Source organism: Streptomyces sp. bgisy159 (assembly GCF_057707805.1).
The window spans coordinates 1-54,760 of record NZ_JBYIQX010000005.1; the positions used below are offsets into that span (position 1 = coordinate 1).

Annotated in this window: 52 protein-coding genes and 3 tRNA genes (1 of these 55 cut by a window edge); 32 read left to right on the forward strand and 23 right to left on the reverse strand. The window is 72.0% G+C overall.

What is annotated here, in order from left to right; all coding sequences use genetic code 11:
• Positions 1-580: 580 nt before the first annotated feature.
• Together AC3ET3_RS07000 and AC3ET3_RS07005 are read left to right on the forward strand one after the other, a co-directional pair.
• Complete coding sequence (locus tag AC3ET3_RS07000; protein WP_435611824.1) at positions 581-4,024, forward strand: ALF repeat-containing protein; 3,444 nt, start codon at positions 581-583, stop codon at positions 4,022-4,024.
• A 144-nt stretch (positions 4,025-4,168) separates the two neighbouring features.
• The gene (locus tag AC3ET3_RS07005) at positions 4,169-4,546 is read left to right on the forward strand and encodes a hypothetical protein (RefSeq protein WP_432133248.1); all 378 of its coding nucleotides are present in this window, start codon (positions 4,169-4,171) and stop codon (positions 4,544-4,546) included.
• 2 nt (positions 4,547-4,548) lie between these two features.
• Here AC3ET3_RS07005 and AC3ET3_RS07010 read toward each other — a convergent pair.
• From AC3ET3_RS07010 to bcp, 4 genes are all read right to left on the reverse strand, one after another.
• Positions 4,549-4,623: transfer RNA gene (locus AC3ET3_RS07010), tRNA-Leu, on the reverse strand.
• A 12-nt stretch (positions 4,624-4,635) separates the two neighbouring features.
• A complete protein-coding gene (locus AC3ET3_RS07015; protein ID WP_432133247.1) occupies positions 4,636-5,484 on the reverse strand; it encodes an HNH endonuclease signature motif containing protein in 849 nt (282 codons plus the stop codon).
• A complete protein-coding gene (locus AC3ET3_RS07020; protein ID WP_432158904.1) occupies positions 5,481-5,966 on the reverse strand; it encodes an HNH endonuclease in 486 nt (161 codons plus the stop codon). The genes AC3ET3_RS07015 and AC3ET3_RS07020 overlap by 4 nt, the downstream gene beginning before the upstream one ends.
• 236 nt (positions 5,967-6,202) lie before the next feature.
• Positions 6,203-6,670, reverse strand: a complete 468-nt coding sequence (gene bcp, locus AC3ET3_RS07025) for a thioredoxin-dependent thiol peroxidase (RefSeq protein ID WP_432133245.1) — start codon at positions 6,668-6,670, stop codon at positions 6,203-6,205.
• 96 nt (positions 6,671-6,766) lie between these two features.
• Between bcp and AC3ET3_RS07030 the strand changes: the two genes are divergently transcribed.
• Together AC3ET3_RS07030 and AC3ET3_RS07035 are read left to right on the forward strand one after the other, a co-directional pair.
• The gene (locus tag AC3ET3_RS07030; protein WP_432133244.1) at positions 6,767-7,096 is read left to right on the forward strand and encodes a DUF3618 domain-containing protein; all 330 of its coding nucleotides are present in this window, start codon (positions 6,767-6,769) and stop codon (positions 7,094-7,096) included.
• A 100-nt stretch (positions 7,097-7,196) separates the two neighbouring features.
• Positions 7,197-7,499 carry a GroES family chaperonin gene (locus AC3ET3_RS07035; protein WP_432133371.1) on the forward strand — a complete coding sequence of 101 codons (303 nt, stop codon included), beginning with the start codon at positions 7,197-7,199 and terminating at the stop codon, positions 7,497-7,499.
• A gap of 246 nt (positions 7,500-7,745) precedes the next feature.
• Here AC3ET3_RS07035 and AC3ET3_RS07040 read toward each other — a convergent pair whose 3' ends face one another.
• The gene (locus AC3ET3_RS07040; protein WP_432133243.1) at positions 7,746-10,175 is read right to left on the reverse strand and encodes a transglycosylase domain-containing protein; all 2,430 of its coding nucleotides are present in this window, start codon (positions 10,173-10,175) and stop codon (positions 7,746-7,748) included.
• A gap of 316 nt (positions 10,176-10,491) precedes the next feature.
• On the opposite strand from AC3ET3_RS07040, the gene AC3ET3_RS07045 reads away from it, so the two are divergent.
• From AC3ET3_RS07045 to AC3ET3_RS07060, 4 genes are all read left to right on the forward strand, one after another.
• Positions 10,492-11,292, forward strand: a complete 801-nt coding sequence (locus AC3ET3_RS07045) for an ABC transporter permease (protein ID WP_435611825.1) — start codon at positions 10,492-10,494, stop codon at positions 11,290-11,292.
• Between the two features lie 175 nt (positions 11,293-11,467).
• Positions 11,468-12,232 (forward strand): ABC transporter permease, encoded by a 765-nt coding sequence (locus AC3ET3_RS07050; RefSeq protein WP_432133241.1) that lies wholly within the window; start codon positions 11,468-11,470, stop codon positions 12,230-12,232.
• A 14-nt stretch (positions 12,233-12,246) separates the two neighbouring features.
• The gene (locus AC3ET3_RS07055; protein ID WP_432133240.1) at positions 12,247-13,272 is read left to right on the forward strand and encodes an ABC transporter ATP-binding protein; all 1,026 of its coding nucleotides are present in this window, start codon (positions 12,247-12,249) and stop codon (positions 13,270-13,272) included.
• A 169-nt stretch (positions 13,273-13,441) separates the two neighbouring features.
• The gene (locus AC3ET3_RS07060) at positions 13,442-14,173 is read left to right on the forward strand and encodes a DUF1707 SHOCT-like domain-containing protein (RefSeq protein WP_432133239.1); all 732 of its coding nucleotides are present in this window, start codon (positions 13,442-13,444) and stop codon (positions 14,171-14,173) included.
• Positions 14,174-14,233: 60 nt separating this feature from the next.
• On the opposite strand, the gene AC3ET3_RS07065 is transcribed toward AC3ET3_RS07060, so the two are convergent.
• The gene (locus tag AC3ET3_RS07065) at positions 14,234-15,622 is read right to left on the reverse strand and encodes an SGNH/GDSL hydrolase family protein (RefSeq protein ID WP_432158901.1); all 1,389 of its coding nucleotides are present in this window, start codon (positions 15,620-15,622) and stop codon (positions 14,234-14,236) included.
• Between the two features lie 448 nt (positions 15,623-16,070).
• On the opposite strand from AC3ET3_RS07065, the gene AC3ET3_RS07070 reads away from it, so the two are divergent.
• Entirely contained in the window at positions 16,071-17,333 is a 1,263-nt protein-coding gene (locus AC3ET3_RS07070; protein WP_432158905.1) for a DUF445 domain-containing protein, read from the forward strand.
• 100 nt (positions 17,334-17,433) lie between these two features.
• Positions 17,434-18,969 (forward strand): MFS transporter, encoded by a 1,536-nt coding sequence (locus AC3ET3_RS07075; protein ID WP_432133237.1) that lies wholly within the window; start codon positions 17,434-17,436, stop codon positions 18,967-18,969.
• Between the two features lie 250 nt (positions 18,970-19,219).
• Here the strand turns inward: AC3ET3_RS07075 and AC3ET3_RS07080 are convergent, their stop codons facing one another.
• Both AC3ET3_RS07080 and AC3ET3_RS07085 read right to left on the reverse strand, forming a co-directional pair.
• Positions 19,220-19,789: a DUF2267 domain-containing protein gene (locus AC3ET3_RS07080; protein ID WP_432133236.1), complete on the reverse strand. Its 570-nt coding sequence runs from the start codon at positions 19,787-19,789 to the stop codon at positions 19,220-19,222.
• A 142-nt stretch (positions 19,790-19,931) separates the two neighbouring features.
• On the reverse strand, positions 19,932-20,363 hold the full coding sequence (locus tag AC3ET3_RS07085) for an Hsp20/alpha crystallin family protein (protein ID WP_432133235.1): 432 nt from the start codon (positions 20,361-20,363) through the stop codon (positions 19,932-19,934).
• A 180-nt stretch (positions 20,364-20,543) separates the two neighbouring features.
• On the opposite strand from AC3ET3_RS07085, the gene AC3ET3_RS07090 reads away from it, so the two are divergent.
• Both AC3ET3_RS07090 and AC3ET3_RS07095 read left to right on the forward strand, forming a co-directional pair.
• Positions 20,544-20,849 (forward strand): hypothetical protein, encoded by a 306-nt coding sequence (locus AC3ET3_RS07090; RefSeq protein ID WP_432133234.1) that lies wholly within the window; start codon positions 20,544-20,546, stop codon positions 20,847-20,849.
• A 29-nt stretch (positions 20,850-20,878) separates the two neighbouring features.
• Positions 20,879-21,682, forward strand: coding sequence for an inositol monophosphatase family protein (locus AC3ET3_RS07095; RefSeq protein WP_435611826.1), 804 nt, complete (start codon positions 20,879-20,881; stop codon positions 21,680-21,682).
• Positions 21,683-21,809: 127 nt separating this feature from the next.
• Here AC3ET3_RS07095 and AC3ET3_RS07100 read toward each other — a convergent pair whose 3' ends face one another.
• Entirely contained in the window at positions 21,810-22,622 is an 813-nt protein-coding gene (locus AC3ET3_RS07100) for a hypothetical protein (RefSeq protein ID WP_488191822.1), read from the reverse strand.
• Between the two features lie 503 nt (positions 22,623-23,125).
• On the opposite strand from AC3ET3_RS07100, the gene AC3ET3_RS07105 reads away from it, so the two are divergent.
• The 4 genes from AC3ET3_RS07105 to AC3ET3_RS07120 all read left to right on the forward strand — a co-directional run bounded on the left by AC3ET3_RS07105 (position 23,126) and on the right by AC3ET3_RS07120 (position 27,600).
• Positions 23,126-23,836 (forward strand): hypothetical protein, encoded by a 711-nt coding sequence (locus tag AC3ET3_RS07105; RefSeq protein ID WP_435611828.1) that lies wholly within the window; start codon positions 23,126-23,128, stop codon positions 23,834-23,836.
• A 17-nt stretch (positions 23,837-23,853) separates the two neighbouring features.
• The gene (locus AC3ET3_RS07110; protein ID WP_435611829.1) at positions 23,854-25,275 is read left to right on the forward strand and encodes a hypothetical protein; all 1,422 of its coding nucleotides are present in this window, start codon (positions 23,854-23,856) and stop codon (positions 25,273-25,275) included.
• On the forward strand, positions 25,275-27,089 hold the full coding sequence (locus AC3ET3_RS07115; RefSeq protein WP_435611905.1) for a DEAD/DEAH box helicase: 1,815 nt from the start codon (positions 25,275-25,277) through the stop codon (positions 27,087-27,089). Before AC3ET3_RS07110 ends, AC3ET3_RS07115 begins: the two co-directional genes overlap by 1 nt.
• A gap of 115 nt (positions 27,090-27,204) precedes the next feature.
• Positions 27,205-27,600 carry a very short patch repair endonuclease gene (locus AC3ET3_RS07120; protein ID WP_435611830.1) on the forward strand — a complete coding sequence of 132 codons (396 nt, stop codon included), beginning with the start codon at positions 27,205-27,207 and terminating at the stop codon, positions 27,598-27,600.
• Here AC3ET3_RS07120 and AC3ET3_RS07125 read toward each other — a convergent pair.
• On the reverse strand, positions 27,529-28,860 hold the full coding sequence (locus AC3ET3_RS07125) for a DNA cytosine methyltransferase (RefSeq protein WP_435611831.1): 1,332 nt from the start codon (positions 28,858-28,860) through the stop codon (positions 27,529-27,531). The two genes, AC3ET3_RS07120 and AC3ET3_RS07125, sit on opposite strands and share 72 nt — an antisense overlap.
• A 228-nt stretch (positions 28,861-29,088) precedes the next feature.
• The gene (locus tag AC3ET3_RS07130; protein ID WP_435611832.1) at positions 29,089-30,099 is read right to left on the reverse strand and encodes a hypothetical protein; all 1,011 of its coding nucleotides are present in this window, start codon (positions 30,097-30,099) and stop codon (positions 29,089-29,091) included.
• Between the two features lie 113 nt (positions 30,100-30,212).
• Here AC3ET3_RS07130 and AC3ET3_RS07135 point away from each other — a divergent pair, with 113 nt between their 5' ends.
• Positions 30,213-30,503: a DUF1905 domain-containing protein gene (locus AC3ET3_RS07135; RefSeq protein WP_432133220.1), complete on the forward strand. Its 291-nt coding sequence runs from the start codon at positions 30,213-30,215 to the stop codon at positions 30,501-30,503.
• A 10-nt stretch (positions 30,504-30,513) separates the two neighbouring features.
• On the opposite strand, the gene AC3ET3_RS07140 is transcribed toward AC3ET3_RS07135, so the two are convergent.
• Complete coding sequence (locus AC3ET3_RS07140) at positions 30,514-31,986, reverse strand: glycoside hydrolase (RefSeq protein ID WP_435611833.1); 1,473 nt, start codon at positions 31,984-31,986, stop codon at positions 30,514-30,516.
• Positions 31,987-32,383: 397 nt separating this feature from the next.
• On the opposite strand from AC3ET3_RS07140, the gene AC3ET3_RS07145 reads away from it, so the two are divergent.
• From AC3ET3_RS07145 to AC3ET3_RS07160, 4 genes are all read left to right on the forward strand, one after another.
• A complete protein-coding gene (locus tag AC3ET3_RS07145; RefSeq protein WP_432133218.1) occupies positions 32,384-33,232 on the forward strand; it encodes a class E sortase in 849 nt (282 codons plus the stop codon).
• Between the two features lie 195 nt (positions 33,233-33,427).
• A complete protein-coding gene (locus AC3ET3_RS07150; RefSeq protein WP_432133217.1) occupies positions 33,428-33,781 on the forward strand; it encodes a DUF6412 domain-containing protein in 354 nt (117 codons plus the stop codon).
• A 128-nt stretch (positions 33,782-33,909) separates the two neighbouring features.
• The gene (locus AC3ET3_RS07155) at positions 33,910-34,608 is read left to right on the forward strand and encodes a YidC/Oxa1 family membrane protein insertase (RefSeq protein WP_432133216.1); all 699 of its coding nucleotides are present in this window, start codon (positions 33,910-33,912) and stop codon (positions 34,606-34,608) included.
• A gap of 179 nt (positions 34,609-34,787) precedes the next feature.
• Positions 34,788-35,645 (forward strand): fumarylacetoacetate hydrolase family protein, encoded by an 858-nt coding sequence (locus AC3ET3_RS07160; protein WP_432133215.1) that lies wholly within the window; start codon positions 34,788-34,790, stop codon positions 35,643-35,645.
• Positions 35,646-35,660: 15 nt separating this feature from the next.
• Here AC3ET3_RS07160 and AC3ET3_RS07165 read toward each other — a convergent pair whose 3' ends face one another.
• From AC3ET3_RS07165 to AC3ET3_RS07175, 3 genes are read right to left on the reverse strand one after another with little or no spacing between them, the layout of a single operon-like run.
• Positions 35,661-36,563, reverse strand: a complete 903-nt coding sequence (locus AC3ET3_RS07165; RefSeq protein ID WP_432133214.1) for an LLM class F420-dependent oxidoreductase — start codon at positions 36,561-36,563, stop codon at positions 35,661-35,663.
• Positions 36,564-36,622: 59 nt separating this feature from the next.
• Positions 36,623-37,126, reverse strand: coding sequence for a heme-degrading domain-containing protein (locus AC3ET3_RS07170; protein WP_432133213.1), 504 nt, complete (start codon positions 37,124-37,126; stop codon positions 36,623-36,625).
• Positions 37,126-38,235, reverse strand: a complete 1,110-nt coding sequence (locus AC3ET3_RS07175) for a Gfo/Idh/MocA family protein (protein WP_432133369.1) — start codon at positions 38,233-38,235, stop codon at positions 37,126-37,128. Before AC3ET3_RS07175 ends, AC3ET3_RS07170 begins: the two co-directional genes overlap by 1 nt.
• A gap of 78 nt (positions 38,236-38,313) precedes the next feature.
• On the opposite strand from AC3ET3_RS07175, the gene AC3ET3_RS07180 reads away from it, so the two are divergent.
• The 5 genes from AC3ET3_RS07180 (at position 38,314) to AC3ET3_RS07200 (ending at position 42,815) form a co-directional block, all read left to right on the forward strand.
• On the forward strand, positions 38,314-39,432 hold the full coding sequence (locus AC3ET3_RS07180) for an ROK family transcriptional regulator (protein WP_432156680.1): 1,119 nt from the start codon (positions 38,314-38,316) through the stop codon (positions 39,430-39,432).
• A 222-nt stretch (positions 39,433-39,654) separates the two neighbouring features.
• Positions 39,655-40,539 carry a hypothetical protein gene (locus AC3ET3_RS07185; RefSeq protein ID WP_435611834.1) on the forward strand — a complete coding sequence of 295 codons (885 nt, stop codon included), beginning with the start codon at positions 39,655-39,657 and terminating at the stop codon, positions 40,537-40,539.
• A gap of 142 nt (positions 40,540-40,681) precedes the next feature.
• Positions 40,682-41,461: an HAD-IIA family hydrolase gene (locus AC3ET3_RS07190; RefSeq protein WP_432133210.1), complete on the forward strand. Its 780-nt coding sequence runs from the start codon at positions 40,682-40,684 to the stop codon at positions 41,459-41,461.
• A gap of 104 nt (positions 41,462-41,565) precedes the next feature.
• Positions 41,566-42,144: a hypothetical protein gene (locus AC3ET3_RS07195; RefSeq protein WP_435611835.1), complete on the forward strand. Its 579-nt coding sequence runs from the start codon at positions 41,566-41,568 to the stop codon at positions 42,142-42,144.
• A 5-nt stretch (positions 42,145-42,149) separates the two neighbouring features.
• Entirely contained in the window at positions 42,150-42,815 is a 666-nt protein-coding gene (locus tag AC3ET3_RS07200; protein WP_435611836.1) for a class F sortase, read from the forward strand.
• A 72-nt stretch (positions 42,816-42,887) separates the two neighbouring features.
• Here AC3ET3_RS07200 and AC3ET3_RS07205 read toward each other — a convergent pair.
• Positions 42,888-42,961, reverse strand: a tRNA-Lys gene (locus AC3ET3_RS07205).
• A 182-nt stretch (positions 42,962-43,143) separates the two neighbouring features.
• On the opposite strand from AC3ET3_RS07205, the gene AC3ET3_RS07210 reads away from it, so the two are divergent.
• The 4 genes from AC3ET3_RS07210 to AC3ET3_RS07225 all read left to right on the forward strand — a co-directional run bounded on the left by AC3ET3_RS07210 (position 43,144) and on the right by AC3ET3_RS07225 (position 46,974).
• Positions 43,144-44,487, forward strand: coding sequence for a peptidoglycan-binding protein (locus AC3ET3_RS07210; RefSeq protein ID WP_432133207.1), 1,344 nt, complete (start codon positions 43,144-43,146; stop codon positions 44,485-44,487).
• A 92-nt stretch (positions 44,488-44,579) separates the two neighbouring features.
• The gene (locus AC3ET3_RS07215) at positions 44,580-45,710 is read left to right on the forward strand and encodes an SPFH domain-containing protein (protein ID WP_435611837.1); all 1,131 of its coding nucleotides are present in this window, start codon (positions 44,580-44,582) and stop codon (positions 45,708-45,710) included.
• A gap of 124 nt (positions 45,711-45,834) precedes the next feature.
• Entirely contained in the window at positions 45,835-46,440 is a 606-nt protein-coding gene (locus AC3ET3_RS07220) for a lytic polysaccharide monooxygenase auxiliary activity family 9 protein (protein WP_432133205.1), read from the forward strand.
• Between the two features lie 102 nt (positions 46,441-46,542).
• Positions 46,543-46,974 carry a DUF3592 domain-containing protein gene (locus AC3ET3_RS07225; RefSeq protein ID WP_435611838.1) on the forward strand — a complete coding sequence of 144 codons (432 nt, stop codon included), beginning with the start codon at positions 46,543-46,545 and terminating at the stop codon, positions 46,972-46,974.
• Positions 46,975-47,072: 98 nt separating this feature from the next.
• Here AC3ET3_RS07225 and AC3ET3_RS07230 read toward each other — a convergent pair.
• The 7 genes from AC3ET3_RS07230 to AC3ET3_RS07260 form a co-directional block, all read right to left on the reverse strand.
• A tRNA-Lys gene (locus AC3ET3_RS07230) sits at positions 47,073-47,146 on the reverse strand.
• Between the two features lie 107 nt (positions 47,147-47,253).
• Positions 47,254-48,006, reverse strand: coding sequence for an IclR family transcriptional regulator (locus AC3ET3_RS07235; RefSeq protein WP_432133203.1), 753 nt, complete (start codon positions 48,004-48,006; stop codon positions 47,254-47,256).
• A 331-nt stretch (positions 48,007-48,337) separates the two neighbouring features.
• Positions 48,338-49,162: an ectoine/hydroxyectoine ABC transporter ATP-binding protein EhuA gene (ehuA, locus tag AC3ET3_RS07240; protein ID WP_432133202.1), complete on the reverse strand. Its 825-nt coding sequence runs from the start codon at positions 49,160-49,162 to the stop codon at positions 48,338-48,340.
• Positions 49,152-49,796, reverse strand: coding sequence for an ectoine/hydroxyectoine ABC transporter permease subunit EhuD (gene ehuD, locus AC3ET3_RS07245; RefSeq protein WP_432133201.1), 645 nt, complete (start codon positions 49,794-49,796; stop codon positions 49,152-49,154). Before ehuD ends, ehuA begins: the two co-directional genes overlap by 11 nt.
• Positions 49,793-50,536 (reverse strand): ectoine/hydroxyectoine ABC transporter permease subunit EhuC, encoded by a 744-nt coding sequence (ehuC, locus tag AC3ET3_RS07250; RefSeq protein ID WP_432133200.1) that lies wholly within the window; start codon positions 50,534-50,536, stop codon positions 49,793-49,795. Before ehuC ends, ehuD begins: the two co-directional genes overlap by 4 nt.
• Before the next feature lie 51 nt (positions 50,537-50,587).
• On the reverse strand, positions 50,588-51,487 hold the full coding sequence (gene ehuB, locus AC3ET3_RS07255; RefSeq protein ID WP_435611839.1) for an ectoine/hydroxyectoine ABC transporter substrate-binding protein EhuB: 900 nt from the start codon (positions 51,485-51,487) through the stop codon (positions 50,588-50,590).
• Between the two features lie 157 nt (positions 51,488-51,644).
• Positions 51,645-52,601: a D-2-hydroxyacid dehydrogenase gene (locus AC3ET3_RS07260; RefSeq protein ID WP_435611840.1), complete on the reverse strand. Its 957-nt coding sequence runs from the start codon at positions 52,599-52,601 to the stop codon at positions 51,645-51,647.
• A gap of 269 nt (positions 52,602-52,870) precedes the next feature.
• On the opposite strand from AC3ET3_RS07260, the gene AC3ET3_RS07265 reads away from it, so the two are divergent.
• Together AC3ET3_RS07265 and AC3ET3_RS07270 are read left to right on the forward strand one after the other, a co-directional pair.
• Positions 52,871-53,629 carry a maleate cis-trans isomerase family protein gene (locus AC3ET3_RS07265; RefSeq protein ID WP_432133197.1) on the forward strand — a complete coding sequence of 253 codons (759 nt, stop codon included), beginning with the start codon at positions 52,871-52,873 and terminating at the stop codon, positions 53,627-53,629.
• A 138-nt stretch (positions 53,630-53,767) separates the two neighbouring features.
• Positions 53,768-54,760, forward strand: the 5' portion of a protein-coding gene (locus AC3ET3_RS07270) for an LLM class flavin-dependent oxidoreductase (protein ID WP_432133196.1). It continues 90 nt past the right edge of the window; the window shows 993 of its 1,083 coding nt (coding positions 1-993); its start codon is at positions 53,768-53,770; its stop codon lies off the right edge, out of view.

Here is a 54,760-nt window from a genome sequence, read left to right on the forward strand (position 1 = left end):
TCTTGACCGCGCTGCCGCCGTTGTTCTGCTGGGCGTTCTGCGCGCTCCCGGTCACCACGAGCCACGCCAGGGCGCCGGCCGCCGCGGCGGCCCCCAGGGTGCGGCCGATCAGGCGCTTTCGTCGTGCCACGTGGGTGGTACCTGCCTTCATCACAGTCCTAGTCGTCGATTCCGAGCCCAAAGGCCTGAAACGTTCTAAAAAGGGCGGGAAGGCTACGGCGCCGCAATGAGGAAATTAGGTGAAATTGACGCCGGGTACGCATGTCCCGAAATGCGCCTGGTCATGGAAATCCCCCTCATAACATGCGGCTCTTATCCGCAGCCTCTCGCATATAAGTGCGGGACTCCGACCCCTGTCCAACGGAAAAATGACTCGAAAAGCGGACGTAGGTAATCAGTCGAACGTGAACCACATCACACCCGGGAAAGGTTGCACGGGAACGTGTGTGGAAGTTGTGAAGAATACGTGAGACTTATGAAACTCAATTTCCCGGTGGGGCCGCACGCATTTCGACCCGTCAGATAGCGTCGCGGCTGTTTGCAGGAGCCTTTCCGACAACTGCCACCGGGGGACCACCTCTTGAACACCACGTACTGGAGCAGAAGGCGAATCCTGACCGTCGCCGGCGCGACCACCGCCGCCGCGGCCCTGCCCCTCACCACCGGCGCCCGCGCCCTCGCCGCCACCCTCGACGACGTACCGGCCATCCCCTCCCTGCCCGACACCGCACGCGGCAAGACGGTGTCCGCCTGGAAGGCCGGCGGCGCCGCGGTCAAACGAGCGGCCGCCGCCGCCCTCACCGGAACCCCCGCCGACGCCGAGCAGTTCGTCACCACCGCGCTGCCCGCCGCCGTCGCCGAGGACAACCGCGTCGCCCTCCTCAAAGCCCTCGCCGCCTCCGGCAAGGGCACCGCCGACGCCATCAGCACCGCCCTCGGCGCCGGCGACGACGCCATCGCCGCCTTCCTCGACGGCGGCTACACCACCGCCCAGCTCGAAGACCTCCGCGTCCTCACCCTCACCCTCAAGAACCAGGGCGAACGCGGCGTCCAGTCAGCCGCCGACACCGCCCTCGCCGACGGCACCCGCGACGCCCTGACGAACTTCGTCTCCGACACCCAGTTCACCGCCCGCTACGAGGACGAACAGGCACAGGTCTTCAAGATCCTCGCCAACGCCTCACCCGAGGTGGCCACCTACGCCCAACGCGCCCTCGACCAGGGCACGGCCGGCGCCATCCACTGGTTCCTCGAAATCGGACAGCACATCGCCCGCGCCCGCGACCAGGAGCGCGCCACCATCGACCAGCTCGTCGCCGTCGTCGAACGCGAGGGCAAGCGCGCCCAACTCACCACCGAACAGGCCAAGGCCGAGTCCGAGAAGGCCCAGACCGCCGCCGCCAAGGCCAAGCAGGCCGCGGAGGAAGCCGCCGCCGAGGCCCAGGCCGCACAGAACGACGTGGAGAAGTCCGGCCGCGCCGCCCGCAAGGCCGCAGGCGCCGCCAAGGGCGCCGCCCAGGCCGCCCGCACCGCCATCTCCGCCTCCCACGCCGCCCAGTCCGCCGCCCGCCGCGCCGCCTGGGCCGCCAACGCGGCCGCCGCCTCCGCCGCCAACGCCGCCCGCGCCGCCTCCGCCGCCTACCGGGCCGCCATCGCCGCCTCCAAGGACGCCACCAAGGCCCAGGCCGCCCGCGACGCCGCCGTGGGCGCCCGCAACGCCGCCGCCAAGGCCCGCACCGCGGCAGCCGCCGCGGACCACGCCGCCACCGCCGCCTCCCAGGCCTCCTCCGCCGGCAACGCCGCCGCCTCCGCCGCGCGCAACGCCGCCGTCGCCGCCAACTCCGCCGCCGCGGCCGCCACCTCCGCCGGCGCCGCCCAGGCCGAGGCCGCCGCCGCCCGCGCCGCCGCCGAGGAGGCCGACGCCCAGGCCGCCCGCGCCACCCGCGCCGCCTCCGCCGCCCAGTCCCTGGCCGCCACCGCCGCGAGCGCCGCACAAGCCGCCCGCAACGCCGCCAACTCCGCCGCCGACCACGCCGACAAGGCGGCCGACGCCGCCGACGAAGCCGCCAAGTACGCCGGCCAGGCCATCGACTACGCCAACCGCTCCACCCAGTACGCCGCCGAGGCCAAAGCCGCCGCCGACGCCGCCGTCCAGGCCGTCAACGACGCCAAGGAGGTCGAACGCCAGGCACGCGAGGCCGAACAGGACAAGATCGACCAACACACCGAGCAGGGCCTCGACGAGGCCCGCCGCCTCGCCGCCCTCCAGCAGCAGGACGTCGCCGCCGCCCGCGACCAACTCACCCAGCAACAGGCCCTCGACACCGCCACCCGCGACCTCATCGCCCAGGCCGAACAGGCACTCGCGGCCGGCGACCACGCCACCGCCCTCACCGCCGGCCGCCAGGCCTGCCTCAACCTGCTCACCTCCCACGGCACCTGGACCCGCGAGGCCGCCGAGTTCGCCCTCGCCGGCGACGACCAGTCCGTCCTCACCTGGATCGACACCGACCGCACCATCGCCCAGCACCAGGACGACCGGGAAACCGTCCTCTACATCGGCCAGATCTCCACCGCCAAGGTCGCCGAGGCAGCGCAACTCGCCCTCGAATCCACCGACACCGCCGCACCCGCCGCCTTCCTCACCGGCGGCATGATCGACGCGGCCAAGGACGACAACACCGTCGCCGTCTTCCGCATCCTCGACCAGAACCCCGGCCCGGCCGTCAAACAGGCCGCCGAACAAGCCCTCGCCGACGGCTCCGCCCAGGCCCTCCACGACTTCTTCGCCACCAAGTACGCCGCGGCGCAGAAGGAGGACGACCAGGTCGCCATCCTCTCCGTCCTGTCCACCGCCGCCCCCTACACCAAGATGGCCGCGAGCGTGGCACTGGAGGGCCCGGACTGGATGGTCCGCGACTTCCTCACCACCGTCCACCCGCGCATGCTCCAGCTCGACGCCGAGGCCGCAGCGCACATCGCCGCCATCCGTGCCTCCCTCGCCCACGCCGCGAAGGTCGCGCAGGACGCCGTCACCGACGCCGCCGAAGCGTCCAAGGCCGCCGCCGAAGCCCGCAAGGCCGCCGACGAGGCCCAGCAGTGGGCCGACGCCGCCAAGGCCTCCGCCACCCAGGCCGCCGCCTACGCACAGGAAGCCGACGCCAACGCCGACGCGGCCGAACAGTCCGCACAGGACGCCTCGGCCTCCGCCACCACCGCCAAGAACGCCGCACTCGCCGCCCGCGGCGCCGCCCGCCGCGCCAACTACTCCGCCAACCGCGCCACCGCCTCCGCCAGCGCGGCCGTCCTCTCCGCCAACCAGGCCCAGGCCTCCGCGAACGCCGCCCACGCCTCCGCCGTCCAGGCCGGCAAGAGCGCACAGGAGGCCGCCCAGGCCGCCTCCGAGGCCCGGCAGATCGCCCTCGACAAGTACCGGGCCGAACAGGAGGCCAAGGCCCGCGAGGCGGCCGAGAAGGCCCGGCAGAACGAACAGAACGGCGTCGACCCCTCCGACACCGCCGACAACGACAAGGCGGACCACCCCAAGACGTTCCTCGGCGGCGACAAGGAGGACTGGCAGGAGATCGCCAACGTCCTGTCCGCCGTCTCCACCGTCAGCGGCGGCATCGCCGCCGCCTCCCTCCTCATCCCGCCGCCCCTGGGCGAGGCGATCGCGGGCGTCGCCGGCGTCGTCTCCCTCACCACCGGCGCCGCCGCCGCCATCATCACCGGCTTCACCGACGGCTGGACCTCCAACGCGTTCCTCAGCTCCGCCGCCGGCGTCCTCATCGGCGTCTTCACCGGCGGTGTCCCCTTCGCCAAGTTCGGCAGCAAGCTCGGCGGGCTGTCCGGCCTCATCGACTGGGGTGCCGACGGCCTGCGCTCCGGAGCGGTCATCGCCGCGCGCCTGGAACAGGAACTGATATCCCCGGCCATCGGCGCCTTCACCACCAAGTGGGACCAGGCCGTGGACACCGTCGGCGACGCCGTCAGTGACACGTGGGACGCGCTGACTCCGTGGTAATGACCGACTGATACGATCCGGGACGGAATACGGACGAACGGACGAATGCGGACGCGAAATGACACGCGGTGAAATGCCGCATTACGCATCCGCATCCGCATCCGCATTCCGTCCCGGAGAGGACCGCTGCCGATGTTTCTGTCCTTGCCCAGCTACGCCTGGTTCCTGATAGCCGCCGCCGTCACCCCGCTCCACATCGCGGTGATGCGATGGGCCATGCCGACACCGAGCGGCAAGAAAAGCGTTTCCTTCATCCCCGTGGTCCTCGGCGCGACCTTGCTCCTGTTCGCCGTGGTGAAAAGCTATTCCGTCGCCACGACGCTCTACTTCTACAGCGCCACCCTGCTCATCTTCGTCGTGATGGTCGCCCCGGTACGCAACCGCGTGGCCGCCGACATCCTGAAGCAGGAACAGAACCCTGACATCAAGGTGAAACTGAACACGTTGTCCCTGGTGTGGGTCACCTTCTCGATGCTGCTGAGCATCGGAGTGGTGGTGGGCGTGTGGGCGGCGAACACATGAGGTGGGCCCGGTGGGACTCGAACCCACGACACACCGGACCTAAACCGGCGCCCTCTGGCCAGCTGGGGTACGGGCCCAACGCCGTTACTCTACTGGGCGCGCGAGGTTCGCGTGCGACGTGGTCGGGAGTGGGTCCTCGTCTGACTGTGACAGGACGGGCAGAGGTAGCGCAGGTTCTCCAGCCGGTTGTCCAGGTCGTCCCCGTTGATGTGGTCGATCTCCAGCACCAGAAGTCGGCCCTGCCATGTGCCACCGAGACCGCACGCGGCACAGCTGTGAGGGACGCCGAGGTCGTCGAGGGCGCGCCTCAGCAGAACGGTCTTCGTCCTGGGTGATCCAGGCGGCTGCCGACGAAGGATCTCCTCGGCGGGCTTGCGGTGCGGTGAGACGAGGCCCCTGCGGTGCGCCTGGCCGGTGAAGTGGTGCGTGGAGATTCGGTGCTTGTCCAGACTGAGCCTGACCCGCGTCCGGCTGGTGGTGTTGTCCGTCAGGCCCAGTGCGTTCAGGACCCCCGCCATGCTGCTGGAGCCGGCGACGGCCGCCGCTAGGGGCGCGGCCGGGAGGAGCCGCGGGCCGTATCCCCGGCCCGAAGTGAAGTGCGAGGTGTCGATCTCCCACCGCTCCAGCTTCTTCCGGATGTGACCGTACAGACTGTCGCTGACCGGGACGCCCAAGTGGTCCAGCACCTCCCGGATACTGGTGGACCGTGCTGCCGCGTCCGCCAGCACCTCACGGGAATAGGTCTGCCGCTCGCGAGGCGGCAGGGGCTCAGGGACGAAGTGCGAGACGTCGATCCCGTAGTGCTGGAGCCGGGACCGCACATAGCGCAGTGTCTGGCTGGTCAGGGGCGCGTCGATGTGGCGCAGCAGGTCGACGAGGCTGGTGGAGACGGCTGCCGAGGTGGCAAGCGTCTCACGGGGAAACCGGGCCCGGTTCATCCGAGCCTCCGCCTGCGGCCACGGTAGGTGTCGGTCACCGCGTGGCAGTTGGGACACAGCAGGCGCAGGTTCTCCGGCCGGTTGTCCCACCAGTTGCCGTCGACGTGGTCCACTTCCAGGGTCAACGGCTTGCCGTTCCACTCGCGACCGGTTCCGCACATCGCGCATCGGTCCCGCACGCCGATCCGCAGCAGTTCGCGTCGCAAGCGCTCTCCGGTGACCCGTCCGTCGTCGGGACTGCCCAGCGAGAGAAGTCCGCCGCGCGCTTCCTTGCGGGGGCGTGGTCCCCGGCCGGCCGTGAAGTGCGAGGTGTCGATACCGAGCGCCGCGATCCGACGAGCGATGTGGCTCTGGTTGCCCCCGACCTGACTGATGCCCAGGTGCCGGACGACATCCCGGAAGCTGGTCGACGCCGCGACTGCGGCGCGCAGGCGCTCTTCCGAATGGCGCACCTGGTTGGTCTCCAGATGCCTGATGTCCACGCCGGCCTCCGCCATCTTCCGGCGCAGGTACCTGCGCGTCCCGGGCGTGGGACGGCCTCCGCACCACCGGATGGCGTCGTCGATGTGCCGTGTCTCGCGGGCTGCCTCTGTCAGCAGCTCACGGGTGTAGCGCGCGCCCATGCCCCCTCCGACCGGATCGAACGTTCCCCTCTCGCACGGATCAACGAGCGGGCGGGGAACCGGTCACGCCCGGTCCGGTCGGTGGGGCGGAGGCGTCAGATGCCCAGGTCCTTGATGATCTTGGCGACGTGGCCGGTGGCGCGGACGTTGTAGAGGGCGTGCTCGACCTTGCCGTCCTCGTCGACGATCACCGTGGAGCGGATCACGCCGACGTAGGTCTTGCCGTAGTTCTTCTTCTCGCCCCAGGCGCCGTACGCCTCCAGGGCCTTCTTGTCCTGGTCGGCCAGGAGGGTGACCTTGAGGTTCTCCTTCTCGCGGAACTTCGCGAGCTTCTCCGGCTTGTCGGGGGAGATGCCGATCACGTCGTACCCCGCGCCGGCCAGCAGCTCCAGGTTGTCGGTGAAGTCGCAGGCCTGCTTGGTGCAGCCCGGGGTGAGGGCGGCCGGGTAGAAGTACACGATGACCTTGCGGCCCCGGTGGTCGGCGAGGGACACCTCGGTGCCGTCGGCGTCGGGCAGGGTGAAGTCGGGGGCCACGTCCCCGGGCTGCAGTCGTTCGCTCATGGCTCCGAGCGTAACCGGGGGTCCTGACAGTGCGGGCGGGCCGAGAGCTGACAGACTGTCCGCAGCAGTATTCCAGTCGACTTCGGAGGCCCCACGGTGGCGGACACGTCGGACACCAGAACCCCGGCGCAGATCGAGGCGGACATCAGGCGCCGCCGCGAAGTGCTGGCCGAGACGCTCGACGAGATCGGGGTGCGGGTGCATCCGAAGACCATCGTCGGCGATGCCAAGGCCAAGGTCGCGGCCAACGTCGACCACACCCTCGGCCGGGCGTACGTCCAGGTCAACCGGGTCGTGAGCGACGTCCGGGCGCAGTTCACGGACGAGGAGGGCGCGCCCCGGATGGAGCGCGTCCTGCCCGTCGCCCTGCTCGCGGTCGGCGTCGTGGGTCTGCTCGTGATGAGCGGCCGGCGGCGCAAGGACTGACCCGGTCGCGTGCGGCCGGGGCGAAGGCAGGTAGGTTCGAGTCGTGAGCGCCAACAGAGACGAGCAGAGCACTCCCCATCACGACAAGCTGCCCATTCGGATGCTGCACGACCGAGTCCTCGTGCGGCAGGACACGTCCGAGGGCGAGCGGCGTTCCGGCGGCGGCATCCTGATCCCCGCCACGGCGGCCGTCGGCCGTCGGCTGGCGTGGGCCGAGGTCGTCGCGGTGGGGCAGAACGTACGGACGGTGGAGACGGGTGACCGGGTCCTGTTCGATCCGGAGGACCGAGCCGAGGTCGAGGTGCGTGGCGTCGCCTACGTGCTGATGCGGGAGCGCGACCTGCACGCGGTCGCGGCCGACCGTTTCGAGGGCTCCGAGGACTCGACCGGCCTGTACCTCTAGATCCACGTACGTCCGCCGGTCGGGGTACGGCCGCGCAGGGCCAGAGACAGGGCCAGGGCCAGGGTCAGGGCCAGGGGCCGGCGGCGAAGGGCTGGTGACCGTCGTCACCAGCCCTTCGTGCTGCCCGCGCCGCCTTCTCGCGGGTCGCCGTCGTCGGCCGCAGGCGACCGGCGGCCACTGACCCCGGGCCGACCGGGCCGGCCGGTCTCGCGGCGGGGCGGGCCAGCCGGTCTCGCGGCGGCCGGGTCAGCCGATCTCGCGGCGGGTGGTCAGCTGGGTGCCCGGGCCGGTGGAACCCGTGCCGCCGCCGCCCGAGCCGCTGCCGCCGGTGGTGGTGCCGGTCGTCGTGCCGCCGGTGATCAGGCCGCCCGTCGAGCCGGTGTCCGTCGAGCCGCCCGTGGTGGTGTCCCCGGTGCTGCCGCCCGTCGTGGTGTCGCCGGTGGCGCCGCCCGTGGTGGTGCCGCCCGTCGTGCCTCCGGTGTCGCCGCCGGTGGTGGTGCCGGTCGTCGGGTCGCCGGTGGTGGCGCCGGGGTCCGTGCCGTCCCCGGTGGTGCCCTGCGAGGTCCCGCCCTCGCCGGAGTCCTGGCCGCCGGTGGACGGGTCGCCGCCGTCCTCGTCGCCGTCGGTGGTGCCGCTGTTCGACGGCTTGCCGCTGGGCACCTCGGTGACGACGTCGGCGCCTTCCTGCAGCTCCAGGTCGAAGTCGCTGACCGGGGTGTTCTTCAGGGCCTCCCGGGTGAACTGCGCCCAGATGTCCGTCGGTGCCCCGCCGCCGTTCATCCGGGGCAGGCCCAGCGCGCCGTACAGCTTCTTGTGCTCGGCGGTCACCGGGTCCTGGCCCATGACCGAGACCACCGTCGCCAGCTCGGGCGTGTACCCGGCGAACCAGGCCGCCTTGTCCTCCTCCGCCGTGCCGGTCTTGCCCGCGGCGGGCCGGCCGGCCTCCTGGGCGGCGGTCGCCGTGCCCTTCTCCACGACGCTCTGCAGGACCGCGGTGGTGGTGTCGGCGGCCTCCCGGCTGACGGCCTGGGTGGTCTTCCGCTCCGGCAGGGGCACCGAGACGCCGTCCTTGGTGACCTTGTCGACCAGCGTGTACGTGCCGTGCTTGCCGTGGTTGGCGAGGGTCGCGTACGCCTCCGCCATGTCCAGCACGCTGGCGTTGGCCACGCCCAGCGCGATCGACGGGTAGGGGTGCAGTTCGGGGGTGTCGGCGGGCAGGCCGAGGCCGATCGCGGTCTGCTTGACCTTCGCCGGGCCGACGTCCACCGCCATCTGCGCGTACACCGAGTTGACGGACTTGTCGGTGGCGGTGCGCACGGTGATGTCGCCGTAGGAGCGGTCGTCCTCGTTCGCCGGGTCGTAGCCGCCGCTCCAGCCCTGCACCGGGCGCTTGTTGGTGCCGTCGTACACCGTGTTGGGGGTGATCGGGCGGCCGTCCTGCGTCTCGGAGCCGTTCTGGACGGCCGAGGTGAACACGAACGGCTTGAAGGTGGAGCCGACCTGGAAGTCCCGGCGGGTGGCGTTGTTCGTGTACTGCTTGAGGTAGTCGATGCCGCCGTACATGGCGACGACGTGCCCGGTCTTCGGGTCGACGGCGGCGCCGCCCGCGCGGACGTAGGTGTCGACCTTGCGGTTCTTCTTGTCCAGCTTGGACATGAGCTGGTCGTTCACCGCGTCGACGAAGGCGTCCTGCTTGTTCTTCTGCAGGGTGGTGGTGATGCGGTAGCCGCCGGCGGCGAGCGACTCCTCGTCGACGATGTCGTGCTTGATCAGGTAGTCGCGGATGGCCCGCACGATGTAGCCGCGCTGCCCGGACATGCCGGTGTCGGCGGCGCTCTCCTCGCGGGGCGTGGGGAACTTGGCCGCGTCGCGCTCCGCGGGGCTCAGCCAGTTCTCCTTGACCATGCCGTCGAGGACGTAGTTCCAGCGCGCCTCGGCCGCCTTGCGGTTCTCCGGGTTGGCGACCACGTCGTACTCGCTGGGCGCGTTCAGCAGCGCGGCCAGGTAGGCGCCCTGCGCGGCGGTGAGTTCGGCGGCGTCGACGCCGTAGTAGGCCTGGGCGGCGGCCTGGATGCCGTAGGCGTTGCGGCCGAAGTAGCTGGTGTTGAGGTAGCCCTCCAGGATCTTGTCCTTGGACTGCTCCCGGTCCAGCTTGATCGAGATGAAGAACTCCTTCACCTTGCGGGTGACGGTCTGCTCCTGCGCCAGGTAGTAGTTCTTCACGTACTGCTGGGTGATCGTCGAGCCGGACTGCTTGCCCTTGCCGGTCGCGGTGTTCCAGCCGGCCCGCAGCATGGCCTTGAGGTCGACGGCGGACTCGGTGTAGAAGTCGCGGTCCTCGGCGGCCAGCACGGCGTACCGGGCGGCCTTGGAGACCTGGGCGAGGCCGACGTTCTCCCGGTTGACCTGCCCGTCGCGGGCGATCTCGGTGCCGTCGGCGTACAGGTACAGGTTGGACTGCTTGGTGGCGAGGGCGTTGGCCGGCGGGATCTTGACCATGGAGTAGCCGAGGAAGAACAGGCCGGCCAGCAGCGCCACGCCCACGACGAAGGTGGCGAGCACCATCCGCCAGGTGGGGATCAGCCGGCGCCAGCCGGTTCGCCTGGGCCGCTTGGCCTTCTTCGCCCCGCCTCCGGCGTCGTCGGCGGGCTGCTGCGGCTGCGGCTCGTCACTCATGTGCTGCACGGACTCCTGTTTCGCGTCGTACGTTCCCGTACGCCTCGTACGCCTTGTTGCGTCCCCCTCGTTGAAGACTCTCGCACCGGGCGATCCGTTCCCGGCAATCGGCGCGCGTTGCTGCGCGCGTTGCTGCGCTTCACTTCGCCCGGTGCGCCCGCACACCGGTGAAAACGCGTGGCACCGGGGCGCCGGGTCGCACTAGGGTCCTTCGCTTCGGTGTCTTTTCGGCGGTTCGGGCGGGTGACCCGGGCCGGTGGCTCGGAGTGTCCTGGGCCGGCTCCTCGCGGGCCGGCGGTCGAGGAGGGCGGTTGCCGTGGGATCGGCGCGGTTGTACGCGGCCGTCGTCTCGGGGGGATTCAGACGGTACGCGACGTATCGGGCGGCCACTGCCGCCGGTGTGTTCACCAACACGGTCTTCGGCCTGATCCTGGTGTACACGTATATGGCGCTGTGGGACGTCAAGCCCCACCTCGGAGGGTACGACCAGGCGCAGGCGGTGACGTTCGTCTGGCTGGGGCAGGCGCTGTTCGCGACGCTGGCGATCCAGGGGGGCGGCTTCGAGGTCGAGCTGATCGAGCGGATCCGCGACGGCGGGGTGGCGATCGACCTGTACCGGCCGGTCGACCTGCAACTGTGGTGGCTGGCGAACGACCTGGGGCGGGCGGTGTTCCAGTTGCTGGGGCGCGGCGTCGTGCCGTTCGTCTTCGGCTGGTTCTTCTTCCCCACGGCGCTGCCTGGCGATCCGGCGGTCTGGTCGGCCTTCGCGGTCGCGGTGGCGCTGGCGATGGTGGTGAGCTTCGCGATCCGCTATCTGGTGGCGCTCAGCGCGTTCTGGCTGCTGGACGGCACGGGCGCGCTGCAGGTGCTGATGGTCACCGGGGTCTTCTGCTCGGGCATGACGCTGCCGCTGAACGCCTTCCCCGGCCCGCTCGGTGACGTGGTGCGGGCCCTGCCGTGGGCGGCGCAGTTGCAGATGCCCGCCGACCTGCTGATGGGGGAGGCCGACCCGCTGCCGGTCTTCGCCTTCCAGGCGGTGTGGGCGCTGGTGCTGCTGGGGACGGGCCGGCTGCTGCAGTCGGCGGCGACGCGGCGGGTGGTGGTGCAGGGTGGCTGAGCGGACGGGGGATCCGGGGGGCGGCCCGGCTGTGGCCGGGGGCCGGGCCGGGAGACCGGCGGGGGATCGGGTTGGAAACGCGGCGGGAGAGGCGGCGGGAGAAGCGACGTGGGACCGGGCGGGGGAGAACAACCGTCTGGCGGAGGGGCTGCGGGCCTACGGGTTGATCTCCGGGATGTGGATCCGCTCCACCCTGGCCTACCGGGTGTCCTTCGTGATGACCGTGCTGGGCGGGCTGCTGGTGACGGGGCTGGACTTCGTCGCGATCGTGCTGATGTTCGCCCAGGTCGACACGTTGGGCGGCTGGACGCTGCCCGAGGTGGCCTTCCTGTACGGGCTGTCGGCGACCTCCTTCGGCCTGGCGGACCTCGCGATGGGCTCGGCGGGCCGGCTGGGCGGCCGGGTGCGCGACGGCACCCTCGACACGCTGCTGGTGCGGCCCGCGCCGGTACTCGCCCAGGTGGCCGCCGACCGCTTCGCCCTGCGCCGGGTGGCGCGGCTCGTCCAGGGGGCGCTGGTGCTCACGTACGCGCTCCTCGCGCTGGACGTGGGCTGGACGCCGGTCAAGGTGCTGCTGGTGCCGGTGATGCTGGTGTCCGGCGGCGCGATCTTCTGCGCGGTGCTGGTGGCGGGGGCGGCCTTCCAGTTCGTCACCCAGGACGCGGCGGAGGTGCAGAGCGCCTTCACCTATGGCGGTCAGACGCTGCTGCAGTATCCGCCGACGGTGTTCGGCAGGGAACTGGTGCGCGGGGTCACCTTCCTGTTCCCGCTGGCGTTCGTGAACTGGGTGCCCGCCGCGTACGTGCTGGACCGGCCGTACCCGCTGGGCCTGCCGGCGGGCGCCGCGTTCGCGCCGCCGCTGGTGGCCGGGGTGTGCTGCGCGCTGGCGGGACTGGCGTGGCGGGCGGGGCTGAGGTCGTATCGGAGCACGGGGAGTTAGGCGGGCGGTTGGGCATGGCCATGCGGCAGGACGGCGTCGGAGCCGACGCGTTCATCGAGGTGGACCGCCTCGAGAAGGTCTTCGACGTGCGCAGGCGGACGGGCCTGCTGAGGCGGGAGCGCCGGACGGTCCGGGCGGTCGACGCGATCTCCTTCACGGTGGCGCGCGGCGAGATGGTCGGCTACATCGGCCCGAACGGCGCCGGGAAGTCCACCACGATCAAGATGCTGACCGGCATCCTCACCCCGAGCGGCGGCCGGCTGCGCGTCGCCGGCCTCGACCCGTCCCGCGAGCGGTCGCGGCTCGCGCGGCGCATCGGCGTGGTGTTCGGGCAGCGCACGACCCTGTGGTGGGACCTGCCACTGATCGACTCCTACCGCCTGATGCACCGCATGTACCGCATCCCCGACGCCCGCTACCGGGAGAACCTGGACCGGCTGGTGGACCTGCTCGACCTGGCCGGCCTGCTGGACGTCCCGGTGCGCCAGCTCTCCCTGGGCCAGCGGATGCGCGGCGACATCGCGGCGGCCCTGCTGCACGACCCGGAGGTGCTGTACCTCGACGAGCCGACGATCGGGCTGGACGTGATCTCCAAGGCGAGGGTGCGGGAGTTCCTGCGCGAGCTGAACGCCGAGCGGGGCACCACGGTGCTGCTGACCACCCACGACCTCCAGGACATCGAGCAGCTGTGCTCGCGGGTGGTGGTCATCGACCACGGCCGGATCATGTACGACGGTTCGCCGGCCGGCCTGCACGAGGCGGGTGAGAGCGAGCGGATCCTGGTGGTCGACCTGGAGCGGGAACTGCCGCCCGTCCAGGCCGAACCCGCGCGGGTGGTGAAGGTCGAGGGCCCGCGGCAGTGGCTGGCGTTCCCGGCGGACCGGTCGGCGGCGCCGCTGGTGGCCCGGATCGCCGCGGAGTACCCGCTGGTGGACCTGTCGGTGCGGGAGCCGGACATCGAGGCGGTGATCGCCAGGATGTACGCCGGGGAGGGGCGGGAGGGGCGGGAGGGTCGAGAGGCGCCGAAGCCGGTTCGGTAGCGCCGGCGCGCTCCGGGCGGCGGGTGGCGGAACGGCGGATGGCGGGCGGTGGGTGGTGGGCGGTGGGCTCCTGGGGCGGTCGGGCCCATGACTTCCATGGCCTCCATGGCCTCCATGGCTTCCAAAGCTTCCATGGCCTCCATGCCCGGTCAGCTCGTAGGCTGCTTGCATGACCGACGAGTTGCCGGAGCTGCGCGCTTCCGACGCCGACCGTGAGCGTGTCGCCGAGATCCTGCGGGACGCCCTCGCCGAGGGGCGTCTCGACATGGCGGAGTTCGAGGAACGGCTGGAGGCCGCCTACCGGTCCCGCACCTACGGTGAGCTGGCCCCGCTCACCCGGGACCTGCCGGTCGCCGGGACTCCCGCACCGAAGATCGACATGGTCAAGCGGCCGGAGGACCGGGGCGGGTGGGCCGAGCGGATCGTCGGCGGCGAGGGCTCGTCGCACTGGGCCGTCGCCGTGATGTCAGGGTTCCAGCGCCGCGGCCGGTGGACCGCGCCCCGGCGGCTCAACTGCTTCACCCTGTTCGGCGGCGGCGAGGTCGACCTGCGCGACGCGTACTTCGCCGACCGCGAGGTGCAGGTCAACTGCGTCTCGGTCATGGGCGGGGTGAACGTGATCGTGCCGCCCGGCGTCGAGGTCGTGGTGCGGGGCTTCGGCATCATGGGCGGCTTCGACCACAAGGAGGACGGCGTCCCGGGCGAGCCGGGGGCGCCCCGGGTGGTCGTCACCGGGTTCGCGCTGTGGGGTGGCGTCGGCGTCGAGCGCAAGGTCACCCGCGAGGAGCGGCGGCGGATGCGCGAGGAGCGCCGCCTGGAGCGCGAGGAACGGCGCCGGGAGCGGGCGGAGCGGCGGCTGGAGCGCGGGAACGGCCGGCGCGGCAAGCAGCTGCCGGAGTAGCGCGGGCGGCCCGGGGCGGCGCGGGCCGGGTGGGCAGGCCGCTCAGGCAGGTCAGGCAGCTCAGGCCGCGAGGCGGGCCGGGGCCGGTGCCCTCAGCTCCCGCAGGTCCAGCAGCCCGGCCATCGCCCGGTAGCCCTCGTCACCGGGGTGCAGATGGTCCCCGGAGTCGTACTCCGGCAGCAGCCGCCGGGGGTCGGACGGATCGCGCAGCGCCTCGTCGAAGTCGACGACCGCGTCGTACACCCCGCCGCCCCGGATCTCCTCGTTGATGTGCTGCCGTACGGCCTCCCGCTGCGCGGTGTGGCCCCGGTGCCCCAGGAACGGCGTGAGGGTGCTCCCGATGACCTTGACGCCGTGCGCGTGGGCGCGGTCGACGAGCGTGCGCAGCCCGGCGAGGATCGCCTCCGGTGCGGCGGGCCCGCGCAGGATGTCGTTGATGCCGAGGTCGACCACCACGACCCGGACGTTCGGCCGGGACAGGACGTCCCGGTCGAAGCGGTGCAGCGCGCTGGGGTTCTTCAGGGGGGCCGTCTGGACGTCGGTGAGGACCCGGTTGCCTCCGACGCCCGCGTTGACGACGCCGTAGCGCGGCACGTCGGCCCCTTCCCGCGCGGCCTCGCGCAGCCGGTCGGCGAGGACGTCGGGCCAGCGGTGGTCGGCGTCGCGGGTGGCGGTGACCCCGTCGGTGATCGAGTCGCCGAAGGCGACGAGCGTGCCCTGCGCCTGCCGGCCGTACACGTCGAGCGCGGTCAGCCAGCGCCAGCGGTCGCCGTCCGCGGCGTACGCAGCCCCCGAGAGGTCGGCGGTCCGCTCGCCCTCGGCCACGTAGCCGGTCTGCCGGGCGAGGGGGTGGTGGGTCACCGGCCCGGCCCCGCCCGGCGCGTACACGCTGACCAGCACGTCGGAGTCGTACGGCACGGTCAGCGCCACCGCGTCGCTGACCACCTCCCCGCCGGCCGGCACCACGACCTCCGGGGACCCGCCGAAGGTGACCCGGCGCATGGTGCCGAGGGCGGCGGCAGCGCCGCGCCCGCCGGCCGGCCGCTCCCCGCCGGTCCGCTCCTCGCCGGTCCGCCGGTCGGCGGCGAGCGCGATGGTCGCGTGGGTGACGGTGAGGTCGGCGGTGCCGAAGAGGTTGGAGAGGGTGATCCGGGCGAGCACGCCGCCGACGCTGGTGTGCACGACGTTGCGCACGGTCCGGCCCGCCATGCCGTCGGTCTCGGTACCGGGTTCGCCGCTCACCGGGGAGGCCGACCAAGTGCCGGTCCAGACCCCGGCCGCGGCGGGTGCGGCGGGTGCGGCGGCGCCGCCGTTCTTGCCCGGGGCGGTCCCGTCCGAGGCCGCCGGCCTCCCGCCGGCGGGCAGCCCGGCGTACCACCAGGCGGCGGAGGCGGCCACGATCAGGGCGACGATCGCGGACAGGAGGGCACCACCACGTCGTTCGGCCATGAACTCATAGTGCGGCACGGGTGGGGAACACACCCGCAGAACCGGCGTGCCCGGTCCCTCTTCCGACCGAAGGCGGGAACTCCTGTCCGGTGTGGGGAGTAGGTCAGGAAGGACAATGGATCCGGCGCGCGGGTGGGCGGCGAACGGGCGGAGCGAGCGAATGGAACGCAGGGAAGCGACGGGCACGAGCCCCGAAGCGGGGACCGGTAGCGCGGCGACCGCGGGGCCGGGACCGAGCGCGAACTCGGGAGCGACGGCGGGTACCGGCTCGGCGGGTGCGGGTGCGGGTGCGGGTGCGGGCTCGGCGGGTGCGGGCTCGACCCGTACGGGAACGGCCGCCGGCACCGGCGCGGCGACCGCCGGCGGCCCGGCGGCCGGCACCGGCCCCGAGGCCGGTACGGAACCGGTGGCGGCGCCGGGCCGGTCCGGCACGCCGACCCACCGCACCATGACCGCCTTCACCCCCGCCGACGAGGAACGCCGGCGCGGTGTGCGGCGCATGAAGGTCACCGCGACCGGAATGCTGCTGTTCGTCGCCGTGGTGTACATCCTCGCCACGTGGGCCTCGCACGCCGGCGCCGGCGCCTGGGCCGGCTACGTGGCGGCGGCCGCCGAGGCGGGCATGGTGGGCGCGCTCGCCGACTGGTTCGCGGTCACCGCCCTCTTCCGACACCCCCTCGGCCTGCCCATCCCGCACACCGCGATCATCCCCACCAAGAAGGACGCGCTCGGTGTGTCGCTGGGCGAGTTCGTCGGCGAGAACTTCCTCTCCCGGGACGTCGTACGGCAGCGGCTGCGGGCCGTCGGCATCGGCAGCCGGCTGGGCGCGTGGCTCGCGGAGCCGGAACACGCCGACCGGGTCACCGCGGAACTGGCCACGGCCCTGCGCGGCGCGCTGACCGTACTGCGCGACTCCGATGTCAAGGCGGTCGTCGGCGAGGCGATCACGCGCCGCGCCGAGGCCCAGGAGATCGCGCCCGGCCTCGGCAAACTCCTGGAGCGCGTGGTCGCCGACGGCGGCCACAAGCGGGCCGTCGACCTGGTGATGACCCGGGCGCACGACTGGCTGGTGCTGCACAGCGACTCCGTCATGGACGCGGTCAAGGGGGGCGCGCCCGGCTGGACCCCGCGCTTCGTGGACCGGCGCGTGGGCGACCGCGTCTACAAGGAACTGCTGCGCTTCTGCGCCGAGATGCGCGACATGCCCTCCCATCCGGCCCGCGGCGCCCTCGACCGCTTCCTCACGGACTTCGCCGCCGACCTCCAGGGCGACACGGAGACGCGGGCGCGCGTCGAGCGCCTCAAGGGCGAGGTGCTGGGCCGGGGCGAGGTCCAGGACCTGATCACGTCCGCCTGGACCGCCGTCCGCGCGATGATCGTCGCCGCGGCCGAGGACGAGCGCAGCGAGCTCCGCCTGCGCGTGCGCGCCTCCCTGCTCTCGCTGGGCGCCCGCATGGCCCGCGAGCCCCACGTCCAGGAGAAGGTCGACAGCTGGGTCGAGGGAGCGGCGGTCCACGTCGTCACCACCTACCGCAAGGAGATCACCTCCCTGATCACCGACACCGTCGCCGGCTGGGACGCCGAGCACACCACCCGCAAGATCGAGGCGCACATCGGCCGCGACCTGCAGTTCATCCGCATCAACGGCACGGTGGTGGGCTCCCTGGCGGGCCTGGTGATCTACACGGTGTCGCGGGCGCTCGGCGGGTAGGGCACCCGGGCCCGGACTCTCCCGGGGCACGTCCCGGGCGTCACCGGCGGTTGCCGGGGAACCCGGCGCGGCGCATCGACGCCGAGCACAGGGAGGGAGCATGGCTCGCGACACCACCGTCGCCGAGACCGGCCGTACCGTCACCACCGACATCCCCGCCAGACTGGACCGCCTGCCCTGGTCCCCCTGGCACTGGACGATCGTCGTCGGGCTGGGCACCGTCTGGATCCTGGACGGCCTGGAGGTCACGGTCGTCGGCAACATCGCGAGCCGGCTCTCCGAGCCCGGCAGCGGACTGCCGATCACCTCCGGCCAGGTCACCGGCGTGGCCGCCGCGCTGTACGTGGCCGGCGCCTGCTCCGGCGCCCTGTTCTGGGGCAGGCTCACCGACCGGTTCGGCCGGAAGAACCTCTTCATGATCACGCTGGCGGTCTACCTGGCCGCCACCGCGCTGACCGCGGTCTCCTTCGACACGTGGTGGTTCCTGCTGTTCCGGTTCCTCACGGGCTTCGGCATCGGCGGCGAGTACGCGGCCATCAACTCCGCCATCGACGAGCTGATCCCGGCCCCCTACCGCGGCCGGGTCGACCTGGTCATCAACGGCAGCTTCTGGCTCGGCGCGGTCGGCGGGTCCCTGCTGTCGATCGTCGCGCTGGACACCTCGATCTTCGCCGCGAACGTCGGCTGGCGGCTGACGTTCGCGCTCGGCGCCGTCCTCGCCCTCGTCATCCTGCTGGTCCGCCGCCACGTCCCGGAGAGCCCGCGCTGGCTGCTGATCCACGGCCGCGACGAGGAGGCGGAGGAGATCGTCACCTCGATCGAACGAGAGGTGCGACAGCAGCACGGCGACACCCCACTGGAGCAACCCCGAGGCGAGATCACCATCCACCAGCGCCGCAGCGTCTCCTTCCTGGAGATCGGCCGGACCGTCTTCTCCCGCTACCGCCGCCGCGCGATCCTCGGCTTCGCCCTCTTCATCGGGCAGGCCTTCCTGTACAACGCGATCACCTTCGGCTTCGGCGCGATCCTGACCACGTTCTACGACGTCCCCGCCGCGCACACCGGCTACTACTTCGCCGTCATCGCCGTCGGCAACTTCTGCGGCCCGCTGCTGCTGGGCAAGCTGTTCGACACGGTCGGCCGCCGCGTGATGATCTCCTCCACCTACCTGCTGTCCGGCCTGCTCCTGTTCGGCACGGCCTGGCTGTTCGGCCTGGGCGTGCTGAGCGCGACCACCCTGACCGCCTGCTGGTGCGCGGTGCTGTTCTTCGCCTCGGCGGGCGCGAGCAGCGCCTACCTGACCGTGTCGGAGGTCTTCCCGATGGAGACCCGCGCGATGTCCATCGCCTTCTTCTACGCGCTCGGCACCGCGGCCGGCGGCATCAGCGGCCCGCTGCTCTTCGCGGACCTGACCGGCACGGGCCGGACCGGCGACACCGTCATCGCCTTCTGTATCGGCGCGTTCCTGATGTGCGCGGCCGGACTGGTGGCCGTCTTCCTCGCGGTACGGGCCGAGCGGCGCTCCCTGGAGGACATCGCCCAGCCGCTGACGGCGGTGAGCGGGTCGGCGGGGAAGAGCGCCGACGCGCCGGGCGGCGGCCGGGGAGGGCCCGGCTCGCGGCCCGCGACCGCCTGAGGCACGACGCCCGGGGCCGGGCCGTGCCGGGGCCGGGGCCGGGGCTGAGGCCGGGGCCGGGGCTGAGGCCGGGGCCGGGGCTGAGGCCGGGGCCGGGGCTGAGGCCGGGGTGGCGGCCGGGGGACACCCCGCCCCTCCCCGGCCCTGCCTCCCGGCCCCGCCCCGGCCGCACTCCGCGCACGCTTCCGCTCAGCGGTGGGGACGAGTCCCCGGGGCCGGAACCCTTCCGAGGCGGCGCCGCCGGGGCGCGTCACCCCTCGCCGGTCAGCCTGCCTGCCGGCTTGCCGGTCAACCTGCGTGTGGGCTTGCCGGCGAGTTCCGCCCTGCCGAACAGCAGCGCGTAGCCGGGCGGCAGTTCGGCGATCAACCGGTCGACGAGACCGTCCCCGACGAACTCCGGCAGCACACCGAGCACGGAGCTCACGTCCCAGCGGGCGGTGGCCGGTGTGGCCCCCTCCACGCGGGCGGCGACCCCGTCCACGAACCGGGCCGCCGTCTGCGGCCGGGTCACCGGAACCTGCGCGGCGACGACCGCGCCCCCCTCCGGGGGCAGCGCACGGGCCAGCGCGACCCGCTCGTCGCCGATCACATGACCGCCGAGGGCGGACAGCACGATACGGACGATCCGTTCCGCCTCCGCCGCGGTGGTGTACTGGCCGGCCTCCCGGACGCGCCCCACGAGCCGGGACCACCCGGCGCTCGCGGCCGCGCCCCCGGGCTGACCACGGCGGCCTCCGGCCGGGGCGGGGATCACCGCCCGGGCGGACGGGCCGGCGGGCTCCAGGACGGACGTCGTGAACGTCGTCGATGGCGCGGTCATCTACTGCGACTCCTCCTTTGCTCATGAAGCGCCGGCCCGGCGGGCACCGGACCGGCGCGACGGCAGACATCGGTTGGCCGGGCCGCCCGGTCGGCGGGCTGCCCGGTCGCTGGCCGCCCGGTCGGCGGGGCGGCCGGATCGATCAGCCGCTACTCAGCTGCCTGCGGTCGTCCGCGTCGCCGCCGGTGATCTGGATACGGCGGGGCTTGGCCTGTTCGGCCACCGGAATGCGCAGCGTGAGCACGCCCGCCTGGTACGAGGCGTCGATACGTTCCGTGTCGAGGGTGTCGCCGAGGAAGAGCTGCCGGGTGAAGGAACCCGTGGGCCGCTCGGAGACGATCATCTCCGCGCCCTCAGGGGCGGGGGTGCGGCGCTCGGCGCGGACGTTGAGGACGTTGCGTTCGACGTCCAGCTCGATCGTCTCGGGGTCGATGCCCGGAAGGTCGAAGTGGACGAGGAAGTCGTCCCCGGACCGGTAGGCGTCCATCGGCATGGCGGCCGGCCGCGCGGTGGAACCGAGTACCTGCTGCGCGAGGCGGTCGAACTCGCGGAACGGGTCGGTACGCATGAGCATCACAGTCCACTCCTCTCGTCGCTGTCACGAGTGCGATGCCCTACGACTTCTTATATAGCGCGGAGGAGGAAACTTGACAAGAAGAGACTCAGGTCCGCGCGGAGGTCCGGTGCGGGATAGCCTCGCGATCGGCGGCCCTGACCGCCGGCAGGCAAGGCATGAGGGATGAAGGAGACGGACATGGCGGCGAAGATCCCCAGCTCACTGATCGCCGCGGGCGGCCTGGTCGGCGGCTACGGCGTGGCCCGCTGGACCGGGAAGCGCCGGCTCGGCGGCGCCGTCCTGGCGGTGGCGGGCGCGGCGGCGGCCCAGCAGTGGCACCACCGGGCGGGCGGCAAGGCCGCCGGCGCCCTGACCGCCGCCTACGCGGCCGCGTTCGCCGGTTCCCACCCGCTGGCCAAGAAGGTGGGCGCCTGGCCCTCGGTCTTCGGCGTGGCGGGCGCGGTGGCCCTGGCGTCCTGGGCAGTGGCCGACCGCCGCGGCTGACCGCCCCGGCTGACCGGACACCGAGAACCGTGCATCCGAACCGGACCCGGGACGTGGACCTGGACCACGCGCTGGCCGTCGCCGAGGACCTCGCGGCACGGGCGGCGCGAGCGATCCGCACCCCGCACGAGGGCGGGGTCCGCGAGAAGGCGGGCCCCGCGGACATCGTCACCCGCACCGACGAGACGATCGAGGCGTACGTCCGCGAGGTCCTGCACCGGGAGTTCCCCGACCACGGCATCGAGGGCGAGGAGTACGCCGACCGGCCCCCGGCCGACCCGACCGCCCCTCACTGGGTGGTCGACCCCGTCGACGGCACCACGAACTACGCCCACGGCATCGGCTGGTGCTCCTTCTCCCTGGGCCTGGCCGCCCCCGACGGCACGCCCCTGCTCGGCTTGGTGGCGGACCCCTGGCGAGGCGAGACCTTCACCGCGCTGAAGGACCGGGGCGCCCACCTGAACGGCACCCCGATCCGCGCAGCCACCCACACCACCCTCACCGGCCACCTCTTCCTGACCGAATGGGCGGCCCACGCCCACTGGCCCGGCCTGGACCCCCTCCTCACCGCCCTGGCCGCCCGCCACTGCACCACCCGCGTCATGGGTTCCACGGCCCTCTCCCTCACCCAGGTGGCAGCGGGCAGAGCCACGGCAGCCGCCATCGGCGCCTTCCACGCGGTGGACGGCCTCCCGGCCTACCTGATCGCCAAGGAGGCGGGAGCCGTGGCACTCCCCGACCCCCCGGCCCTCGACGAGCCGTTGCTGTTGGCTGCGCCGGGGGTGGCGACGGAGATGACGGAGCTGTGGGCCAGGCACACCTTCCTCACCTGACTCCGCCAGCCGCAACGGCTACAGCGTCCCTACGGCGGTAACGGCCCGATCAATACCACCGGACGGTCCCCCCCCCGCTGCGACGGTGCCGAGGTGGAGCCGGGGGCGGCGTAACAGACAGGCCAGGTTACGGTCTGCGCATTTCCGCAGCGGTCAGTATCAGGGCTTCAGCGCTGGCTGGGGCACCGGACCTGAGGAGTTCCAGCGCGGTGCGCAGGACTTCACGGTCGGGCTTGTCTCGTCCATAGATGTGGAGAAGGTCCCTTACCAGATCCCTCTGGCCGTGCTGAGTCAGCAGGACGACCAGCAAGGCCGTTTCCGCCGGGCTGTAGGCGTCCGTCGTATGCCGTAGGAGCGCCAGCACCTCATCCGCTTGCCGGCCACCGTCGCACAGAGCTTCCGCTCGCCCGGCGACGTGCCGGGCGGCAGCCGTATCGAGTTCAGTCCGCTGCCGGTCCCCCGCCTGACGGGGTACCGGCAGCGGAGCGGCGGCCGGAGTGCCAGATGAGGGGGCTGGAGGAGCTGGTGAGCCGGCTTCGAGGAGGCTGACCCGTTTCTGTAGCGAGGCGGCTTTCCGGCGCAGCACCGCGTACTTCCGCTGGAGAGACCGCAACCTGGCGGCCTTCAGGGAGGCTTGCTGGCGCAGCTTGTCATGCTGGGCGCGCAGCTCCGTGCACGCGCTGCTGAGCTGCGCGTTCTCATCAAGAGCCGCGTTGAGTTGTCTGGACGTCGACTCCAGGTCCGTGCTCAGGCGCGTGGCGGTGATCCCGTTCTGATCCGCCGCCTCCTTGTGCAACTGGCACAAGTCGGCCAGGGTGATGCCGATCTCGATGCCCTGCTTTGAGGCGTCGGTGCTCGCCGCTTCGAAGAGGACCTCTACCGACCGCCTCACAGGCAGGACCTTTCCGCTGAGCGCCCTCGAAAGTGCGCTTTCGCTCATCGCGAGCCGGTTGGCGACCTCACCCTGGGTTGGGTTGGGGGTAGGCGCGTCGGCGCCATCCGGCGTGATGAGGACCAGAGCGCAGAGGCTCTGGAGGGCGGCAGCGAGTTCACGCCTTGCCGGTGAAAGGTCACTTTCGAAGGGCTTCTTCGCCCACGCGTATGGAGGGCGACTTGTTCTGCTGTACGGCACGCTCCTGAGACCTCCCCGTTCTCCGGCAAGTAGGCCTGCCAGCACCGCCGTTGCCGGGATTCATGCTCATTCTGCCGCAGTGGTGATGGAGTTGTGCTTGCTTTTGATGAGCAAGGCTTGCTTTGTGTCGGGCAAGTGTTCAAACGGGATTGATTCTCGGCATTCGTGGTGTTCACTGAAGCCCAGCCGCTCTTGAAGCGGGGGGTGGCCGAGAGGCAAACATCTGCATCACAACGGAGCCTTAAGTGCCGTTATGTGATGGTGCACGCCTTAAAGCCAGATTCAGGTGATTCCCATATGGGAGGGAACGGATGACCACGCTGCCGTCTTGGCGGGACACGACCTACGGGTCCAGCAAGCTCGGAACCAAGGCGCGCGTCGCGCTGTGGCTGATCCAGGAGGTGAAGGAGAGCGGCACCTTCACCAAGGCCGACCTGCGGGCCGCCTTCCCGGATGTGGCGCAGATCGACCGGCGTATGCGTGACCTGCGTGACCACGGGTGGGAGATCGCCACGAGCCGTGAGGACCCGACTTTGCGCCAGCAGGAGCACCGCTTCCGGACCAGAGGGGCTGACGTCTGGGTCCCTGGGAAGTCCAAGGCACCCGTCCACAAGGGCAGCATCACCAACGCCCAGCGGGCCAAGGTGTTGCAGGACGACGGCTACCTCTGCCGGACCTGCGGCGTGTCGGGTGGCGAGACGTACGGAGACGGGGGGCTGGAGCAGGCCGTGCTCAACGTGGCGCGCCGGCCGGTCGTTCAGCCGGACGGCAGCGTCATGCACCAGCTCGTCACGGAGTGCCAGCGGTGCGGCCGGGGCAACGTGGACCGGACCGTGCACATGGCGGACGTCCTGGCGGAGATCGAGTCGATGGCATTCGTGGAGCGGACGGTGCTCCGCGGGTGGATTGCCGCAGACCGTCGGTCCCCCAGCGCGCTGGAGAAGCTGTGGGGGTTGTACCGGACGTTGCCTGCGGACGTACGCAAGGCCGTGGCCGACAAGCTCGACGGTACGGACGACTGAGACAGGACGGGACGACGATGATGCGCGAGTTTCCGGCCCCGCCTAGGGCGGCCGAGTTCAGCGAACTGATCAGCAAGAAGGTCGAGGAGGTCAAGAAGGCTGGCGGTACGCGGGAGACGGTGACCGTTGACTGGAACGGGCAGCAGGCCCATGTCGAGGTGATCGATCTCCCGCTGAGCAGCCTGTACTTCAACCCCAGCACCCACCGGATTCGCGCCCAGCGCAGCCACGACGCTGAGCGGGACGCGCTGCTGGACAAGGACCCCTGGTGTGCGGAGAGCCAGGACTACCTCGGCTTTCTGCTCAAGGCTGACCCCGAGAACACGAACGTGCGGGACAAGGACTTCGATGTCCTCAAGGACAGCCTTGACCAGTTCGGGCAGAACGATCCCGGGCTCGTGACCTGGCAGGGGGTGCTGGTCAACGGCAACACCCGGGCGGCCGCGCTGCGGGAACTCGGTGCGCAGTCGATGCGCGTGGGTGTCCTGCCGGCGTCGTTCACCTGGGCCGACGTCAACGCCGTCGAGCTGGCCTTGCAGCTTCGCAAGGATCACCGGCGTGACTACTCCTACATCAACCGCCTTATCGCCATGGAGGAGCAGGCGGCGCTGGGCCGGACGCCGGAGCAGATCGCCAAGGACTTCCGCATCCAGGTACGCACTTATCACCAGGAGCGGTGGATCCTCAGCACGATCCGAGAACTGAACGAGCGCAGCCGCACGGGCGGGGGCAACGGACTGCGCCTGGTGGACTGGGAAGGCGCGCAGGAGCGGCTCAAGGAGCTTCACCGGCTGTACGTCAAGCTGGAAACGGTGGACCGTGACCAGGCCGAGGTCCTGAAGGAGCTGCGCCTGGCCGCGATCCTGCTCGACTTCTCGAAGACGGATGTCCGGCACATCAACGAAGACTTCCTGAAAGCGGGGCTTGAGCATCAGTTGCCCATGGGCGGTACGACGGTGGTGCAACCGCAGTCGGTGTCCATCCCCGGTCTGGACCTGGAAGTGCCCGCCGCCTCCTCCGCCGTCGCGGAGGCCAGGGCGATGAACGACGAGATCCTCCGTGCCGCCGCCCTGGTGAGGAACGAAGTCCCGGACATCGGTGACGAGCAGAAGGCCGCTGCGCAGGATGTCTGGGACGGCACGAAGAAGGCGTTCGACGAGGCGATCGACGCGGCGGGTCGCAACGCCCGGCTGCGCAAGCGCAAGCAGCTCGCCCCCGCCCGGCTGGCGGAAGCCAGCGCGAGCATCGACCAGTGCGTGAGCGACCTGGTGCAGGCACGGACCTCCCGCAGCCTGGACGAGGAGGCGTTCGATGAAGCGGTGGTCAAGCTGCGGGGCAGCCTCGTCAAGCTCGCTCAGCAGGCTGGCCGGGGGCTTCCGCAGCCAGGAGACGGTGTGGCCTGGCTACTGGAGGCGGTCGCGGCGGAGGGCTCCCGGTGATCAGTTCCGTCAGCGAGAAGTCGCTGCGCCTCGGGTTCGACGAGACCCGGACCCGAGTCGTCCTGCGGACTACGGAATCGTTCCAGCAGGAACTGGTACAGCTGGCCGCCCGGTTTCGCACCGGCGGCCAGCTCGGTCCGCTGAGTGCCTCGGTTTCCCTGGATGAGCTGCTTTCGGACCTCGCCCTGCTCGGCACCTGGTCCGACCCGGCCGGCGTGGAGTGGGCGGATGACCTGCGGGAGCTGGTCTCCGGTGTGGTTCAGGACGCACACACCGTGCAACAGCGGCTCGCGGGGCGGGACGCGCCCGGCGAAGTTGCGCCCGACGACGTGCCCGCCCTCCTCGGTGACGCCTGGAAGGCAGAACTCAGCGAGTTCCAACGCCGCGACATCGCGAAGCTGCTGTCGTTGCAGCACGGCGCGAACTTCAGCGTGCCCGGAGCCGGCAAGACCCGCGTCGCCCTCGCTGTGTACGCCGCGCAGAAGGCTGCCGGCAAGGTGAGTCGGCTGCTGGTCGTCTGCCCCAAGTCGGCCTACGAGTCCTGGCGTTACGAGACCGCCGAGTGCCTCATCCACCCCCTGCGGATCAACGTCCTGGACGGCTCGTGGGACGAATGGGCCGAAGTGCTCGTAGTCAATTACGAGCGTCTCGACCGGTCGTTGCCCATGCTGGCCGGCTGGCTCAAGTCGGGTTCCTCAATGATCATCCTGGACGAGGCGCACCGGATGAAGCTGGGCGCCCGGGGGACGTACGGGGCCGCCTGCATGGCTCTCGGCCCGCTGGCCGCACGCAGGCTGATCCTGACCGGCACGCCGGCCCCCAACGGTTCCAGGGACCTGGAAAACCTTCTGGGCTTCGTCTGGCCGGGGCACGGTCAGCGCACGGTGGTCCAGGCGGTGGCCGGCGGTGACCTCGCTCACGCCAGCGCGGTCCTCCGGCCGCTGTTCACGCGCACGACCAAGCAGGAACTCGGTCTGCCTCCGGTGCAGCTGGGGCTTCGCTTCGTTGACATGCCGCTCTTGCACGACGAGATCTACACGGCTCTCGTGGGCGGCGAGACCAGGGGCGCGGCGCGCGAGGACCTCAGCAGCCTGGGCAAAACGGCTCTGCGCCTCCTCATGGCGGCCACGAGTCCCGCCCTGCTCGTTGAGGGGGGCAGCCGGTACGAGCCGCTCGCCTACCAGCTGCCGCCGCTAGAGGCCCCCGAGGGCAGCCCCTTGTACTCGCTTCTGCAGAACCTCCCGGACTACGAGCTGTCGCCCAAGTACCAGGAGGCCATTGCGATCATCGCGCAGAACGCCGCGGAGGGCCGGAAGACGCTGGTCTGGACGACCTTCGTCAGGAGCCTCACCACGCTGGAACGCCTCTTGGAGAAGTACAGTCCGGCCGTCGTCCACGGCGGCACCGCGGACCGCGAGGAGCAGCTTCGGCGGTTTCGGGAGGACCCGGCGTGCATGGTGCTGATCTCGAACCCGGCCACCCTGGGAGAGGGGATCAGCTTGCACCATGTGTGCCATGACGCCGTCTACGTGGACCGGGACTTCATGGCAGGCCGCTTCCTGCAGAGCCTCGACCGGATCCACCGCCTTGGGCTGGCTCCCGACACGGAGACCCGGGTGACTGTCCTGGCCGTGAGGAATTCCATCGACGAGGTGGTGGCCGAGCGCCTGGAGCGGAAGCTCGACTTCATGGGGCGCATCCTGGATGACCCCACGGTCCAGCAGCTCGCTGACCTGGAGGAGGAGCCCTCGGTGGCGGCCGGTCTCGCACCGAGTGACATAGAGGCACTCCTCAGTCACATGGGAGGCCGCTAGGACGGGCGCCGCGTGCTGCGTGCCTCGTGGGACTACCCTCTGCGGTGTGTCCCACGATGCCGATTGGGAGGCCCCGGAAGGTTCCTGGGCTTCGTCCGCAGCACGCCGTCGCAACATGCAGGCGATCCGCAGCCGTGACACGAAGCCCGAGTGGCTCATCCGGAGGCTGGTCCACGCCAAGGGTCTCCGCTACCGCGTCGCTGCTCGGCCCTTGCCGGACCTGCGCCGGACGGCGGACTTGGTCTTCCGCCCGGCGAAAGTCGCCGTCTTTATAGACGGTTGTTACTGGCATGGCTGTCCAGAGCATTACGTGCCGCCCAGAACGAACTCAGGTTACTGGTCCGAGAAGGTCCTGCGGAACGTAAAACGGGACAGGGACACGGACCAGAAACTAGCGGCAGCCGGATGGTGCGTGCTCCGCTTCTGGGAGCATGAACCATCAGACGCCTGTGCCGACAAAATCGCTCTCACGGTCTTGAAGCGGCGCAAGCGGAGCCCGGGCGGCGACTGAAATCTCCAGCTGTCGTGGGGTGTCTTCAACGGGCGGCGCTCCTGCCGGTTCCATCTCGTATTCGGCAAGAAGTTCCTCGCTGTGTTGAGGGCGCAGAACAGCCGCGATAGCCCGTCCAACGGCTTCAGCCACCGGGGGCGGGAAAGCATTCCCGACCTGCCGGTAGCGGGCGGTCTTACGGCCCTGGAACTTCCAGTCCTCCGGGAAGCCTTGAATGATTGCAGCCTGAGCGACCGTGAGCATGGGCCCGTTCGGGCGGAACAGGTCGCGCTCCGGCACGCAGTCCTCGGGGTCGTTCGCGATCCCCATGCCGTCAATGCCCAGGTCGCGCCAAGCACGCTTGGCGCGAGTGGGGCCAAGGTCGGCGCCGCCGTGCTTCTTTGACCCGCCCACGAGAGTGGGGGCGATCTTCTTGCCTGAATTTGCCTTTTCCCACTTCTCGAAGATTTGCTGTCCCGTCTTCTCTCCAGGCCCTGCCGGCTGCCCGTGAAGATTCTTGTCCCAGAACTCCTTGCAGCGAGCTTTCATGCTGTCATGCAGTTCTCCCTGGACCGTTGCTGGATCACCCTTCATCCTTGCGGGCCACCTGAAATCCTGAGTGCCTGGACTTACGGCACTCTTGTGAATGGCCACCAGAATCGCGCGCGGCCGAAGCTGCGGGACACCGAAATAGCTAGCATCGAGGCGCCGCCAGACCGATCGCATAACGATGTCCTGCTCAGCGGCAGAAAGGTGCGGATCTACCTCGGGCACCAGGTAGCCGAGCTTGCGGAGCCTTTCGAGGATTGAAATCCGGTACTCGATAAAAAACTCCGGGGGTTCCAGGATTCCCCGAACGTTCTCAATCATCACTGCCTTGGGCAGCAGAGCCTCGATGATGTCAAGCGCCGCGGGGAAAAGATCGCGTTCGTCGTCAGGGCCGAGCCTTTGTCCCGCCAGGGAGAACGGAGGGCACGGCACCCCTCCGGCGAGCAGATCGAGGTCTCCGGGCTCCAAGCCGAGATTCTCCCGGGTTTCGGACTCCAGGAAATCCTTGACGTCCATAGGGCGGATGGCGTCAGCCTTCTCCTGGTCCCATCCGGGCCAGTCGCCCACGTTGGCCCGCAGGGTGGCCACGGCGTGCGGGTCCCACTCCACGAGCGCGCGGTGGTCGAAACCGGCATTGTGCAGCCCGACGGCTTGCCCACCGGCGCCCGCGCAGATCTCGATCGAGGTCAATGGCGAGGCGAACTGCGGTCGCTTCTGGCCGCTGCGGGGCATGCAGCTCCTCCTGGATGATCAAGTACAGGTCGGGAGCAGTGATGAGCAACTGCTCCCCAGCACCAAGAGTCTCGCACTTCCCACCCGGTTCATCCGAGCGTCGGCGGCAGGCTGGTCACCTGTTGTCGAACTCACGCGCGATCTTGCCATACGGTATACGCAGGAGCGTGTTTCCCATGGCCCCTTTCTCGCCCTGGGCTCCGGCGAGGTTGGCCGGGCAGGGCAGTGTCACTCGCCGTGGCACTCCCCATAAACCCGCCCCGCCCCACACCAGCACCCCGCCCCCCGCTGCGGCGGCCAGGCCACCGCGCGGCCTCGGGCCGCCAGTGTCGTCGCGTACTGCGGCAGCAGGGTCGCGTCCGCTGGGGACGAGCCCTCCGAGGCCGCGAAGGCCTCGTAGGAGGGGACGGTGGCGGTGACGATGCCGAGGTTCGGGGTGCCGGAGGCGGCGAGTTCGCGGAGGGAGGTCTCTATGGTCGCGAGGTGGTCGGAGTAGGACGGGTACTCCGCGGCCAGGGACGGGTAGTCGGCGACAAGTTCGGCCAGTTCGTCGGCCGGCCAGTGCAGGACCGCGACCGGGAAGGGGCGCGACAGGGCCTCGCGGTAGGTGCCGAGTTCGGCGCGGAGGCGGGAGATCTCCGCCTGGAGCTCGGCGGGGTTGGTCGAGCCGAGGGACCACACGCGCTTCGGGTCGTGGAGCTCGTCCAGGGAGACGGGGGCCGTGTTCAGGCGGTCCGCCAGGGTGTCCCAGGTGTCGTGGGGGGCGCCCAGCATGCGGCGGACGCGGTGGCGGCCGAAGAGGAGGGGGTGGGTGGAGTACGGGGGCTCCGGGACGTCCGTCAGGAGCAGGCGGGCGGCCTCCGTGAAGGTCTCCTGCGCCGCCTCCAGCTCGTCGTGGGCCTCCAGCGCCTCCGCCACGATCACCCAGGGGGCGGGGTCCCGCGGGGCCGTCGCGCGGATGCCGTCGATGATGGCCCTGGCCTCCGCCTCGTGGCCGTACTCCCAGAGGTTGGCGGCCTTCAGGGCGCGGACCAGGTGGGGGTCGTCCAGGCCGGCCGGGGAGGAGAGCAGCCGGTCGTAGAGGGCCGTCGCGGCGGGGCGGTCGCCGGCGAGTTCCCGGTGGGCCGCGGCCCGCAGGAGCAGGGCCTCGGCGTCCTCGGGGTACCGGCCGGCGGTTCGCTCCAGGCGGGCCGCTTCGGCGTTGTGGTCGACGGTCTCGGCGGGCGTGTCGGGGCGCATGCACGACACCGTACTGCCCGCCGGTGACAAAGGTGAGGCATCGGCGGGCCAGGTGGGCGGGCGATAGGTTGCGCGGTGTACCTGCCAGGCTTCGGACGCGAGGGGTGAGGGCCGTGCGGCTCGTCTTCGACGGTCGGGTGATCGAGTGGCGCGGGCCGGCGCCGTATTACTTCGTCCCGGTGCCCGAACCGGAGTCCGCCGACATCCGCGAGGTCGCCGCGATGGCCACCTACGGGTGGGGCGTGATCCCGGTCCGGGCCCGGATCGGCGGGGCCGACTTCGAGACCTCGCTGTTCCCCAAGGACGGCGGCTATCTGCTGCCGCTCAAGAACGCGGTGCGCAAGCCGCGGGGGCTGGGGGCGGGGGACGAGGTCCGGGTCGAGATGACGGTCCGGCTGCGGTGACGGTACGCGGTCAGGCGGTCACTCCGTCTATCTGCAGCGTCTGGACCGACTTCGGGGCGAAGCGCACCGCCACCGACTTTCCGTTCAGGCGGGTGTCGGAGTAGGCGCGGTAGCGGTCGCCGCCCGTCGTCACCGTGTTCCAGCGGGGGACGAGGCCGCCCGAGCCGCCGACGGCCGTCGCGAAGCGGGACAGGTCGAAGGTCAGGGTCTGGGCGGACGTGGAGGTGTTCGCGGCGACGATCACCAGGCGGTTCGCCTGCCGGTCCAGGGCCGCGACGGCGTAGCTGACCCCGGTGTCGAGGATCGTCATCCCGGGGCGGATGTGGCGGCTGAACTGGGCCATCACGTAGTACTTGGTCTGGACGGCGCCGGGCTGGAGGGTGTTCGCGTCGTACGCGATCATCGCCCAGTTCGAGGACGGGTCCATGACCTGCCAGTACACCCAGGCCGTGGGGTGCAGCCAGCGGAAGTCGTAGAGCAGATTGCCGGCCATGGTCATGCCGGTGCCGTCGTTGTCGCCGGTCTCCGAGTTCCACAGGGCCTTGCGGGAGGTCGTGACGACGTCCGTGTAGAGGAGGTCCCTGCGGCCGCCCGAGCCCTGGTAGCCGTGGACGTTGACGCGGTCGACGTAACCCTTGGTAGCCGAGGAGAAGGAGTTCCAGGTGGTGCGGGCGAGGTCGTAGCTGGTCTCGTCGGAGGCGGCGATCCGGGTCCCCGTCAGACCGCGCCTGTCCAGTTCGCTCCTCATGTGCGGCAGTACGGCCGCCTGCACCGAGGAGTCGATGTGGCAGCCCTCCTGGGTGCCGGTCGACTTCCACCAGGAGGAGGACGGCTCGTTGAAGGGTTCCACGGTCGCGAAGTCGACGCCCCAGTTGTCCCTGGCGTACAGGGCCGTCGCCGCGAGGTGGGAGGCGTGCTGACGGTAGTTCCAGGACTGGAGGTTGTTGCCGCCGTCCGCGGCGCCCGAAGGGTTGTGGTTGTAGCACATCCACCACATCGGGGAGTTGGCGAACAGCTCGGTCGTCGCGCCGCGCCGTGCCGCCTTCACCAGCATCGCGCGCTGCTTGGGGTCCGCCGACCAGTTCCAGGCCGAGGAGGCCGGGTCCTCGTTGTTCCAGTTCTGCCAGAAGCCCTCGATCTGCTTGAAGGCGGGGATGTTCGGCGACGCCACCATGGTCTCGCCGTTCACGCTGTTCCAGCTGCACGCGCCCAGGTTGTAGCGGGCGATGTTCAGGCCGAGGCCGGGCAGCGTGGTGCCGTCGTACGTCACCGACTTGGTGCTGAAGAAGATGTCGGCGAAGTCGTCGCGGTCGCCGAAGACGTTGGCCCACCAGGCCAGGGACGTGCCCCAGCCCTCCCAGGAGCCGTACGCCGTGGAGGGGCTGACGGCGATGGTCGCGTCGGCGTGGGCGGTGCCCGTCGCCAGGGCGCTGCCGACCAGGGCTCCGCCCGTGGCCGTCAGCAGTGTTCTGCGCCGGATCATGGATTCTCCGCTTCGGTTGCACTGGGGGAGGAGCAGTGCGGTGGTGGGGGTGCAGTGCGGTGGCGGGGGTGCAGTGCGGTGGCGGGGGTGCAGTGCGGTGGAGTGGGGGGCAGTGAGTGGGGGCGAGGGTGCAGGTGGGGTGACGGTGCGGTGTGTTGGTGGGGCGGGCGGCGGAACCGGGGGAGCTGTGTGTTGGTGGGGCGGCCGGCAGGATCGGGGGAGCTGTGTGTTGGTGGGGCGGGCAGCAGGATCGGGGGTGCCGGGCCGTGTTGTCGAGGGTTCTGACAGCCCTTTCGCAAACCTGTTGAGGAAGGGGTCGGGCGGTTCGGCCGTACGAACGTGAAGTGGTGCGCGTACGGGCCTGGTGGCCTTGTCGCCCGCGCCCTATCGTGCGGGCGTGCGGATTCCCGTCGTGCACCACGGCACCCGTCGGCGCCGCGCCCTCGGGCGACGTGTGCTGTTCGGCGGTGCCGAACTCCTCGTGACCACAGGTGTGTTGCTGCTTCTCCTCGTCGCGCATCAGATGTGGTGGACCAACTGGGAGGCCAGGGAGGGGGCCGCGCGCAAGGTCGAGGCGCTGGAGCGCGCGTGGGAGAGGGAGGGCGAGCCCGGGGACGGCGCCCAGGACGTGGACGCAGACACGAACGCCGGTGCCGACGCCGCCGCGGGGACGAGCGGGAGCGCCGCTCCCACGTCTCAGGCGTCCGGTTCCGGCTCGGGTTCCGGTAGGGGTTTCGGTTCGGGGGGCGGTCCTTCCCCGGCCCCCGCGACCGCCCGCCGCCCCCTCCCTTCCCAGGCGTACGCCGTCCTCACCGTGCCCCGCCTCCGCCTCCGTGTCCCCGTCGCCGAGGGCACCGGCAGGCGCAACGTCCTCGACAAGGGCTACGTCGGCCACTACCCCGGCACACAACAGCCCGGCCGGCCGGGGAACTTCGCCCTCGCCGGGCACCGCAACACCCACGGCGAGCCCTTCCGGCACCTCGACCGGCTCCGGCCCCGGGACACTGTCCGGGTCGAGACCGCGACAGCGGTCTTCACGTACGTCGTCGACCGGGTCCTGCCGCGGACCTCACCCGGCGACTCCGGCGTCCTGCGCCCCGTCCCGCGCTCCCTCACCAAGCCGGCCTACGGCTACAGCGCCCCGGGCCACTACCTCACGCTGACCACCTGCACCCCGGCGTACACCTCCACCTACCGTCTGGTGGTGTGGGGAAAGCTGACGTCCATGCGCCCTCGGAGCCAGTGATCCCGGTGACTCCGGTCATCCAGAGGACTCCGGTGCTCCCAGTGCTCCCGGTGCTCCCAGTGCTCCCGGTGATCGCGGTGACGCATTCGTCGGCGCGAGTGGGAACCGGCGCCGTCGTTCCGCCGTTTTCATAGACAGCCGGGGAAACGGACACGCAGCATCCGTCACACGACGGGAAGGGGGGGGGAGACGGTCATGTTCCGTGGTGGTCGTCGGGCCTCGCGCCCCCGCCCCTTCGGGAGCGTCGCGCTTCCGCTCGTCGCGCTGGACGTCCTCGTCGGTCTGCTTCTCTTCGACCTCGCGCAGTCCCACTCCGCCGGCCTCACCGCCGCCGTCGCCTTCGCCGCGACCGCCGCCGTCGGGGCGGCGCTCGTCGCCTCGGCCGTCCTCGCCGGGCGCAGCGCTCCGGTCCTGCCGCGCACCCGGGTGCGTACGGCGATACGCGACCGGGACCGTCGTACGGCGTTCCTGGCGCAGCGCGACCCGGACGCCCCCGGGCGCATACGGGCCAGAGCCCCGGGCGACGCCCTCCCGACGGCCGTCGCGTAGGGCAGCACCCCGCCATCAGTACCGGACCCTCTTCGGGGTCGGCCTTCCGTGCCGGTCGTCGTCATGCCGTGCGTCAACGCGCGCCGCCTACCGGCACGACCACCCATCCCTCGGAGGGCCTCCCGTCCATGTCCGTCTTCGTCCACCTCGTCGAGCAGATGGCCGAGCTGCTCGAACCCGTCTTCCACGCCTCCGCGGCCGCCGCCGCGATCGTCCTGTTCACCGCGCTCGTACGGCTGCTGGTGCACCCACTGTCCCGGGCCACGGCGCGGGGGCAGCGGGCGCGGGCCGCGCTGCAGCCGAAGGTCGCGGCACTGCGCGAGAAGTACGGAAAGGACCCCGAGCGGCTGCAGCGGGCCGTGCTCGAACTGCACGCCGAGGAAAAGGTGTCGCCGCTGGCCGGCTGTCTGCCCGGTGTGCTGCAACTTCCGGCCTTCTTCGTCCTCTACCACCTGTTCTCGCACACGACGATCGGCGGTGAGACCAACGAACTGCTCGGGCACCGGCTGTTCACCGCGCCTCTCGGCGGCCGATGGGCGGACGCGCTGGCCGACGGGGGCGTGTTCGGGGGCGCCGGACTGGTGTACCTCGGGCTGTTCGCCGTGGTGGCCTGCCTCGCGACCTTCACGTATCTGCGCACCAGGCGGACGATGGCCGAGACCCGGACCGCCGTCGCCGTGCCCGGCATGGGAGCCGTCGGGAAGGTGCTGCCGTTCACGTCCTTCCTGACGCTCGTGACCGTCGCCGTGGTGCCGCTGGCCGCCGCGCTGTACGTGGTGACCAGCACGGCGTGGGCCACCGTGGAGCGGGTCGTGCTGTATCGCTGACCGACGGCAGCGGCGGGCGTCCGGCTCGGCCGGCCTACGGTCCAGTACGTGAACCGGGTATTGCGGACTGGACGCCTGCCTTGGACGATCGACCAGTCCTCCGATGGCTGCGGGCTCCGGCCGCACTCCGGTCGCAGACTCGGGCGGGCGCCCGCGATCGAGGGAGACGGTGAGATTCCATGAAGCTGCTGCGAGTCGGTACGGCGGGTGCGGAGCGGCCCGCGCTGCTCGACGCCGACGGGACGCTGCGCGACCTGTCGGGCGTCGTCGCGGACGTCGACGGGGCGCTGCTCGCCGACGAGGCGGCGCTCGGCCTCGTCCGTGCCGCCGCGGACGCCGGCGAGTTGCCCGCGCTGGACGCGTCGGGGCTGCGCGTCGGGCCCCCGCTGGCGCGCATCGGCAAGATCGTGTGCATCGGGCTGAACTACCACGACCACGCCCGCGAGACCGGCGCCGAGCCGCCCGCCGAGCCGGTCGTCTTCTTCAAGGCGCCGGACACGGTCGTCGGGCCGTACGACACCGTGCTGGTGCCCCGGGGGTCGGCCAAGACCGACTGGGAGGTGGAGCTGGCCGTGGTCATCGGACGTACGGCCCGCTACCTGGGGTCGGCCGAGGAGGGCCTGGCACATGTCGCCGGGTACGCGGTCGCGCACGACGTGTCGGAGCGGGAGTTCCAGATCGAGCGGGGCGGGACCTGGGACAAGGGCAAGAACTGCGAGACCTTCAACCCGCTCGGGCCGTGGCTGGTGACCGCCGACGAGGTGCCCGACCCGCAGGACCTCTCCCTGCGACTCTGGGTCAACGGGGAGCTCAAGCAGGACGGGACCACCGCCGATCAGATCTTCCCGGTGGGGGAGGTCGTGCGGTACGTCAGCCGGTTCATGACGCTGTACCCCGGTGACGTCATCAACACGGGGACACCTGCCGGGGTGGCGCTGGGGCGTCCCGAGCCGAAGCCGTTCCTGCGGGCCGGTGATGTCGTGGAACTGGAGGTCGAGGGGCTCGGCCGGCAGCGGCAGGAGCTGAAGGACGCGTAGCGGTCGCCGACCGGCTCAGCCGAGCAGTGCTGCCAGTCTGCGCCAGCCCTCCCTCGGCAGGGACTCCCGGTCGCCGCCGTCCACCACCTGAAGGGCCAGGTGGTCGGCGCCGGCGGCTTCGAAGGCACGGATCCGTTCGCGGATCCGGTCCTCGTCGCCCCAGGCGAACACCGCGTCCACGAGCCGGTCGCTGCCGCCGCCCGCGAGGTCGGCCTCGGTGAAGCCCAGCCGGAGGAAGGTGTTGGTGTAGTTCGGCAGTTCGAGGTACATCGCCAGGTAGGCGCGGGCCAGCGCGCGGGCGCGGTCCGGGTCGGTCTCCAGGACGACCTTCAGCTCCGGCGCCAGCAGCGGGCCCGCGCCGAGGATCTCGCGGGCCTGAGCGGTGTGCTCGGCGGTCACCAGGTAGGGGATCGCGCCGGCGGCCCGCTCGCGGGACAGCTCCAGGGTGCGCGGACCGAGGGCCGCGAGGACGCGCCGGCCGGCCGGTACGCCGGCCGCGTCCAGGGCGTCGAGGTAGGTGACGAGTGCCGAGTAGGGGCGCCGGTACTGGGCGGCGAGCTTGGCGTGGCTCACCCCGAGGCCCAGCAGGAAGCGGCCGGGGTGGGTCTTCTCCAGGCCGGCGTACGCGGCGGCGGTGGCGTCGGCCTCGTGCTGCCAGATGCTCTGGATGCTGGTGCCGACGGCCAGGGTCGAGGTGGCCGTGAGGAGGGGTTCGGCGTGGTGGACGGCGCTGGAGCCGCCCAGCCAGACCGTGCCGAAGCCCAGCTCCTCCAACTCGGCGGCGGCCTCGGCGCGTTCGCCGGAGCGGTCCGGGTCCTCGGAGCGCAGGGCCACGCTCCAGACGCCGTACCGCCCGAGGCCCGGCCACCGCGCCGCCGCGCGCTGCCGGGGTTCGGGCTGGGGCTCGTTCGAGGTCATCGGTCGGGTTCCCTCCGTCAGGTTGCCTACGGCGATGCCAACCGGAGGGAACCCCCGCTTCATTCCTGCTTCAGGAACAACTCCAGTGCCTCCACCACGAATCGGTGGTCCTGCAGCTGCGGCAGCCCGGACACCGTCACCGCGCCGACGACGCCGACGCCCTCGACGTGGACCGGGAAGGAGCCGCCGTGCGCGGCGTAGACGTCCGGGTCGAGGCGGGAGGACTCCTCGAAGGTGGTGCCCTTGGCCCGGAAGCGCGCCCCGACCAGGTAGGAGGAGGCGCCGTAGCGCTCCACGACCCGGCGTTTGCGGGCGATCCAGGCGTCGTTGTCGGGGGTGGCGCCGCGCAGGGCCGCGTGGAAGAGCTGCTGTCCGGCGCGGTGGATGTCGACGGCCACCGGTGCCTGGCGCTCCCGGGCCATCTCGACCAGCAGCGAACCCAGCTCCCAGGCGTCCTCGTGGGTGAACTGCCGGAAGACGAGGCGCCGTTCCTGTGCCTCCAGCTCCTCGATCGTCGGGGTGATCTCGGGGCTGAACTTCGGGGTGACCCCGCTACCCGTCATCACAACGTCACCGCCACTCCGTCTCGTGCCGAACGGCGGGCCGCCTCCAGGACGTCGAGGGCGGCGGCCGCCTCCAGGGCGGTCACCGGGTTGGGGCCGCCGTGGATCAGTGCCTCGGCCACCGCAGCGTAGTAGGCCGGGTAGGCGCCGGGGAGGGTCCGTTCGGGTCGTCCGCCGCCGGTCGGCGGTGACTCCCCGGAGCCCACCCGGCCCCACAGCTCCTCGGGCTCCTCGCCCCAGCCGGGGCCGGGGCGCAGGCCCTCGCGCAGCGCCGCCTCCTGCGGATCGAGGCCGTACTTCACATAGCCGGCCCGCGAGCCCAGCACCCGCATGCGCGGCCCGAGCTGGGCGGCGGTCGCGGAGACGTACAGGTGGGAGCGGACGCCGCTCGCGTGGGTGACCGCGAGGAAGGTGTCGTCGTCGGTCTCGGCGCCCGGCCGGCGCACGTCCGTCTCCGCGTACACGGACACGGCGGGGCCGAACAGCACCAGCGCCTGGTCGACGACGTGGCTGCCGAGGTCGTAGAGCAGGCCTCCGATCTCCGCGGGGTCACCGGACTCCCGCCAGCCGCCCTTCGGCCTCGGCCGCCACCGCTCGAAGCGGGACTCGAAGCGCCACACGTCGCCCAGCTCGCCGTCGGCGAGCAGCCGGCGCAGGGTCAGGAAGTCGTTGTCCCAGCGGCGGTTCTGGAAGACGGACAGCAGCAGTCCCCGTTCGTCGGCGAGGGAGGCCAGGGCGCGCGCCTCGGCGGCCGTGCCCGCGACCGGCTTGTCGACGACGACCGGTAGACCGGCCTCCAGCGCGGTGGTGGCGAGCGGGACGTGGGTCTTGTTCGGGGAGGCGACGACGACCAGGTCCAGTTCGTCGGCACGGTCGAACAGTTCGCCGGCGCCGGAGACGGTCCGTACCCCGGGGTACGCGTCGCGCGCCTGCTTCTGGCGCTCGGGGTTCGACGTGACCACCGTGTCCAGAGCGAGTCCCTCGGTGGCGGCGATCAGCGGGGCGTGGAAGACGGAACCGGCCAGTCCGTAGCCGATCAGACCCACGCGCAGGGGTGTGTGAGGGGAGGGCGCCGCCGCTCGGGGGGCTCCGGTCGCGTGCGGCGTCATGGCGCCGGATGTCGTACGGCCTGCTGTCATACCGCCCACTTTCGCAACGGTGTTGCCAAAGTGCAAGCGGGGGGCACAATGGGTTGTGTGAACAGGACCAACGGCCACGCGCCCCGGCGCGGCGGAGTGAACCTGCCGGACCTGCGCAGTCACAACACCGCCCTGGTGCTCGACCTGCTGCGCACGGCCGGTCCCGACGGCGTGAGCAGACTGGAGCTGGCCGAACGCACCGGACTGACCCCCCAGGCCGTCAGCAAGATCACCGCGCGGCTCCGCGAGGAGGGCCTGGCCGCGGAGGCGGGCCGCCTGGCCTCCACCGGCGGCAAGCCGCGCACGGTCCTGCGGCTGGTGCCGGGCGCCGGACACGCGATCGGCATCCACCTGGACCGCGACGAACTGCGCACCGTGCTCGTCGACCTCGACGGCGACGTGGTCCGCCGGAGCCGGGTGCCGCTCGACCTGGGAGCCGGGGCCGAGGCGGTCGTCGGCGCCGTCGAGCGCGAGGCCCTGGACGCGGCGTCCGCCACGGCCGGGACGCTGCTCGGCGCCGGCGTCGCCCTGCCGGGGCCGCTGGACCACGTCGACGGGGTGCTGCGCCGCATCACCGGCTTCCCCGAGTGGGACAGCTTCCCGCTCCGCGACGAGCTGGAGCGCCGCCTGGAGATGCCGGTCGTGGTCGACAAGGACACCAACGCCGTCGCGCTCGGCCTCGCCGTGGCCGGCGAGCGCGGCTCCTTCGCCTACCTCCACCTCGGGACCGGGCTGGGAGCCGGCCTGGTGCTCGACGGAACCGTGCACCGGGGCGCCCGCACCAGGGCGGGGGAGTTCGGGCACCAGATCCTCCAGCTCGGCGGGCCGGTCTGCTCCTGCGGCAACCACGGGTGCGTCGAGGCCCTGTGCATGGCCGCCGTCGAGCGCGGCGACGTGGCGGACGCCGCCCTGGTGCTCGGGGCGGGCGCCGCCAACCTCGTCGGCCTGCTGGACATCGACCGGGTGCTGCTCGGCGGCCGCATGGTGGAGTCGGCACCCCAGGAGTACGTACGGGGGGTGGCGGCGGTGCTGGACGCGCGGGCGCTGCGGGAGGGGGCCGGGGCCGGGGCGGTGCCCGTCTCGATCGCGCCGGGGGGCGCGTGGGGCGTCGCCGAGGGAGCGGCGCAGCTGCTGCTGGCGCCGGTGTTCGGCTGGGCGCAGGGGTAGCCGAGGGCCGCGCCCTCACCGGGCGTATCAGTCGTATGAGCTGAACGGGCGGATTTCGTGCCCGCTTCGGGCTCCCGCCCGGAGTGGCGCCCCCACGCCGCCCTCGCGTTCCCGCAGGCTCACATGACCATGCGACTGCGACCCCTGCGACTGCGCAAGCGACCGACCTCGGGAATGCCACCGGCCCTACGACCACGACAGGCACGGCGACCGGCACCGCACGTGTCCTCCACCCCGCGACGACTGCCCCGGCCACGCACACCCGCCGCCGTCACCCTCGCCCTGACGGCCGCCCTCGTCACCTGGCCCGCGCACGCCGCCACCCTCGCACCGCCCCCGCCCCCCGCCGCCCCCGCCGGCTTCGCCGCCCCCCGGACCGCCCCCTTCTCCGTGCCCCGGCCCGTGCCCGCCTGCGCGGTCGCCGACGCACGGGTCTTCCCGCTCACCACCCGGCTGCGCGGCGGCCCGGCCGCCTACGAGGCCGGCGGCGGGTACGGCACCTGGCACCTGGACCTGACCAACACCACCGCCCGCACCTGCACCGACATCCATCCGGTCGTGGTGTTCGTCGACGGCGCCCGCGCGCTGCGGCCGTCCCAGGCGCGCCTGGAGTTCTACGCCGGGGGCCGCCCGCACCCGGTCACCTTCGAGACCACCGACCGCGACGAACTCGTCGGCGCCTTCGAGGGCTTCCCCGGCTTCACCGTGGGACCCCGGCAGACCGTGTCCGTCGAGGTGCGGTTGATGTTCACCTCCGACGCCGTCCCCAACCGGGTCACCGCCAACGCGGCCGTCGTCCAGCGGCACGGCGACGACGGCGACTGGGTCGGGCAGTCGAACGACTACCGCTTCACCGTCGGCACCGACCCGCTGCCCGTCCCGCACCCGGACGCCCCGGACGCCCCGGACGCCTCGGACCCCCCGGAGGCCACCCCGGACGCCGGGCGGACACCGTCCGACGGGGCCGGGGAACTCGCCCGCACCGGCCTGGGCGCCCCCGCGACCGTGTTCGGCGTGTCCACGACCGCCATCGGGGTGGCCTGCCTGATCACCGGCTGCCTCGCCGCCGCGGCGGTCGCGCTGCTGCCGGGCCGCGGACGCCGCTGACCCGGGCCCTGCTCCACCCTGCCGCCACGCCGCCGACCGGACGGTGAGACCGTGCCCTTCGGCCATTCCCTCAAGATCGGGCCTGTGATTAGGCTGGGCGGACGCAGCACCTCGCTCATGCGTACGGCAGGAGATCCCGCACATGGCAGACCGCAAGCCCATCGAGTCGTGGCTCACCGACATGGACGGTGTGCTGATCCACGAGGGCGTCCCGATCCCCGGCGCCGACGCGTTCGTCAAGAAGCTCCGCGAGTCCGGCAAGCCCTTCCTGGTGCTGACCAACAACTCCATCTACACCCCGCGCGACCTGCAGGCCCGGCTGAACCGCATGGGCCTGGAGGTGCCGGTCGAGAACATCTGGACCTCCGCGCTGGCCACCGCCAAGTTCCTGGACGACCAGCGCCCCGGCGGATCGGCGTACGTCATCGGCGAGGCCGGTCTGACCACGGCGCTGCACGACATCGGCTACATCCTCACCGACCACGAGCCGGACTACGTCGTCCTCGGCGAGACCCGCACCTACTCCTTCGAGGCGATGACCAAGGCGGTCCGGCTGATCAACGACGGGGCCCGGTTCATCTGCACCAACCCCGACGAGACCGGCCCCTCCACCGAGGGCCCGCTGCCCGCGACCGGCGCGGTGGCCGCGCTGATCACGAAGGCGACCGGCAAGCAGCCGTACTTCGCGGGCAAGCCCAACCCGCTGATGATGCGCACCGGGCTGAACGCGATCGGCGCCCACTCCGAGTCCAGCGCGATGATCGGCGACCGCATGGACACCGACGTCCTCGCCGGCATGGAGGCCGGGATGCAGACGTTCCTGGTGCTCACCGGTCTGACCCGGCCGGAGCAGGTGGAGAACTTCCCGTACCGCCCGTCGAAGGTCGTCGACTCCATCGCGGACCTGGTCGAGCGGATCTGAAAACCGCGCCCGGCCGGAATCCACCCGGACGGAGCAGCACGGCCCCGCAGCGGATGCGGCGCCGCGGCCCAGGCAGCAGCCTCCTGGTGAACAGGAGGTTCACAATGGGTCCACTGAAAACCACCCTCTGTACGTGCGCCGCGCTGGCCGCCGCCACCGCGCTCGCCCCCGTCGCCCAGGCGGCCGACGGCGGTGACCGGGGAAGCGTCTCGGTGACTCCGGCGACCCCTGCCGTGGGCGCCGATGTCTCCCTGCGGGTCAGCGGCTGCGTCGGCGAGAAGGCGGTCGCGGTGTCGGAGGCGTTCGTCGCGGACGTCCAGCTGGTCGGGGCGGACGGCGGCATCCTCACCGGCGAGACCCGGGTCCGCACCTCGCTGCGGGCCGGCTCCTACGACGTGCGGATCACCTGCGCCGACTTCCGGATCAAGGGCACCCTCAAGGTGGTGGCGGGATCGCCCGTCACCCACCCGCCCGACCGTCTCGCGCCCGCCGACACGCCCGCGTCCCCGGTGGCGCCCGTGCGGGCGGGCGGCGGCGGGACCGCCCAGCGGTTCACCGCCGACGCGGAACGCGTGTCCGGCCCCGGCACCGCCCAGGCGGTGACCGGCATCGTCCTGGCCGGCGCGGCGGCCGGCGCCGTGGCGCTGCGCGGCGCGCGCCGCCGGAGCCGCGGGACGGACTGACCGCCATGTCCGAAGGCGAACGCTCCTCCGGCACCACCCGCCTGATCACCGGCCTGGCCTGGGCGGTCCTGCTCCTGGGACTCTGGCTGTGGGGGCGGGAGGTGACCGACGTACCGCACGGCACGTCCGCCCCCACCACCGGTGACGTGGCCGCCGTGGGCCGTCCCGCGGGCGTGGAACTCCCGCCCCCGGCCCACCCCCTGGGCGCGGCCCGGCCGCAGCGCATCGACATCCCCGAGCTGGGCGTGCAGGCCCCCGTCGTGGCGCGCGGCCTCGACGCGCACGGCGGGATCGACCCGCCGCCCTACGAGCAGGCGGGTGTCGTCGGCTGGTACGCGGCCGGGGCGGCCCCGGGTGCCGAGGGCACCGCGCTGATGGTCGGCCACGTCGACACCGAGACCCGGCCCGCCGTCTTCTACAAGCTGAGCTCGATCCGCCCCGGCGAGTCGGTCCGGGTCGTGCGCGCCGACGGCAAGGTCGCCCGGTTCACGGTCGACGACGTGGAGGTGATCCGCCGGGACCTCTTCGACGCCGCGCACGTCTACGGCCCCCGGCAGCCCGGCCGCGCCGAGCTCCGCCTGATCACCTGCGGCGGCAGCTACGACCGGGTGAGCCGCAGCTACACGGCGAACGTGATCGTGTCGGCGTACCTGACGGGAACCAGCGCCTGAACGGCAGGCGCGACAGAAACGGCAGGCGCAACAGAGAAGCCCCCCGCTCGCGCGGAGGGCTTCTCTCGTCTGTGCGCCGCCAGGGACTCGAACCCCGGACCCGCTGATTAAGAGTCAGCTGCTCTAACCAACTGAGCTAGCGGCGCCTGCTGACGCGACAACTCTACAGGACCCCCCGGGGTGCTCCCGACCACCCGCGCGGCCCCGCCCGCCCCCTCGGGCCCGCGTACATCATTCGGACCGTCAACATGCGCGCGGACAGCAGGGTTGTGAGACTGATCAACGTGTACAGGTCCGACTTGTCCATCTGGAGTGTGAGGGGCATCTCATGGAGACTCCGGTACTCGGGACCCCCGCATTCGAGGAATGCGATCCCGCGAGCGACTGCGACTGCCCGGGATGCGCGCTGCGGCGGCTGAACCGGGAGGATCACCGCACTCCGGCCGGGCACCGGGCCGTCGTCGTGGTCGCGGCGGCCTCGGCGGCGCTGGCCGCGGGGCACGCGGCCCCCGCCCTGGCCACCTCCCACGGCCCGGCCCGGCCGGGCGTTCCCACGGGTGACGAGCCCACGACCCCGCAGGGCGGCACGGCCCCCCTGCACGGCCCGGCGGGCCACCCGGCGACCCCGCCGGACGCGCCGTCCGCCCCGGCACCGGCCGCGGCGAAACCCCCCGCCACCACCCGCGCCGACATCATCCGGCGGGCCAGGACCTGGGTCGCCGCGAAAGTGCCGTACAGCATGACCGCGTACTGGTCCGACGGCTACCGGCAGGACTGCTCCGGCTTCGTCTCCATGGCCTGGAACCTGCCGGGGAACGAGTGGACGGGCAGTCTCGGCCAGTACGGCACCCGCATCGCCAAGGAGGACCTCCAGCCCGGCGACATCCTGCTCTTCCACAACCCGGCGGACCCCCAGAAGGGCTCCCACGTGGTGATCTTCGGGGGCTGGACGGACTACACCCACAGCTACTACGTCGCCTACGAGCAGACCCGCCCGGCCACCCGCCGCCAGGCCACGCCGTACGCCTACTGGAGTCACTCGGACCGCTACGTCGCCTACCGCTACCGGGGTGTCACGGCGGACGCGGCGGGGCCGGAGCAGGACGGCGGCAACGCCGAGCCGGGTGCCGGACAGCCGTCGGACGCCTTCCCCGGGCGGTCCTCCTTCGGGCCGGGCGCGAACAACGCGTACGTCACCCGACTGGGCCGGATGCTCGTCGAGCGCGGCGGGAAACGTTTCTACAGTGTCGGACCCGGCCCGCGCTGGGGCGATGCGGACCGCAGGGCCACCCAGGCGTTCCAGCAGGCGCAGGGGTGGCGGGGCGCCGACGCCGACGGACTGCCCGGGCCGCTCACCTGGGCACTGCTGGTCGGCGGGCAGGGCCGGGACATCGCCCCCGGCACCGCGGGTCCGGCCGGGCCCGCGACGGGTGTCCCGGCGTTCCCCGGCCGGGCGATGTTCCGCCCCGGCGCGGACAACCCGTACGTCACCCAGCTGGGGAGGCAACTGGTGAAGAAGGGCTACGGCCGCTACTACGCCGTGGGTCCGGGGCCGCGGTGGGGCGCCGCGGACCGGCGGGCCGTAGAGGCCTTCCAGCGCGCCCAGGGCTGGCGCGGCGCGGCGGCGGACGGCTACCCGGGCCCGGAGACCTGGCGGCGGCTGTTCTCCTGAGGCCCGCTGAGCGCCGGTCCCGCCCCACCCCCGACCGGATCCCACCCGCACCCATCGTTGTCCCGCATCTGGCGCGGAGGCTGGAGGCAGGCATGACCAGTACGACCACCACACGCACCCCCGAGCCGCCCGACGAGGGGCAGCCCCGGCCGGCTCGGCTCATCCACACCGAGTCGACCACCGAGATCCCCGTCCACCTCCTCTTCCGCGACGAACCGGCACCGGTGCCGGAACCGGCCGGCACCGCCACGGTGACCCGCACCCCCGCCCCCGCCCCCGCCACCGGCGAGCGGCCGAGGCTGCGCCGACCGGTACCGCCCAGGCCCCGCCCGGTGGCCGAGGTCGACCCGGCGCTCGTCGAACGGCCCGCCCGGGTGCTGCCCGGCGCCGTGGGCGTGCTGGCAGGCGCCTGCGGGGCGGCCGGGTGCGCGGTCACCTCCTGGTGGGCGGGCGTGCTGCCGCCGCTGGTGACGGAGGCGCTGCGGCTGCCGGTGTCCGCCGGGGCCGGGCTGGGCCCGGCCCAGTGGGCGGCGTACGCGGGAGCGGGCGCGCTCGGTCTGTTCGGGATCGGCGGGCTGGCGCGCGGCCGGACCGGGCGGGCCTGGGTGCTCGGGCTGTTCGGCCGCTACCGCGGGACGGTGCGCCGCACCGGGCTGCTCTGGGTGAACCCGCTGCTGTTGCGGCGCCGGGTGGACGTGCGGCTGCGGCACTGGCGCAGCGAGCCGATGCCGGCCGCCGACAGCAGCGGGGTCGCGCTGCGGGTGGTGGTGCTGGTGGTGTGGCGGGTGCGGGACACCGCGCGGGCCACGCTCGGGGTCGAGGACCACGAGACCTATCTGCGCGAGTGCGTGGAGGCGGCGCTGGCCCGGGTGCCGGTGGAGATGCCGGGGTCCGGGCGCGGCCCGGTCGGTGCGGCCGTGGAGCCGCTGACCCGGCTGGTGGCGCGGGACGCGGGCGCGGTCGGGCTGGAGGTCTACGCGGTGCAGCCGGTGCGCGCCGAGTACGCGCCGGAGGTGGCCGCGGCGATGCACCGCCGGCGGATCGCGGCGCTGGACGCCCAGCAGCGGGCCTCCATGCTCACCTCGGTGGTCGACTCCGTCGAGGACACGGTGACCCGGCTGACCATGCGGGGCCTGGTGGAACTGGACGACTACGAGCGCAAGGCACTGGTGAAGGACCTCACGGTGGCGTTCTGCGCGGGGCGCGGGGAACAGGGCGCGTGATTGGTATGGACATGCCCAGGTGACGCCCATACTCTCGGACTTGGTCTAGACCTGCACGTCTCATGGCACTCCCCGGGGCGCCCCGGGCTCCCCAGAACTCCCCACGTTCTCCAGGAGCGGCAGCATGCGCACAAGGACCAAGCTGTACGCGGCCGTGCTGGGCCTCGCCACCACCGGAGCCTTCGTGCTCTCCTCCGGCGGCGCCAGCGGCCACGGCTACACCGACCTGCCGGTCAGCCGGCAGAAGCTCTGCCAGAACGGCACCGTCACCAACTGCGGCGGCATCCAGTGGGAGCCGCAGAGCGTCGAGGGGCCCAAGGGCTTCCCGGCGGCCGGACCGTCGGACGGCACGATCTGCTCGGGCGGCAACTCCCGGTTCGCCCCGCTCGACGGCCCGCGCACCCCGAACGGCGGCGCGTGGCCGACCACCCGGGTGACCGGCGGGCAGAGCTACACCTTCCGCTGGCAGTTCACCGCCATGCACGCGACCACCGACTTCAAGTACTACGTCACCCGGCCGGGCTGGAACCAGGACCACCGCCTCTCCCGCTCCGACCTCACCCTGACCCCCTTCCTCACCGTCCCCTACGGCGGCCGGCGCCCCCCGTCCACCCTCTCCCACAGCGGCACCCTTCCCACCGGCCTCTCCGGCCACCACGTCATCCTCGGGGTGTGGACGATCGCCGACACGGGCAACGCGTTCTACGCCTGTTCGGACGTCACGTTCTGAGCCCCGTACGGGCGTTCGGGTAAGGTCCGCGTGCGCCGGTCGTGCCGCCGACGGCCCCGGCGCACGTGGATCCGACACCGACGTACGGGGGTACGCAGGGCCATGGAAGCACTCTTCGACCTATCGGTCTTCGCCGTGATCGCCATCTGCGTGGGGGGCGCGATCGCGATCGTGCGCCGCACCCGGCAGCGGCGGGCCGCTTGGGAGAGCGGGCTGACGGCGCGCGCCCGGGTGGTGCGCGCCTGGGCGACCACCCAGATGGTGAACAACGTGGCCCGGCGCGTCCAGTGGCACGAGTACGACTACACCACGCACGCCGGCGCCGCCGTCCGCTTCAAGGAGAGCGGCGGCCCGAACGGCCGGGCCGTCGGCGAGGAGGTGCTCGTGTACTACGCGCCCGACGCGCCGGACCGGGCCACCGCGTCCGAGCCGCAGCCCGGCAAGGACACGGCCGCGATGATCTTCTGGCTGGTCATCCTGCTCGGCGCGGCCGCCTACGCCCTGCACTTCTGGGCGACCATGCCGGACCTGTGAGCTCACTCGGGCGAGCCCGGCGGGCGGCGCGGACACGCCTTCCCCGGCCCCTGGACACGCCGAAGGGCCTCCCGCTCCCACGAGAGGCCCTTCACCGGTGCGCCGCCAGGGACTCGAACCCCGGACCCGCTGATTAAGAGTCAGCTGCTCTAACCAACTGAGCTAGCGGCGCAGACCCTCGCCGTCCGCTTCCCGCGGCCGGCGACGAAGAAAATACTACCTGGTCCCGACGGGTGCTCCTGACCACCCGCGACGCCGCGGAGATCCGTCGGAAAGACCCTAGATCGCCAGCGACAGCAGGACCGGGGTCGCGCTCCGGTTGAGCCGGTCGGCGGCCTGGCGCAGCCGGTGCGCGTGCTCGACCGGGAGGGAGAGCGCGAGGCAGCCCACCGCCGAACCGGCGGTGATCGGGACGGCGGCGCACACCGTGCCGATCGCGTACTCCTGGAGGTCCAGCACCGGCACCGTCGGCGGCTGCGCCGCCAGCCGGGACAGCAGCAGCTTGTCGCTGGTGATGGTGCGGGAGGTCAGCCGGGCCATCTTGTGCCGGGAGAGGTGGTCGCGCCGGCCGTTGTGGTCGAGCTGGGTGAGCAGGCTCTTGCCGACCGCGGTGGCGTGCGCCGAGTAGCGGAAGTCCACCCACTCGTTGACCGCGGGCGTGCCCGGCCCGGCGGCGTACTGGGTGACCCTGACCTCCCCGTCCACGTACCGGCTGAGGTAGACGGCCGCGCGGACGGAGTCGCGCAGCCGGTCCAGCGTCTGCTGGAGCTTCTCCCGCAGGGCCTCCTCGCGGTCGTGCGCGGAGCCCAGGCGGCCGAGCGCCGCCCCGGCGACGTACGCGCCGTCGGTGATCTGCTCGACGTACCCCTCCCGGCGCAGCATCCGCAGGAGCGCGGTCGACCGCTGAGTGCCGAAGCCGGTCTGCCGGGCGAGTTCGGTGTCGGTGACGCCGGTGGTGTGCCGCGCCACGGTCTCCAGGACGCGCAGGGCGTCCTGCGCCGAGTGGTGGGGCGTGGTCGGCTCGAGTTTCACGTCAGTTCCCCTCGCCTGGTGAACCCGCGGTCGAACGGGCTCGGCCGGGGGTCCGGCCCGCCGCGCAGCGGCAGTCGGGCGCGGCGTCCCCCGGCGTAACACAGCAGCGCCACGGTGTTCCCCCTGCGGTCGCTCTCTGGCCGTGATCCGGGCAGCGAATCAACTCCACGATAGCCGCCAAGGGTGGCGGACGGAGGGGGAGTTGACGAGAATCTCCGCCGGTCCCGGGGCCGCGGGCTGCGGCAACGAGCCTCTGGCGTATGCCAGCGACATGCCCCGCGGACGCGACCTGCGGTGTTCGCGCGCACCCCCCGTAGTCACCGTCCGGGCGTCACAGCACCGCGCTGAGGAACTCCCGCGTCCGCCGGTGTTCCGGCTCACCGAAGATCTGCTCCGGCGGACCCGACTCGACGACCTTGCCCTTGTCGAACATCATCACCGTGTCGGAGATGTCCCGGGCGAAGTTCATCTCGTGCGTCACGCAGAGCATGGTGATGTCGGTGGTGTGCGCGATGTCCCGCAGCAGGTCCAGCACGCCCGCCACCAGCTCCGGGTCGAGCGCCGAGGTCACCTCGTCCAGGAGCAGGATCTCCGGCCGCATGGCGAGCGCCCGGGCGATGGCCACCCGCTGCTGCTGGCCGCCGGACAGCTGGGTCGGATGCGCGGTGATCTTCTCCCGCAGCCCGACCATCTCCAGCAGCTCCTCGGCCCGCGCCTCCGCCTCGGCCCGCTCCAGGCCGAGCACGTTGACCGGCGCCTCGGTGATGTTCTGCAGCACGTTCATGTTGGGGAACAGGTTGAACTGCTGGAAGACCATGCCGATGCGCTTGCGGATCTCCCGCTGGTGCTTCTCGGTGGCCGGCTTGAGCGAGCCGTTCGAGCCGGGCATGTGGGACAGCGGCTGCCCGCCCACCATGATCATGCCGCCGCTGACCTGCTCCAGCGTCATCAGCAGCCGCAGGATCGTCGTCTTGCCCGAGCCGCTCGGCCCGATCAGCGTCACATGCCGGCCCCGCTCCACCGAGAAGTCCAGGTGGTCGAGGACTACGTGGTCGCCGTAGCGCTTGACGACCTGGTCGAACACGATCAGGTCCCCGGCGGGCGCGGCGTCCTCGGGTTCGGCGAGGGGCGTCTTCTGCAGAGGGTCAGTGGCCAAGGCGCTTCTCCAGCTTTCTCATCAGAAGCGAGGTCGGGTAGCTAGCCGCCAGGAAGATCAGCCCGGCGAGGGTGAACGTCTCGGCGTAGGTGAAGTGGTCGGCGCCGTACTCCCGGGCCGCGGCGGCCATCTCCGTCACGGTGATGACGGCCAGGAACGGTGTCTCCTTGAACATGGAGATGCCGTAGTTGCCCAGCGCCGGCAGTACGTTGCGTACCGCCTGCGGCAGGATCACGGCCTGCCAGGTGCGCCGACGCGACAGCGACAGCGCGTGACACGCCTCCCACTGCCCCTTGGGCACCCCGTCGATGCCCGCCCGGTACACCTCGGACAGGTACGACGCGTAGTGGACGCCGAGCACCGTGATGCCGATGGTGAGCGGCCGAACGGTGTTGAACACCGCCCAGGCGCCGACGAGTTGCACCAGCAGCGGGGTGGAGCGGACGAACTCGGTCGCCGCCCGCACCGGCACCGACACCCACCGCGTCGGGGCCCGGCCGGCCATGGCCACCACCAGCCCCAGCACGGCGGCCACCAGGAGGCCGAACACGGTCGCCAGCAGGGTGGTCTTGAAGCCCTCCAGCAGCAGCGGCAGGGAGTCGCGGACGGCGTCCCAGTCCCACTGGTAGTTCATCGGGCACCCCCCGCCATCTCAGGGGCCGTCGCCGACTCGGCGCTGCGCGGACGCAGCAGCCCCCGCGTGCCCTCATGCCGGCCCAGCTTGGCCTTGGCGTGCCGTTCCAGCAGGTTCATCAGCAGGGTCAGCGCGTAGGCGAGCACGAAGTAGATCACCAGCAGGGTCACATAGGCCCAGGTGGTGGCGCCGGTGCGGTCACGCATCTGCTGCACCACCGTGGTCAGGTCGGCCGCCGAGATCAGCCACAGCAGCGGGGTGCACTTCAGCAGCTGGATCAGCAGGTTGGTGAACGGGGGGATCATCTGCACCCACGCCTGAGGGAGGATCACCTTCCGCATCCGCTGCCACGGCGTCATGTTCAGCGCGATGGCCGCCTCCCGCTGCCCCTTGGGTACGGAGTTCAGCGCGCCCCGCACCACCTCGGAGCCGTACGCCCCGTAGTTCATGCCGAACGCCAGCACCCCGCAGAACAGCGGGGTCAGCTCGTAGCCCAGCAGCAGCGGGAAGGCGTAGTACAGCCAGAACAGCTGCACGTACAGCGAGGTGCCGCGGAAGAACTCCACGATCACCCGGGACACCCCGCGCACCAGCACCGGCCGGCTGTTCGCCATGAAGCCGAAGGCGAAGGAGAGCAGCAGGGCCACGAGCGCGCCGAGGACCGTCGCCTCGACCGTCACCCACAGCCCCGACCCCACGTCCGGCAGATGGTCGAAGAAGTAGGAGTAGAAGTCACCCATGCGCAGGTGCCCCCATCAGGCCGGGCGCCCCCGTCGGCCCGGGCACACCGGTCACGCCTTGCACAGCTCTGCCGTCTTCAGGTCCGCCGGCGGGATCGTCTCCTTGCCGAAGCCGTACTGCCCGATCAGCTGGACGTAGCGGTCCGGGTCGGACGTGATCTTCTTGAGCTGCTCGTTGAAGGCGTCCCGCAGCTCCTCCTGGCCCTTGCGGAAGACGGCGCCGCCGGGGCTGTACTGCTTCTTGCCGTCCAGCTCGGGGATGAACGGCTCGGTGACCTCCAGGTCGCCGTTGTTCTTCACGAGCCAGTTCAGCGAGATGCTGGTCAGCAGGAAGGCGTCCACCCGGCCGCCCTTGACCGCGTCCGCGCCGTCCTGCGGCTTCTGCAGCGTCTTGATGTTGCCGTCGGAGATCCCGGCGCCGGCCGCGTAGTCCTTCTCGACCGCACCCGACATCACACCGACGGTGACCCCGGCCGCCTTCGCCGACGCCAGGTCGGTCAGCTTCTTCGGGTTGCCCTTCTTCACCAGCATGGCGGTCGGCGAGACGAACTCCGGCTCGGAGAACAGGGCCTTCTCGCAGCGGTCCGGCAGGATCGCCATACCGGCGCTGATCACGTCGTACTTGCCGGCCTGCAGACCCGGGATCAGGCCGTCCCACTCGGAGAAGGTCGGGCGCAGCTCGGGCACGCCGAGCGCCTTGAAGATCTCCCGGTGCAGGGTGGGCGCCTCGCCCTTGAGCTCGCCGTCCTCCTCGTAGCCGTACGGCGCTTCGTTGGCGTAGGCCACCTCCACGTAGCCCTGCTTCTTCAGCTGGTCCAGCTTCGAGCCCTCGCCGTCGCCGCTGTCGGTCTTGCTGCAGGCGGTGAGCAGGCCGGGGACGGTGAGCAGGCCGCCGACGGCGGCGGTTCTGGTGAGGAAGCCCCTGCGGGAGAGATTCGGGAACTCGGTCATGGACGTGCAACCTCCGGGAGACCTTGCCTGGTTGGGCCGGTGACGGCCAGTGGTGGCGCCTGCCCGATTCCCGGGGGCTATGCGCGAAGGGCGGACGATGTGATGCAACGGTGACCGGAGCGAGATGCTCCCGTTGTCCGCAGGTCGCGCCGCCGGGTCAGTGCCCCGGCACGTAACCGCGCCGCTTGTCGACCACGTTGCGCAGCGGCCGGCCCGCCGCCCAGCGCTCGTACAGGTCCACGAACTGCGCGGCCAGCTCGTCGTGCCGGCCGACCGCGGCGCCACCCACCCGCGGGGAGACCAGCAGCCCCGGCGTCCGCCACAGCGGGCTGTCCGGCGGCGGCTCGGCCGTGGCGCCGTCCAGCGCCGCCCCCGCGATCCACCGGCTGGTCAGCGCCCGCACCAGCGCCGCCTCGTCGACCAGCGGAGCGCGGCCGACGTTGACGAAGTACGCCGAGGGCTGCATCACCCCGAACCGGCGGGTGTCGAACATGCCCCGGGTCTCGGCGGTGAGCGGAGCCGCCGCCACCACCCAGTCGGCGCGGGCGAGCAGCCGGTCCAGGTCGTCCGGGCCGTGGATGCCGGTCCGCGGCAGCCGGCCCACGACGGCCGGGGTCACCCCGAGCGCCTTCAGGGCGCTGGCGACGGCTCGGCCCACCGGACCCGAGCCGACCACCACGGCGCGCGTCCCGGCCACCCGGCGGGTCTCGCGGTGCCGCCACTCCCCGCTGCGCTGGAGCGTCAGACCGCGCGCCAGGTCCTTGGCGTGCGCCAGCACCAGGGCGGCCACGTACTCGGCGACCGACTGCTCGAAGACGCCCCGCGCGTTCGTCACCACCGTGTCGCAGGCGATCAGCTCGGGGCGCAGCAGGTGGTCCACGTCCGGCCCGGCCACGTGCACCCAGCGCGGGCGCCGGGCCCCGCCCGGCCACGCCCGCCGTACCGCGCGGGAGGCGGCGTCCCACACCAGCAGCACATCGGCGCCCGGCAGCCGCCCGGTGAGCCCGTCCGCGTCCGTGTGCTCGACCCGCGCGCGGCCGATGAGGCGCCCGAGCCGGGGCGGCGGCTCGGCGTCCAGCACCAGCACGGTGGGAGCGCGGGGTTCCAGCGGCATCCACGGCCCTTTCGTCGGCTTCCTCGGCGGCGGCCAAGGCCCTGACGTGCGGGGATCGTCCACGTTCGCAGCCGCCGCCCACGCCGTCAACACGGCCTCGCCGCACCGCTCGCAGATCTCGCCGCCCAGCCCGGACCGCCTCACTCCACGGCCCCGGACCGCCTCGCCGGACGGCCCGGCGCCCGGACGGCCCAGCGCGGTGTGGTCGTGGCCCCGATACCCGGGTACCCGACTGACAGCAACGGCGAGCCGCAGCAGAGAGGCTGGACATGACCGCACTCGGATTCCTGTACCCGGGCCACGCGGCCGAGGACGACTATCCCCGCATGGAGCAGCTCCTGGGCAGCGACGTCCGAGTCGACCTCGTGCACACGGATGTCACGGACGACACGGACACCGCCGAGGAGGACCGGGACACGGCCGGGGACGACGCCGTACGCCGGCTGGGTGACCCCGAACGGCTCTCGGCCGCCGCGGAGCAGCTGCGGCTGGCCGGCGCCGAGGCCGTCGTGTGGGCCAGCGCGGAGGGCAGCTTCCGCTACGGCTGGGAGGGCGCCCAGCGGCAGGTGCGCGCCCTGGCGCTCGCGGCGGGCATGCCGGCCTCCTCGACGTCGGTCGGCTTCGCGCACGCGGTGGCCGAGCTGCGGGTGCGGCGGGTCGCGGTCGGCGCGACCTGCCCGGCGGAGGTGGCGGACTTGTTCGCGCGGTTCCTGCGGGCGGCGGACATCGAGGCGGTGGCCGTGCACGCCGCCGGGGACCGGGCGCCGGAGCAGGTCGCCGCCTGGGGCCGTGAGGAACTGCTCGCCCTCGCCCGCGCCGCCGACCACCCGGACGCGCAGGCCCTGCTCCTGCCCGACACCGGCCTGCGCACCGCCGGTCACATCCCGGCCCTGGAAGAGGCCCTCGGCAAGCCCGTGCTGACCGCCAACCAGGTCACCGTCCGCGAGGCCCTGCGCCTGACGGACCGCCGGGTCAACGCCCCCGAGCTCGGGGCGCTGTTCCGGCGGGAGCCGATCGTCCAGGTCTGAGCACCCGGCCGACCCCGGCGGGCCGGGAATAACCGGAGACAGTCCCCTGTTGGCTCGACGGGCCCACGCGGCGCCCGCACCAGGCACCCGGCCGGGCACCCGGCCCGGCACCCCAGGAACAACGCAGGAGGCTCCCCGGTGGACGAGATCCGAGGCACGGCACAGGGCACGGCGCCCGTACCCCTCTCCGTACTGGACCTGGTCACCGTGGGCTCCGGCCGGACCGCGAGCGACGCGCTGCGCACCAGTGTGGAGCTGGCCCGGCTGACCGAGTCCCGCGGCTTCCACCGGTACTGGGTCGCCGAGCACCACTCGATGCCCGGCGTCGCCTCCTCCTCGCCGGCGGTGATCCTCGCCCACCTCGCCGCTCATACCGACCGCATACGCCTCGGCTCCGGCGGGGTGATGCTGCCCAACCACGCGCCGCTGGTGATCGCCGAGCAGTTCGGCACGCTGGAGGCGCTCGCCCCGCACCGGATCGACCTCGGCCTCGGACGCGCCCCCGGCACCGACGGCGCCACCGCCGCCGCCCTGCGCCGCACCGACACCCTGAACGAGGGCGCCGACGACTTCCCGCAGCAGCTCGCCGAGCTGACCCGCTTCCTCGACGACGACTTCCCCGACGGCCACCCCTACCGCCGTATCCACGCCGTCCCCGGCCCGGTCCAGGCGACCTCGCCCGGCGGGGTGCAGTCCCGGCACCGCCCGCCGGTCTGGCTGCTGGGCTCCTCCGGGTTCAGCGCCCGGCTGGCGGGCCTGCTGGGGCTGCCGTTCGCCTTCGCGCACCACTTCTCCGCGCAGAACACCGTCCCCGCCCTCGACCTGTACCGGGACTCCTTCAAGCCGTCCGCCGTGCTGGCCGAGCCGTACGCCCTGATCGGGGTCTCCGCCCTCGCCGCCGACGACGCGCGCGAGGCCCGCCGCCAGGTCCTAGCCACCGGCCTGAACATGGTGCGGCTGCGCACCGGCCGCCCCGGGCTCTTCCCGTCCCCGGAGGAGGCCGAGGCCCACCGCTTCAGCGAACTGGAGAGGGAGTTCGTCGACTCCTGGTCGGCGAACATCGTGCACGGCACCGCCGACGAGGTCCGCGCCGGCCTGGACGACCTGCACAAGCGCACCGGCGCCGACGAG

What these genes read in the sequence shown, in the direction of transcription:
- AC3ET3_RS07065 (WP_432158901.1), bottom strand. Translation starts at nt 15,622, where the DNA reads ATGGCCGAACGACGTGGTGGTGCCCTCCTGTCCGCGATCGTCGCCCTG.
- AC3ET3_RS07140 (WP_435611833.1), bottom strand. Translation starts at nt 31,986, where the DNA reads ATGATCCGGCGCAGAACACTGCTGACGGCCACGGGCGGAGCCCTGGTC.
- AC3ET3_RS07105 (WP_435611828.1), top strand. Translation starts at nt 23,126, where the DNA reads ATGACCACGCTGCCGTCTTGGCGGGACACGACCTACGGGTCCAGCAAG.
- AC3ET3_RS07015 (WP_432133247.1), bottom strand. Translation starts at nt 5,484, where the DNA reads ATGAACCGGGCCCGGTTTCCCCGTGAGACGCTTGCCACCTCGGCAGCC.
- AC3ET3_RS07220 (WP_432133205.1), top strand. Translation starts at nt 45,835, where the DNA reads ATGCGCACAAGGACCAAGCTGTACGCGGCCGTGCTGGGCCTCGCCACC.
- AC3ET3_RS07265 (WP_432133197.1), top strand. Translation starts at nt 52,871, where the DNA reads ATGACCGCACTCGGATTCCTGTACCCGGGCCACGCGGCCGAGGACGAC.
- AC3ET3_RS07040 (WP_432133243.1), bottom strand. Translation starts at nt 10,175, where the DNA reads ATGAGTGACGAGCCGCAGCCGCAGCAGCCCGCCGACGACGCCGGAGGC.
- AC3ET3_RS07090 (WP_432133234.1), top strand. Translation starts at nt 20,544, where the DNA reads ATGGCGGCGAAGATCCCCAGCTCACTGATCGCCGCGGGCGGCCTGGTC.
- AC3ET3_RS07060 (WP_432133239.1), top strand. Translation starts at nt 13,442, where the DNA reads ATGACCGACGAGTTGCCGGAGCTGCGCGCTTCCGACGCCGACCGTGAG.
- AC3ET3_RS07070 (WP_432158905.1), top strand. Translation starts at nt 16,071, where the DNA reads ATGACCGCCTTCACCCCCGCCGACGAGGAACGCCGGCGCGGTGTGCGG.
- ehuC (WP_432133200.1), bottom strand. Translation starts at nt 50,536, where the DNA reads ATGGGTGACTTCTACTCCTACTTCTTCGACCATCTGCCGGACGTGGGG.
- AC3ET3_RS07195 (WP_435611835.1), top strand. Translation starts at nt 41,566, where the DNA reads ATGGGTCCACTGAAAACCACCCTCTGTACGTGCGCCGCGCTGGCCGCC.
- bcp (WP_432133245.1), bottom strand. Translation starts at nt 6,670, where the DNA reads ATGAGCGAACGACTGCAGCCCGGGGACGTGGCCCCCGACTTCACCCTG.
- AC3ET3_RS07080 (WP_432133236.1), bottom strand. Translation starts at nt 19,789, where the DNA reads ATGACCGCGCCATCGACGACGTTCACGACGTCCGTCCTGGAGCCCGCC.
- AC3ET3_RS07100 (WP_488191822.1), bottom strand. Translation starts at nt 22,622, where the DNA reads ATGAGCGAAAGCGCACTTTCGAGGGCGCTCAGCGGAAAGGTCCTGCCT.
- AC3ET3_RS07210 (WP_432133207.1), top strand. Translation starts at nt 43,144, where the DNA reads ATGGAGACTCCGGTACTCGGGACCCCCGCATTCGAGGAATGCGATCCC.
- AC3ET3_RS07085 (WP_432133235.1), bottom strand. Translation starts at nt 20,363, where the DNA reads ATGCTCATGCGTACCGACCCGTTCCGCGAGTTCGACCGCCTCGCGCAG.
- AC3ET3_RS07175 (WP_432133369.1), bottom strand. Translation starts at nt 38,235, where the DNA reads ATGACGCCGCACGCGACCGGAGCCCCCCGAGCGGCGGCGCCCTCCCCT.
- AC3ET3_RS07125 (WP_435611831.1), bottom strand. Translation starts at nt 28,860, where the DNA reads ATGCCCCGCAGCGGCCAGAAGCGACCGCAGTTCGCCTCGCCATTGACC.
- AC3ET3_RS07155 (WP_432133216.1), top strand. Translation starts at nt 33,910, where the DNA reads ATGTCCGTCTTCGTCCACCTCGTCGAGCAGATGGCCGAGCTGCTCGAA.
- AC3ET3_RS07190 (WP_432133210.1), top strand. Translation starts at nt 40,682, where the DNA reads ATGGCAGACCGCAAGCCCATCGAGTCGTGGCTCACCGACATGGACGGT.
- AC3ET3_RS07035 (WP_432133371.1), top strand. Translation starts at nt 7,197, where the DNA reads ATGCTGCACGACCGAGTCCTCGTGCGGCAGGACACGTCCGAGGGCGAG.
- AC3ET3_RS07110 (WP_435611829.1), top strand. Translation starts at nt 23,854, where the DNA reads ATGATGCGCGAGTTTCCGGCCCCGCCTAGGGCGGCCGAGTTCAGCGAA.
- AC3ET3_RS07180 (WP_432156680.1), top strand. Translation starts at nt 38,314, where the DNA reads ATGGGTTGTGTGAACAGGACCAACGGCCACGCGCCCCGGCGCGGCGGA.
- ehuD (WP_432133201.1), bottom strand. Translation starts at nt 49,796, where the DNA reads ATGAACTACCAGTGGGACTGGGACGCCGTCCGCGACTCCCTGCCGCTG.
- AC3ET3_RS07050 (WP_432133241.1), top strand. Translation starts at nt 11,468, where the DNA reads ATGTGGATCCGCTCCACCCTGGCCTACCGGGTGTCCTTCGTGATGACC.
- AC3ET3_RS07170 (WP_432133213.1), bottom strand. Translation starts at nt 37,126, where the DNA reads ATGACGGGTAGCGGGGTCACCCCGAAGTTCAGCCCCGAGATCACCCCG.
- AC3ET3_RS07225 (WP_435611838.1), top strand. Translation starts at nt 46,543, where the DNA reads ATGGAAGCACTCTTCGACCTATCGGTCTTCGCCGTGATCGCCATCTGC.
- AC3ET3_RS07120 (WP_435611830.1), top strand. Translation starts at nt 27,205, where the DNA reads ATGCAGGCGATCCGCAGCCGTGACACGAAGCCCGAGTGGCTCATCCGG.
- AC3ET3_RS07260 (WP_435611840.1), bottom strand. Translation starts at nt 52,601, where the DNA reads ATGCCGCTGGAACCCCGCGCTCCCACCGTGCTGGTGCTGGACGCCGAG.
- AC3ET3_RS07160 (WP_432133215.1), top strand. Translation starts at nt 34,788, where the DNA reads ATGAAGCTGCTGCGAGTCGGTACGGCGGGTGCGGAGCGGCCCGCGCTG.
- AC3ET3_RS07150 (WP_432133217.1), top strand. Translation starts at nt 33,428, where the DNA reads ATGTTCCGTGGTGGTCGTCGGGCCTCGCGCCCCCGCCCCTTCGGGAGC.
- AC3ET3_RS07055 (WP_432133240.1), top strand. Translation starts at nt 12,247, where the DNA reads ATGGCCATGCGGCAGGACGGCGTCGGAGCCGACGCGTTCATCGAGGTG.
- AC3ET3_RS07165 (WP_432133214.1), bottom strand. Translation starts at nt 36,563, where the DNA reads ATGACCTCGAACGAGCCCCAGCCCGAACCCCGGCAGCGCGCGGCGGCG.
- ehuB (WP_435611839.1), bottom strand. Translation starts at nt 51,487, where the DNA reads ATGACCGAGTTCCCGAATCTCTCCCGCAGGGGCTTCCTCACCAGAACC.
- AC3ET3_RS07200 (WP_435611836.1), top strand. Translation starts at nt 42,150, where the DNA reads ATGTCCGAAGGCGAACGCTCCTCCGGCACCACCCGCCTGATCACCGGC.
- AC3ET3_RS07215 (WP_435611837.1), top strand. Translation starts at nt 44,580, where the DNA reads ATGACCAGTACGACCACCACACGCACCCCCGAGCCGCCCGACGAGGGG.
- AC3ET3_RS07075 (WP_432133237.1), top strand. Translation starts at nt 17,434, where the DNA reads ATGGCTCGCGACACCACCGTCGCCGAGACCGGCCGTACCGTCACCACC.
- AC3ET3_RS07130 (WP_435611832.1), bottom strand. Translation starts at nt 30,099, where the DNA reads ATGCGCCCCGACACGCCCGCCGAGACCGTCGACCACAACGCCGAAGCG.